Origin of the sequence: Natronoflexus pectinivorans, from assembly GCF_004345615.1 — a bacterium.
Classification (GTDB): domain Bacteria; phylum Bacteroidota; class Bacteroidia; order Bacteroidales; family Marinilabiliaceae; genus Natronoflexus; species Natronoflexus pectinivorans.
Genome location: NZ_SLWK01000009.1, coordinates 1 through 54,569 on the forward strand (window position 1 = coordinate 1; position 54,569 = coordinate 54,569).

At 39.4% G+C, this 54,569-nt stretch carries 40 protein-coding genes; 11 read left to right on the plus strand and 29 right to left on the minus strand.

Going from position 1 to position 54,569, the window contains the following annotated elements; translation table 11 throughout:
• Positions 1–94: 94 nt before the first annotated feature.
• Both EV194_RS11610 and EV194_RS11615 read left to right on the plus strand, forming a co-directional pair.
• A complete protein-coding gene (locus EV194_RS11610) occupies positions 95–301 on the plus strand; it encodes a VOC family protein (protein WP_262708665.1) in 207 nt (68 codons plus the stop codon).
• Positions 302–316: 15 nt separating this feature from the next.
• Complete coding sequence (locus EV194_RS11615; protein ID WP_132434211.1) at positions 317–679, plus strand: DUF2200 domain-containing protein; 363 nt, start codon at positions 317–319, stop codon at positions 677–679.
• A gap of 10 nt (positions 680–689) precedes the next feature.
• Here the strand turns inward: EV194_RS11615 and EV194_RS11620 are convergent, their stop codons facing one another.
• From EV194_RS11620 to EV194_RS11650, 7 genes are all read right to left on the minus strand, one after another.
• Positions 690–1,142, minus strand: coding sequence for a MarR family winged helix-turn-helix transcriptional regulator (locus tag EV194_RS11620; protein WP_132434212.1), 453 nt, complete (start codon positions 1,140–1,142; stop codon positions 690–692).
• Between the two features lie 5 nt (positions 1,143–1,147).
• Positions 1,148–1,630 (minus strand): glutathione peroxidase, encoded by a 483-nt coding sequence (locus EV194_RS11625; protein WP_132434213.1) that lies wholly within the window; start codon positions 1,628–1,630, stop codon positions 1,148–1,150.
• Between the two features lie 207 nt (positions 1,631–1,837).
• Positions 1,838–3,508 (minus strand): nucleoside kinase, encoded by a 1,671-nt coding sequence (locus tag EV194_RS11630; RefSeq protein ID WP_132434214.1) that lies wholly within the window; start codon positions 3,506–3,508, stop codon positions 1,838–1,840.
• A 92-nt stretch (positions 3,509–3,600) separates the two neighbouring features.
• Positions 3,601–5,253, minus strand: a complete 1,653-nt coding sequence (locus tag EV194_RS11635; RefSeq protein ID WP_132434215.1) for a cation:proton antiporter — start codon at positions 5,251–5,253, stop codon at positions 3,601–3,603.
• An 81-nt stretch (positions 5,254–5,334) separates the two neighbouring features.
• Complete coding sequence (gene uvrA, locus EV194_RS11640) at positions 5,335–8,214, minus strand: excinuclease ABC subunit UvrA (RefSeq protein ID WP_132434216.1); 2,880 nt, start codon at positions 8,212–8,214, stop codon at positions 5,335–5,337.
• A 98-nt stretch (positions 8,215–8,312) separates the two neighbouring features.
• The gene (locus EV194_RS11645) at positions 8,313–9,017 is read right to left on the minus strand and encodes a DUF3137 domain-containing protein (RefSeq protein WP_165921877.1); all 705 of its coding nucleotides are present in this window, start codon (positions 9,015–9,017) and stop codon (positions 8,313–8,315) included.
• Positions 9,018–9,392: 375 nt separating this feature from the next.
• The gene (locus EV194_RS11650) at positions 9,393–10,367 is read right to left on the minus strand and encodes a lytic transglycosylase domain-containing protein (RefSeq protein WP_132434218.1); all 975 of its coding nucleotides are present in this window, start codon (positions 10,365–10,367) and stop codon (positions 9,393–9,395) included.
• Between the two features lie 240 nt (positions 10,368–10,607).
• On the opposite strand from EV194_RS11650, the gene rluF reads away from it, so the two are divergent.
• Complete coding sequence (gene rluF / locus EV194_RS11655) at positions 10,608–11,345, plus strand: 23S rRNA pseudouridine(2604) synthase RluF (protein WP_132434219.1); 738 nt, start codon at positions 10,608–10,610, stop codon at positions 11,343–11,345.
• A 355-nt stretch (positions 11,346–11,700) separates the two neighbouring features.
• Positions 11,701–12,975, plus strand: a complete 1,275-nt coding sequence (locus EV194_RS11660; RefSeq protein ID WP_132434220.1) for a DUF4861 family protein — start codon at positions 11,701–11,703, stop codon at positions 12,973–12,975.
• Positions 12,976–13,079: 104 nt separating this feature from the next.
• Here the strand turns inward: EV194_RS11660 and EV194_RS11665 are convergent, their stop codons facing one another.
• From EV194_RS11665 to EV194_RS11705, 9 genes are all read right to left on the minus strand, one after another.
• Positions 13,080–13,445: a hypothetical protein gene (locus EV194_RS11665; protein ID WP_132434221.1), complete on the minus strand. Its 366-nt coding sequence runs from the start codon at positions 13,443–13,445 to the stop codon at positions 13,080–13,082.
• Between the two features lie 268 nt (positions 13,446–13,713).
• Positions 13,714–14,757, minus strand: coding sequence for a T9SS type A sorting domain-containing protein (locus EV194_RS11670; RefSeq protein WP_132434222.1), 1,044 nt, complete (start codon positions 14,755–14,757; stop codon positions 13,714–13,716).
• A gap of 48 nt (positions 14,758–14,805) precedes the next feature.
• Positions 14,806–16,884, minus strand: a complete 2,079-nt coding sequence (locus tag EV194_RS11675) for a glycoside hydrolase family 53 protein (RefSeq protein ID WP_132434223.1) — start codon at positions 16,882–16,884, stop codon at positions 14,806–14,808.
• Positions 16,885–16,951: 67 nt separating this feature from the next.
• The gene (locus tag EV194_RS11680) at positions 16,952–19,501 is read right to left on the minus strand and encodes a glycoside hydrolase 5 family protein (protein WP_132434224.1); all 2,550 of its coding nucleotides are present in this window, start codon (positions 19,499–19,501) and stop codon (positions 16,952–16,954) included.
• 130 nt (positions 19,502–19,631) lie between these two features.
• Positions 19,632–20,681, minus strand: coding sequence for a SusE domain-containing protein (locus EV194_RS11685; protein WP_132434225.1), 1,050 nt, complete (start codon positions 20,679–20,681; stop codon positions 19,632–19,634).
• A 24-nt stretch (positions 20,682–20,705) separates the two neighbouring features.
• Positions 20,706–22,289, minus strand: coding sequence for a RagB/SusD family nutrient uptake outer membrane protein (locus tag EV194_RS11690; protein WP_132434226.1), 1,584 nt, complete (start codon positions 22,287–22,289; stop codon positions 20,706–20,708).
• 12 nt (positions 22,290–22,301) lie between these two features.
• Positions 22,302–25,280: a SusC/RagA family TonB-linked outer membrane protein gene (locus EV194_RS11695; RefSeq protein ID WP_132434227.1), complete on the minus strand. Its 2,979-nt coding sequence runs from the start codon at positions 25,278–25,280 to the stop codon at positions 22,302–22,304.
• Between the two features lie 50 nt (positions 25,281–25,330).
• Positions 25,331–27,688: a glycoside hydrolase family 2 TIM barrel-domain containing protein gene (locus tag EV194_RS11700; RefSeq protein WP_132434228.1), complete on the minus strand. Its 2,358-nt coding sequence runs from the start codon at positions 27,686–27,688 to the stop codon at positions 25,331–25,333.
• Between the two features lie 15 nt (positions 27,689–27,703).
• Positions 27,704–28,912, minus strand: coding sequence for a glycoside hydrolase family 53 protein (locus tag EV194_RS11705; RefSeq protein WP_132434229.1), 1,209 nt, complete (start codon positions 28,910–28,912; stop codon positions 27,704–27,706).
• 241 nt (positions 28,913–29,153) lie between these two features.
• On the opposite strand from EV194_RS11705, the gene EV194_RS11710 reads away from it, so the two are divergent.
• Complete coding sequence (locus EV194_RS11710; protein ID WP_132434230.1) at positions 29,154–33,197, plus strand: hybrid sensor histidine kinase/response regulator transcription factor; 4,044 nt, start codon at positions 29,154–29,156, stop codon at positions 33,195–33,197.
• Between the two features lie 196 nt (positions 33,198–33,393).
• Here the strand turns inward: EV194_RS11710 and EV194_RS11715 are convergent, their stop codons facing one another.
• The 8 genes from EV194_RS11715 to recG all read right to left on the minus strand — a co-directional run bounded on the left by EV194_RS11715 (position 33,394) and on the right by recG (position 41,391).
• Positions 33,394–33,969: an electron transport complex protein RnfA gene (locus EV194_RS11715; RefSeq protein ID WP_132434231.1), complete on the minus strand. Its 576-nt coding sequence runs from the start codon at positions 33,967–33,969 to the stop codon at positions 33,394–33,396.
• A gap of 11 nt (positions 33,970–33,980) precedes the next feature.
• Positions 33,981–34,565, minus strand: coding sequence for an electron transport complex subunit RsxE (gene rsxE, locus EV194_RS11720; protein ID WP_132434232.1), 585 nt, complete (start codon positions 34,563–34,565; stop codon positions 33,981–33,983).
• Positions 34,562–35,278: an RnfABCDGE type electron transport complex subunit G gene (locus EV194_RS11725; protein WP_132434233.1), complete on the minus strand. Its 717-nt coding sequence runs from the start codon at positions 35,276–35,278 to the stop codon at positions 34,562–34,564. Before EV194_RS11725 ends, rsxE begins: the two co-directional genes overlap by 4 nt.
• Before the next feature lie 22 nt (positions 35,279–35,300).
• The gene (locus EV194_RS11730) at positions 35,301–36,305 is read right to left on the minus strand and encodes an RnfABCDGE type electron transport complex subunit D (protein ID WP_132434234.1); all 1,005 of its coding nucleotides are present in this window, start codon (positions 36,303–36,305) and stop codon (positions 35,301–35,303) included.
• 34 nt (positions 36,306–36,339) lie between these two features.
• Entirely contained in the window at positions 36,340–37,671 is a 1,332-nt protein-coding gene (gene rsxC / locus EV194_RS11735) for an electron transport complex subunit RsxC (RefSeq protein WP_132434235.1), read from the minus strand.
• Positions 37,672–37,770: 99 nt separating this feature from the next.
• On the minus strand, positions 37,771–38,637 hold the full coding sequence (locus EV194_RS11740) for a Fe-S cluster domain-containing protein (RefSeq protein ID WP_132434236.1): 867 nt from the start codon (positions 38,635–38,637) through the stop codon (positions 37,771–37,773).
• 5 nt (positions 38,638–38,642) lie between these two features.
• Entirely contained in the window at positions 38,643–39,056 is a 414-nt protein-coding gene (locus EV194_RS11745) for a SoxR reducing system RseC family protein (RefSeq protein WP_132434237.1), read from the minus strand.
• Between the two features lie 235 nt (positions 39,057–39,291).
• Positions 39,292–41,391, minus strand: a complete 2,100-nt coding sequence (recG, locus tag EV194_RS11750) for an ATP-dependent DNA helicase RecG (RefSeq protein WP_132434238.1) — start codon at positions 41,389–41,391, stop codon at positions 39,292–39,294.
• Between the two features lie 128 nt (positions 41,392–41,519).
• On the opposite strand from recG, the gene EV194_RS11755 reads away from it, so the two are divergent.
• The 4 genes from EV194_RS11755 (at position 41,520) to EV194_RS11770 (ending at position 44,476) form a co-directional block, all read left to right on the plus strand.
• The gene (locus EV194_RS11755; protein ID WP_243699403.1) at positions 41,520–42,308 is read left to right on the plus strand and encodes an O-methyltransferase; all 789 of its coding nucleotides are present in this window, start codon (positions 41,520–41,522) and stop codon (positions 42,306–42,308) included.
• Positions 42,309–42,378: 70 nt separating this feature from the next.
• Entirely contained in the window at positions 42,379–43,086 is a 708-nt protein-coding gene (locus EV194_RS11760) for an ABC transporter ATP-binding protein (RefSeq protein WP_132434239.1), read from the plus strand.
• A 536-nt stretch (positions 43,087–43,622) separates the two neighbouring features.
• Positions 43,623–44,189 carry a cob(I)yrinic acid a,c-diamide adenosyltransferase gene (locus tag EV194_RS11765; RefSeq protein ID WP_132434240.1) on the plus strand — a complete coding sequence of 189 codons (567 nt, stop codon included), beginning with the start codon at positions 43,623–43,625 and terminating at the stop codon, positions 44,187–44,189.
• A 65-nt stretch (positions 44,190–44,254) separates the two neighbouring features.
• Positions 44,255–44,476, plus strand: a complete 222-nt coding sequence (locus EV194_RS11770) for a DUF2795 domain-containing protein (protein ID WP_062128219.1) — start codon at positions 44,255–44,257, stop codon at positions 44,474–44,476.
• Positions 44,477–44,674: 198 nt separating this feature from the next.
• Here EV194_RS11770 and EV194_RS11775 read toward each other — a convergent pair whose 3' ends face one another.
• From EV194_RS11775 to guaB, 5 genes are all read right to left on the minus strand, one after another.
• Positions 44,675–46,258, minus strand: a complete 1,584-nt coding sequence (locus tag EV194_RS11775) for an OstA-like protein (protein WP_132434241.1) — start codon at positions 46,256–46,258, stop codon at positions 44,675–44,677.
• A gap of 240 nt (positions 46,259–46,498) precedes the next feature.
• Positions 46,499–47,890, minus strand: coding sequence for a peptidylprolyl isomerase (locus EV194_RS11780; protein WP_262708671.1), 1,392 nt, complete (start codon positions 47,888–47,890; stop codon positions 46,499–46,501).
• On the minus strand, positions 47,886–48,737 hold the full coding sequence (locus tag EV194_RS11785) for a hypothetical protein (RefSeq protein ID WP_132434243.1): 852 nt from the start codon (positions 48,735–48,737) through the stop codon (positions 47,886–47,888). Before EV194_RS11785 ends, EV194_RS11780 begins: the two co-directional genes overlap by 5 nt.
• Before the next feature lie 56 nt (positions 48,738–48,793).
• Positions 48,794–50,716, minus strand: a complete 1,923-nt coding sequence (locus EV194_RS11790; RefSeq protein ID WP_132434244.1) for a peptidylprolyl isomerase — start codon at positions 50,714–50,716, stop codon at positions 48,794–48,796.
• 265 nt (positions 50,717–50,981) lie between these two features.
• Positions 50,982–52,451, minus strand: coding sequence for an IMP dehydrogenase (guaB, locus tag EV194_RS11795; protein ID WP_132434245.1), 1,470 nt, complete (start codon positions 52,449–52,451; stop codon positions 50,982–50,984).
• A gap of 407 nt (positions 52,452–52,858) precedes the next feature.
• Between guaB and EV194_RS11800 the strand changes: the two genes are divergently transcribed.
• Positions 52,859–53,770 (plus strand): outer membrane protein assembly factor BamD, encoded by a 912-nt coding sequence (locus EV194_RS11800; RefSeq protein ID WP_243699404.1) that lies wholly within the window; start codon positions 52,859–52,861, stop codon positions 53,768–53,770.
• A 169-nt stretch (positions 53,771–53,939) separates the two neighbouring features.
• Positions 53,940–54,569, plus strand: a 630-nt coding sequence (locus tag EV194_RS11805) for a DUF11 domain-containing protein (RefSeq protein WP_207916026.1), incomplete at its 3' end; no start/stop codon positions are given.

The window sequence follows — 54,569 nt, forward strand, 5'->3', positions numbered from 1 at the left end:
CTGTCCGGATAATTCCAGAACGCATGTCCGGATATTACCGGAATGCCTGCCCGGATAATTCCAGAACGGGTGTCCGGATGCCTCCGGATTTTGCATGTGCGGACAGGGTGAGGCCATAAATGGAAATTCCGTGCAATTAAGCCTGAATTGTAGCAGCGAGGATGAAATCAAAACGCTTTATAATCATCTATCCGAAGGAGGAGAAATTGTAAGTGAATTAAAAAAAGAATTCTGGGGCAGTTTGTTTGCCATGGTAATCGATAAATTTGGTGTAAGATGGATGCTCTCTTATGAGTATTGATTTAATTAATAAGCAATGAAGACAACACCTGAACATGATGAGCGAATGGCTAAAATGACATTCGCCTCAGTCTATCCCCACTACATAACAAAGGTTGAAAGCAAAGGAAGAACCAAAGAAGAGTTGCATCAGGTTATTGAGTGGCTTACCGGCTTCAATGATGAAAAAATTAATGAGCTGGCAGAATCAGATGTAACATTCGAAACATTTTTTAGCGAGGCAAACCTTAACAAAAATTCGCATTTAATAAAGGGGACAATTTGTGGATATCGCATAGAGGAAATTACAAACCCTTTAACCCAAAAAGTACGTTATTTGGATAAGTTGGTGGATGAGTTGGCAAATGGCCGCAAGATGGAAAAAATATTACGGGATTAAATATCACAATCTAACCTTTGCGAGGTTTATCTAAAAGTGAAATGAGACTATTCAAAGTATTTTTTAATTCCATGAGTATATTCAAATCAATGCTTTCATCATTGATTTTTTCAATCAGTTGAAGAGGTATCGATGCAGCTTTTTCACGCATTTTTTTGCCTTTATCGGAAAGGCTTATCAGAACCTTCCGCTCGTCACTATTAGAACGAACCCTTTTGATCAACCCCAATGCCTCCATTCTTTTTAATAGAGGTGTAACAGTATTGGTATTGAGAATCAGTTTTCCGGAAATTTCATTTACAGTAATTTCATCAGTTTCCCACAATACCATTAAAACCAGATATTGGGGATATGTAATCCCCAATTTATCCAGAAACGGCTGATATTCCCTGATGATGAGACGTGACGCGGCATATACAGGGAAGCAAAGTTGGTTTTCAAGTTTCAGCTGATCGTATTCCATCTTAACTATTTTAGAATTTCTGACAGATATTTGTCAATCTTTTCAGGCTTGGTAAAAGGTGAAAACCGTTTCATCGGTTTTCCGTTTTTATCAACCAGAAATTTAGTAAAATTCCATTTTATTTTACTTCCAAAAACTCCTCCTAACTTCATTTTCAAAAACCGATACAATGGGTGAGCATTGTCGCCATTTACCTCAACTTTTGAAAACATTGGAAAAGTAACTCCATAATTCATCAAACAACCCTCAGATATGGATTTTTCATCTCCAGGCTCCTGATTTCCAAATTGATTACAAGGAAAACCCAAAATCACCAATCCTTTGTCCTTGTATTTTTGATAGAGGTTCTCCAATCCTTCAAACTGCGGCGAAAGGCCGCATTTACTCGCTGTATTCACAACCAAAATGGTTTTGCCTTTATACTCTTCCATGCTTATTTCCTTACCTTGTAGGGAAATTGCGTTAAAATTGTAGATTAATGATTCCATGATTATTTTTTATCGCTTACGTTTATATCGTTCACGATACAAATGTACAAAAAATATATCGCATGCGATATATTTTTTGTTATAAATCTTTTCACTATTGACCTACTAATTAATATAGATTATCATCGTAAAAGAACTTAGCCGAACAGTAGTGAAATCTTTTTCGGTTAAAACTAAACCTTATTTAAAACAAACATATTCAAATCATTAATAGGAAAAGCTACTTCCACCCAAAAACTCCCTTAAAATGGAAGTCGGAGGAATTCCGTTGAGTTGCATGGGTTTAAAATAGCTAAAAAACTTAAGTAAACGTGTTGCTTCAGAGTATTCCGGCTGATTGGCTTGAACTTCCAGTAGAATAGGTTCGGCAAAAGGCTTAAGCACAGCGAACTCGTACAATAGTGCTGTGTTAAACATCACGTCGGCCTCTTCCTGATAAGGGAAAATATGTTTCTCCTCACCCCGGCGCACGCTTGCCCACCTTGAAATGGTATCCTGTGCTGAATATTTACGGTATTTATAATCACGAACAATTCGTCGTATCAGACGATTATCGGTGGTTGGAATTCGTGTATGATCATCAATATTAATACCGGTTAGTGCAGAAACATAAACCTTATATTTGGCATCATCAGGTACAGAAGGTGTCAACGAAGGATTAAGACCATGAATTCCCTCTATAATAAGGATATTCTCACTTCCCATTCTTAGTTTTTCGCCGTCGTAATATCGTTCGCCTGTTTCAAAAGAAAAACGTGGAATTTCAACTTCTTCACCCTCTAACAAAGCTACCAGATGCTCATTAAACAATTTTAAATCAATGGCCTCCAATGCTTCAAAGTCATAATCACCATTTTCATCCAACGGAGTGTTTTCGCGGTTTACAAAATAGTTATCCAGCGAAAGATTTAAAGGCTTTATTCCCGAAACCAGCAGTTGCACAGCCAAACGTTTTCCGAAGGTTGTTTTTCCACTGGACGAAGGCCCACTGATTAAGACTATTTTAATCTTATTCTTACGTGCAGCAATTCTATCGGCAATTTGAGAAATCTTCTTTTCATGAAGCGCTTCTGTAACTTTAATGAGGGTCTCAGATTTTCCATTGCCTGCAGCTTTATTTAAATCACTGATTTTGGTCACGTTCAGAATCTTATTCCATTGGCTGAACTCCCTGAAAATCTCAAACAATTTGTTTTGTATCACCAAATCTTCAACAACTTCGGGATTGTAAGATTTTGGCACACGAAGTAACATTCCATTGTAGTATTTATTCAGGTCGAAAACTTTAAGATAGCCGGTAGATGGAACCATAAAACCATAGAAGACTCCAATGTGCTCTCCCATTTTGTAATAAGAAGTATAATATTGACCACGGTGCTTTATAAGGTCAATTTTATCACAAAGTCCATGCTCATCAAAAAGCCTGACAACCTCTTCGGTCTCCTCCTTCTTTTTCTCAATAGGAATATTTCTTTCAACAATTTCCCGCATTTTTGCGGCCAAGTCGATTGTCATTTGCACTGTTAGCTCGCATTCAAGATTATCCAGTTCACAGTAAAACCCTTTACTTACAGAATGCTCTATGCGTAAACGTGCGCCAGGATACATCTCCTGAACCGCAGCATAAAGTACGAAAGAGAGACTTCGGATGTACATTCTCATGCCATCCACATGAGTTACATCAATAAAACGAACTGTTTTGGGTTGAAAAAATTCATAACCGGCATTACGAAGGCGATTGTTCACCAATGCGCCCAATATTGGGTTTGAAAGGTTTACTTTGAGTTTCTCGGCGGCTTCCAGTAAAGTGGTGCCTCGTGGCACCATGATTTCTTTATTATTGTTCAAACACTTAATCTTTATCTCTTTTGTGGTCATGGTATCGTTGTTTATAAAAATTTCCTATTTTTTATGTGTGTCTCACCGGTTGATTTGAAGCCATTCATTGAGTGAAATCCGGATTGATTCTGCTAAATCAATTTCTTCAAGTAATCCTGGTAAAAATTATTTGCTGCCATGTAATGGGGTCTGAGAACTTGTTCAGCGCCACATACACTAAGCAATTTATGGCTTTCGTCACTCGCAGCCGTTAAATATACCCTTCCTTCATAGCCTTCATGCCTTAACGATTTCATCAATTGTATGGAATGATTATAATCCGCCACCGAACTGACAATGATTCGAGCATCCTTATGAGGCATCTGGTGCAATAAATCAGGGTCTTCCATATCTCCGTAAATGATATCCCGCCCTCGTTTCTGCTCCTTTTTTACCACCTCAGGGTCAAAATCAACCACCAGGTAATTGAACTCAGGATGTTCATCCAAATTTTCTGCAAGTTTCTTACCAAAACGCCCCAACCCGATTAAAATTAAATCATACTTCTTTTGCATTGAGGAGACTTCCTCGTTTTCTCTGAAAGGATTCTTCCTTTCAAAGATGCTTAAAACAGGTGAAATATAACCATAAATCTGGTGGGAATAGAGTATCAAATAGGTTGATAAACCAATGGTTATCAACCCAACTAATGTAATCAGTCCAACTATCTCTTCAGTAATGTGCCCCACATAAAGTCCCAGTCCGGCGAAAATCAGCGAAAATTCGCTGATTTGAGCAACCGTTAAACCAGCCAGAAAAGAAGTCCGTTTGCGATATCCCATAATCCCCATAATTATCAGAACGATGATGGGGTTTCCAATCAATACAAAAATCGAAAAAATAAAGGCTGGTGTAATTTGACTACTGATAACCGACATGTCCAACTCCAATCCCAGCAGAACAAAAAAGAATAACAACAGAAAATCCCGCAAGCTCACCAGCCTGCTGCTGATGACATCTTTAAATGGCGAAGAGGCAAGACTTACCCCGGCTAAAAACGCACCTACTTCTCCACTGAACCCAATCAATTCTCCGGTAGCTGTAAAAGCAACAGCCCAGGCAATGGCAAAAAGAGTCAGCAACTCCTGTGACTTGGCCAAAAAAGCACTCAGCCATGGAATGACCCATTTCATGGCAACAACCGTCACTACCAACAGTCCGATGCCCGAAAAGAACGTTTTAATCACATCGTTTGTGAGCGATGCCTCCTCGCTCCTGCCCATTGCAGAAAGAATAATCATCACCAGAATCACAACAATATCCTGCACAATCAGAAACCCGATGGCGATTTGACCGTGTAATGAATCAATCTCCTTTTTGTCGGATAAAAGCTTAACAATGATGATGGTGCTGGAAAAAGTCAGTGCTACTGCAATATAAAAACTGTGCAGGGAAGAAAAGCCAAGCGCCAGTCCAATGAAATACCCAAAAAGAGAGGTAAACAAAACCTGTCCCATACCAGTGAGCAGCGCAACTTTTCCCACCGATTTTATAATTCTGAGGTCGAGTTTTAACCCTACAATAAAGAGGAGGACAGCAATGCCAATTTCAGCCAGCAGATGTATGTTATCTTTTGAAGAGACGATATCAAGTGCAGAAGGTCCAACGATTATTCCAAGCGCAATAAAAACAACGATTAACGGTTGTTTTAAAAGCTGCCCTATTGCTCCGAGCATTGCAGCCAGAGCCAGTATGATGGCAAATTCGTAAAAAGGGTTTTCAGAAATTGATGAAATCCATTCCATCCGGAAATTTTTAATTAATATCGTTCATCGGGAAGCAATACCTCAAAATACAGATTTGAAGCCAATTCTCCAATACCATTCCTAGCTTTTTTTCTGAAGTTGAAATTCCGGCTCCTGAAGCAAAAACTCACCCGTATAACTATTCTTTACTTTAATGATCTCTTCAGGTGTACCACTGAAAACAAGCTCTCCGCCCATGCTTCCTCCTTCGGGACCTATATCTATTAGATAATCAGCTGCTTTTACCACATCCATGTTGTGTTCAATAACAATCACGGTATTTCCCCTGTCCACCAACTGATTAAGCACATCAAGTAATACCCTGATGTCTTCAAAATGAAGCCCTGTGGTTGGTTCATCAAGAATGTAGATGGTTTTACCCGTGTCCTTTTTAGCCAGTTCCGAAGAGAGTTTAACACGTTGCGACTCCCCACCCGACAAGGTTGTTGACGATTGACCCAGTTTGATATAACCCAACCCAACTCTTTGCAGCATTTTAACTTTATTTTGCAAAGAAGGAATATTTTCAAAGAATTCTACCGCTTGATTGATGGTCAAATTAAGTACATCGCTGATGGATTTTCCCTTATAGCGAACCTCCAGTGTTTCGCGATTGTAGCGTTTCCCGCTACAATCGGGACACTCCACCATAACATCCGGAAGAAAATTCATTTCAATAACCTGAACACCTCCTCCCTTACAGGTTTCGCATCGTCCCCCAGCCACATTAAAGGAAAAACGGCCAGGTTTATATGCCCTTATTTTTGCCTCCGGCAGTTCAGCAAAAAGTTTTCTAATTTCATCAAAAATTTTGGTATAGGTTGCCGGGTTTGAACGCGGCGTTCTGCCAAGCGGCGATTGATCCACATCCACTACTTTATCCACATGCTCAAGCCCTTTAACCGACTTAAAGGCCAAAGGCTCCTTAACCCCGTTATAAACGTGCTTGTTCAGAATTGGATAAAGCGTTTCGTTTACCAAAGTAGATTTCCCACTTCCCGAAACACCCGTCACACAAATAAATTTCCCCAAAGGAAAAGCGACATCAATACTTTTCAGATTATTGCCGGATGCACCTTTAATTACAACAGATTTGCCGTTGCCTTCACGCCTCTTTGCCGGCATCAGAATGCTTTTCTTTCCTGTGAGATAATCGGCAGTGAGCGATTTGGAATTAAGAATCTGCAAAGGCGTTCCCTGCGCCACCACTTCGCCGCCAAAACGACCGGCTCGCGGCCCCATATCAATCACATGGTCGGCTGCCATCATCATATCCCGGTCGTGTTCAACAACCAAAACCGAATTTCCGGTATCGCGCAATTGTTTAAGAGAATCAATTAACCGATGATTATCACGTTGATGAAGTCCGATGGACGGTTCATCCAAAATGTAAAGGACATTCACCAACTGAGAACCAATTTGGGTAGCAAGGCGAATGCGTTGGCTTTCGCCTCCTGAAAGCGTCATAGCACCCCTGTCCAGCGCGAGATAATCCAATCCCACATCCACCATAAACCCAAGTCGGGAACGAATCTCCTTTAAGATTTCTGCTGCAATCAGCTTTTGCTTATCAGATAGTCTTTCCTCTATACCCGTGAACCACTCCTTTAAAACAGAGAGATCCATCTTCGAAAGCTCGGCAATATTTTTTCCACCTATTCGAAAATGCAATGCCTCTTTGTTCAACCTCAGGCCGCTACATTCGGGACACTTTTTATGTGCAATGTATTGATTGGCCCACCGCTTTGCACTGGCTGAACTTTCGTTTGATTGTTGTTCAAGAATGTATTTAATCACCCCATCGAAGCTTAGAAAATAGTTGGACGTGGTTCCAAGCGGGGTGTTTTTCAATGTCAATGGCTCGTTGGTTCCATAGAGGATGGCTTCAAGGCCATCCTCCGGTATGTTTTCGATGGATGTTTTTAATGTAAAGCCAAATTTTTCGGCAATGGCTTCCAATTGCCAAAATATCAGCGAGTTTTTGTACTTCCCAAGTGCATCAATCCCACCACGATAAATGCTCAGTTTGGGATCGGGAATGATTTTCTGCATGTCGGCCTCATCAACCATGCCCAACCCTTTACATTTTTGGCAGGCGCCCTGCGGCGAGTTAAAGGAGAACGAGTGAGGCGCGGGTTCGTTATATGCAATTCCGGTTACAGGACACATCAACAAGCGACTGAAATAACGTGGCTCTTCGCCATCTTTCTCAATAACCATCATGGTGTTGCGACCCTGTTTCATGGCAAGTTTTACCGATTCCTCCAGTCGCTTCCGATCTTTTGGCTCAACCCTGAGCTTATCCACAACCACTTCTATGAAGTGGTTTTTATAGCGATCTACCTTCATGCCATGACGAATCTCTTTGATTTCACCATCGACACGTACATAAAGAAACCCTTTTTTCCGAATCTGCTCAAACAGCTCTTTGTAGTGCCCCTTTCGGCCTTTCACCATGGGTGAAAGGATGTAAACGTTCTTCCCCTCGAATCGAGATAAAATTAAATCAAGAATCTGCTGATCGGTGTATTTCACCATTTTCTCCCCCGACAAATGGGAATAAGCCTCCCCTGCCCTGGCATAAAGAAGCCGGAGAAAATCATAAATTTCAGTAATGGTACCAACGGTGGAGCGTGGGTTTTTACCCGTGGTTTTTTGCTCAATGGAGATGACCGGACTCAGTCCGGTAATTTTATCCACATCCGGACGTTCCATCCCCCCAAGAAACTGGCGTGCATAGGCCGAAAATGTTTCAATATACCGACGCTGGCCTTCGGCATATATGGTATCAAATGCAAGGGATGATTTTCCACTGCCGCTTAAACCGGTGATTACAACCAATTCGTTGCGTGGAATTGAAACATCAATATTCTTGAGATTGTGCACCCTGGCACCCAGTACATCTATTCTTTCGGCATCGGTTACAACCGGCTGAGATAACGCAGATCCGTCCTTTTGCATATTTTGCTCGTCTAAAAAAATCAATCTGCAAAGATAAGGATTTTAAAGCGTTTTTTGTTTGATGGAGGTTGGAGTTTTATAGTAAAGTGGTTGACAATTTAAGCCCAGATTCGTGTATTCAAATCTAAATCTTTTACGATGCCTGTTATCAGTTCAAGATAGATATAATCATTTTTTAATAACTGCTTATCGTTTATAGGACTTAATATAGAAGGTTCAAAAAGATTTACACCCGAAGGAATGGCAACATACAGATAGTTTTCAATGAACGAAAATGAAACCGGGGTATTAAGTTTTTTCTTGTAATTCAACATCCTTTCCATAAGAGCGGGCGTGAGTTTATAGCGCGCATCAATTTGGTCTTCTCCAATTACAAGAAATTTCTCATTAAACTCAATATTCTCCAGATTGATATAAGCCGGATTGTCCATCGATTTAAAAAGATTTAATCGAGCCTTTCTGAATAATGTTCTTTCACGGCGATTTACCACCACTGTTTTTGTTCTAAATTTTTTGTTAAATAAAACTACAATAAAAAATCCTTTAAAAATCGGACTTTGGTCGTTTAAATTATAAGCCTTTACTTCTGAAAAACATACATCAATATTACTTACTTTACAACTGACGAAGTCTTCACCAGAATGCCAATAAACATATTTTCTAAAAAGCAGGCTTTTTCGAAGGAGATTAATATTTACTCTCTGATTGGGAACATACCTTAAATCATCGTAGAAGTATTCCAACAATCTCAACACAATCTCATTTTTAAATCTAGGTCGCAATTCCTTAACTGCTTCATTCATATCGTCAAAAAGGTCTGTGACAAACAGAATTGGCAATGTTAAAAATAATATTAGTAGAAAAACATCATTCAATATCCCAATTATAAAGATACCAACTGATAGTATACTCAAAATTATGTAGAACCGATATTTTTTAAATCTTTTCTTTCTTATCTCCTCTAAAGAATCCAATACAGGTCGAAGTGTATCAAAAATCTCATCAAAGTTCTTTTTACTCGTCTGCATATTTTAGGTTATAAGGTTAATCATCAGAGTACAGATTTTCAAAATAATTTTTCGTATGAACCAAACAGTTATAACAGTAAGAATTTAAAACTCACGCTAACTGAATTCATAAGCATGAAATTGAGATTTCATCCTAACGAGAAGATCTCTCTACTCCACCACCCCAAAAATAAACGCACCCTGTTTTGGAAGTTTTAGGGTATATTTTCTGCCTGAACTGTTGGTCAGGAATGTCTCCCTTAACCAAGGGTTTAAATCTTTAAGCTCTTTATAAGTGGTGTTGTGTTCTATAGCAAAATCGGCAAAGTCGGCAATGGCTCCGTTAACTTCAAAATCATACGTTTCAATGGGGTAATACAAATCATCTTCGCCAAGGTGAAAGCCAAACTCATGTGGTTTAGACAGTATTTCTTTAATGGCAAGTATTCGGAAAACATAGCGGGCTGTTTCTTCAACCAGCAAAAGATCGTAATAGCAATCGGCTTTTTGACGAGTCATTTGTCTGGTAATTCCACGGTTTCCGGCATTATAAGCAGCAGCAGCCAGTGTCCATGAACCAAAACGCTCATAAGAATCCTTTAAGTAACGAGCCGCAGCAACAGTACTTTTTTCAAGGTGATAGCGCTCGTCAACTTCCCGATTAACTTCCAATCCATAATCGCGGGCGGTTCCGGCCAAAAATTGCCATACTCCCACTGCTCCTGCGGGTGATACTGCACGCTCCAAAAATCCGCTCTCTATCAATGCCAGATATTTGAAATCATCGGGTACGCCTTCTGCTTCGAGTATTGGTTCGATGACCGGGAAATACCTGTTGGCTCTTTTTATTAGCAGTAATGTTTGTGATTGCCAGTAAGTATTCACCAACATCTCTCTATCATAGCTCTCTCTGACGTAAGTGCGTTCCAAAGGAACGCGCTCCCCGGCAAAATTAAGCGAATCGGGAATAGGTAAAGCATGAATGCTATAGTTTTGCTTAAACAGACTCATTTCAACATCATCACCAATTGGCATATTAACCGGAGGTGAGGACTGAACAAACAGATTAAACACTAAAACGATGGCAATGACTGATGTGGAAACGGAAAGAACCTTCAGCACGGGGAACTCAATACTCTTACTCATACACTATATTAATCCAAAATTTCAAATCACAATTCTTATCTCTCACTAACATTGGTACGCCAGGATAACAACGATGTTACAAAAAAAGAAGGAATTCGGTTTTTGTCTGTATCACTATCATTTGCAAACCAACCCAAAGCTACAGGAAAATTAGTAATTTTGCCAAAGAAAAAGCGAAAAGAATTTTGCATGTGGCAAAACTTGCTCAATCACATATCATATTAACCAAAAATATTAATTTTGGAACCAGTAAGAATCAATAAATACCTCAGCGAAACAGGCTTTTGTTCCCGACGAAAAGCCGATGAACTTATTGAAGCAGGCAAAGTAACCATAAACGGGAAAGTTCCTGAAAAAGGAACCAAAGTTAATCCCGATGATGAAGTGCGGGTAAATGGAAAATTAATCGCCGATTCGGGAAAGAAGCATGTTTATATTGCATTTAATAAACCCATTGGAATTGTCTGCACCACCGACACCAAACGGGAGAAAAACAACATTGTGGATTTCATTAAACATCCGCAAAGGATTTTTCCCATCGGACGGCTTGATAAACCCAGTCAGGGTCTTATTCTTTTAACGAGTGATGGCGATATTGTAAACAAAATATTGCGTGCCCGCAATAATCATGAAAAAGAATACGTTGTTACGGTTAATAAGCCCATCACCAGGGAGTTTTTAAGACGAATGAGTGAGGGTGTGCCTATTTTGGATACCATAACACGAAAGTGTTATGTTGAGCAAATTAATTCTCAATCATTTAAAATCATACTTACCCAAGGGTTAAACAGGCAAATCAGGCGAATGTGCGAATATTTAGGTTATAATGTAACCGCACTGAAAAGAGTAAGAATTATGAATATTCATCTGGATTTACCTGTGGGAAAATGGCGAAACCTGACTGCAAAGGAGCTGAACGAGCTGAACCGACTAGTTTCAGACTCAGCAAAAACTCATGGCAACCAATCGTCAGAATAGTTTAAATCTAATTAGTAGCTGCTGCGAAAACGCCCAGAAATAGCAATCAACCTTCTTCCCCCCTTAATCCCCGTTCGGCTGAGCTCACGTCGAAGCCAAGGGGGAAAAACCTAACAGACAGCGCGTCGAAATCCTTCCCTTTAGGCTTCGGTGTGAGCTCAGTCGAACACTCAGTCGAACACTCAGTCGAACGGGGAGTTAGAGGGGCGAGGGTGTGATTAGACGAGTTTTCGTGGAGACTCTAATTATAAAAAACGCAGCTAACTTGCGGAGTCAACCGCATGGTTAAGCAACGACTTATCATACTAACAACCAAATAAATAATGAATTATAATCATCACTAATTTATCCAACTATGAAAAAACTTCTCCTATTTTTTCTTGTGGCATTGTTTGTCGCAAGTTGTTCTCACCCTTCGGACAATAGGTTAATCCGAAATAGCAATCAACTCTTCTACATTGAAGTTGAAAACCCAACAAATACAGCGATTACCGGAGTACATGAGATATCCCTCACAACTGATCAAAAAAGCACTCTAACGAATGCCACTGGAATGCTTTTTGCAAAAATCAATGATGAACTCAGTCCTTTGGAGTTATCTGACAACAATGCAGATGGAATAAAGAACGTTGCCGTATTTCAATCAACCATTCCGGCTGAGAGCAGCGTTATCGTCTCCATCTTTGAAGCATCTGATGATGCGATCATTGACTTTGAGAAAAAAACGCAAGCCGAGCTTTGGCATCGTACCACCGGCAACTGGCGTGACGGCAGATATCGTGGTGGTGGGAACTTTTTCAGATTTGATTCTTTAAGAGTTCCTGACGGATTTACCGATCATACCTACTTTATTAAATATGAAGGTCCCGGCTGGGAATCTGACAGGGTTGGATACAGAATGTATCTGGATTGGAGAAATGCCAATGATGTATTTGGCAAAAAAGTGACAGATATGGTTCTACAAGACGTTGGAGTAGATGGTTTTGAGTCGTATCACCATATGGATGACTGGGGTATGGACGTATTAAAAGTTGGAAGATCGCTGGGAATTGGTTCTATCGGTTGGTTTGATGGTGAAAAGGCCATTCGAGTAGAAACTACCGACAGCGTGATGTGTAAAATAGAAGCCGATGGTTTTATCCGCTCACAGGTAAAGCTATGGTATTATGGCTGGCAAACCGGCGACACAAAAAACAACCTCATTTCATTGAAAACCATTGATGCCGATAGCAGAATGACCCGTGAGTTTCTGAAATTTGAAATTCCCCAGGAGAATGTTTGTACCGGATTTATCATTGAAAATGGGATCGATATGTTTGAAATGAGAGGGAAGAATGGTGAATGGAGAGCCATTGCATCCTGGGGACAACAAAGTTTGGCCAGTGATAATATGGGCCTTGCTGTATTGTATCCTTCAAGTCAAAATGGCAAAGTAAAGCGTGATGCATTGAACCATCTTGTGGTGTTTGAAAAACCCTTAAAAGAAGTTGAGTACTATTTTCTGGCCGCCTGGGAACAGGAGCCCGGCGGAATAACAACCTTACTGGAATTTAAAGAATATCTGCAAAAAACGCTGAATCAACTAGAAGTGAATCTGGCTTTTGCCACAATATCCGATATTAAGAACTAATGGGCTGTATATTCTAAATCACTACTGACCGGCTAATAATATTCACAATTACAGCACTTGAGGCATCCGATTGAAATTGCAAAGTCAATTTCTTTCGGATGTTTTTATTCCTGACCAGTACCATTTAGTTTTACTCTTGCAGCACGAACTTTTCTGATTGCCACTACAATAAACGATATTTTAAGAGCTATGCCTGTAAGGGTTATTGGTAATGTTATAAAACTTTGGGCGATGTTGTCCCGCAATTGTGCTCCAACTATTATTAATGTAATTCCTGCAAGAATTAAGAGCATCTCTTTACCAGGCCACAATTTGGCTTCCCGGTACATTAAAAAGAGGTATAAAATTTTGATAAGCCCTCCAACAGAGAATAACACACTGGTTAAAGTTGCATCAAATGCCAAAACTCTTAAAACAATTGCAACACCAATAAAACTCAACCCTACATATAGCAACCAGATACTTTTCATAAAAGAAGAATAACAATATTAAATAAGCAATTCGGAATCCTTGAAAACCCATCACAAAAAAAGACATAATAATCCGAAACCGCAAATATGTTAAAAATATTTTAAAACATCAAATACTTCACAAAATCAGATTGCAATCTAACAAATGCAATTGTTAAAACAAAGAAACATTCCTGTCAACTAGAACATAACGAACTGATAATAATCTATTATTATCAGTTCGTATTAAATTTGCCATCAATCTCCCACATCAATAATTGAATATGAATTACTTTATGGTAATCCTCTTTACTACTCGTTGGTCATCCAATTCTATTTCAACCAGATAAACACCGGCTGGAAGTGCTGAAACATTCAATAAAATCCCATCACCTGAAAAGGAATTAATTTGAGAAACAACTTTTCCTCCATTTACATTATAAATGGTAATGATGGCAGAACCATACGCTCCCGGCCATGCTACATTCAAAAACTCACTTGCCGGAACAGGGTACAATTCCACATTTAGAACTTCATGATTCTTTATAGACACAGGTGTTCCAATTGGGTCGCAACTTCCGAATAAAACCTCAACAGTTTTATCTGAGTCTGCTACCACTAACAAGCGATCTGTATCCCAGCCAAATACTGTTCCGGAAAGTGCACACTCTTCAGGAACCGTTTCACGATATTCTTCCTCCCAGTTATTGTGTCTCCAGAACGCATAAGTATAATTCCCTTCGGGTATGGAAACTGTAGAGCTGAATACATCTGTTTCTCCTTCCCTGTGCAGTTCAACAAAATTCCAGTCGCCACCTCCAATTGCTGTAAAGTTGCCGGTAACAAATACCCCATTAGATATATCCTGTCCAGTCATATCAACTCTAAATGTTATATCAAATTTTACGACAGGATCTGGCGCTTCTGACCCAACAGGATCGCATCCTCCAAACATATATCCGTATGTTACAGGTTCATCAGGAACAGTGAAACCTCTATGGTTATCCCATTCTCCTGTCCAGCAAGCTTCTGGAACACTCTCACGTGTGTTCCAGTCATTGGCACTTAAAAAATAGTAAGTTTCAAGCACGCCAGGCGTTAGTTCCAGTTCAATAAAATACACATCTGTTTCTCCTTCTCTTGTCATTGGCAGTATTGACCATCCACCATTATCGGTAAAAGTACCACTAACAAACGCTTCAGAAACGCCCTGGCCGGTCATATCAACCCTTAATGTAACTGTAGTTGTTGCACTAACAGATAAAGATAAAAAGGCAACACATAGAGTCGTGAATACTGATTTCCAGCTAAATGTGGAGTAAAAATTTTTCATAAGACAATAATTTTAGGTTAAAATAAATAATATAAAGGGATGTATAAATCAACGCAAAATCACTTTATGTACCTCGGAGTTAATTCCGTTCGAAACATGCACAAAATGTAATCCTGAAGAGTTTATTGCAACAGGAACATCAACCATTCCATCATAAACTTTTGTTTTATAAAGTTTAGTTCCCATGCTGTTATACACAACTATGTCAAAATATGGATGTAATGATTGCAGATGAATGTGTATTTCTTTAAAGTTTTCTGAATTGGTTACAATGGCTAATTGATCATTAATCTGATTTAATTCTGCAGCAGATGTTAAACCAAACGTTTCACAACTGCTCCAAACATTTCTGACTATGGTGTCATTTCTACCCACAACAATACCTCGATCACTCCACTTTCCATGGCATTCGGCCGGAACAATCTCCCTGTAAGCACTGAGATTATCCCAATTACTGTTGGTCATGAAATAATATGCAAGAACATCATCACCCGGAGGCAATTGGGTAGTCCAGGAATAGATTCCATCACCTAAATGAGACATCTCCTCTATGGTCCATTCCGGTTGAGTTATTTCTCCCGTAATAAAAACTCCCCGTGACACATCCTGCCCGCTCATATCTACCATAAAGGTAACAGTAGGATTAATTTTGGTAATAACATCGCAGGAGCCAAAAACAAATTCATAAACAACATGACTATTGTCAACCTGATATTTGCGGTCAGTACCTTCCCAATTTGCACAACCTTCAGGAACCGTTTCACGGTTACTGATATCGTTATCATCTACAAAGAAATAACCTCCTTCACTCCCCACAGGTAAATAAGCAAATGTCCAGAAAACATTATTTCCCAAACTTTCCATTTTTAGAAGTTGCCCATTGGCCCAACTTCCCGATAAGTAAACGCCTCCTTCGATATTGCGCTCCTCCATATCTACCTTAAATGTTACTTTTCGGGAATTTGATACATTTTCATAAAATTCAGCATTGGTCCATCGACCGCCACCATTCTCCATGAAATTATTTTCTACAGGATCGAAAAACACCACATGGTCATGAGATGAACCAACTCCCCATGGCGTTCTACAGGGAGTGGATACCCAAGCAGGCTCCCAGAAAATGACTCCTATCCCTCCTGATCGTTTAACTTCTCGGGTATAATCTACCATGTATTCAAGTTGTTTTAATGGAGTAACAGGAAGGTATTCAGGATCTGGTGTGTTTATGATATTGCCCAGATAATCGAAATTTTCAGTAGTCCATAAATATCCGGTCTCTACTACCATCACATCGTATTGGGACCATCGATTTCGCATGGATCTGATGGTAATACCAAGATCGGCAATGCTATATCCATGCCAGGCGTAATAATAAGACAAGCCAATGATATCAAAATCAGTTACGCCGTTATCTATCAGTCGCTGATACCAGTTTATTGAATTTCGGATGTTGGAAAAATGCAGTGCAACCCGGGGATTGACTGATGCATCAGCACCAACATCTCTAACGGCTCGGATGCCTGCATTGAAAAGTCTGGCATGACGTGACCAGCTATCAGAAACCGACCCTGAAATCTGAAAATTATCCGACAACGCGGTATGACGTAAAATACCGGCGTTATTTTCATTTCCAATTTTAACAATTTCAGGCATTAAATCATCTTCATCCAAAGCCAACAAAACCTTTGAAACATAATTATAAACCGAATCGGCCAACAAATCAACATTGTTTGCAACACCAAGCCATGCCGAAGGTATTAATTGTTGTCCCGGATCGGCCCAAAAATCAGACAAATGAAAATCGAGCATAACCTCCATTCCCTCAGCCTTTGCACGCATAATGGTGAGTTTTACATCCTCAAAATCGCTGTATTGCGATTTTACCCCTTCGGGTTGCGACAACCGGTTTTGCCAATCAGGGTTATGCCAAAGGCGCACACGAACCAAGTTGGTTCCCTGATCAGCAAAAATCCGGAAAGGGTCTTTGGGTATTCCATCTTCCTTAAAAACAGCACCACAATCTTCCATCTGATTAACATAGGAAAGATCATTGCCTCTATAAAATGTTTGTGCCGAAACAAATCCTGAGATTAATAACAATATTGGAATGTATATATTCTTATGCATTTTTTTGTTTGAATGATTAAAAACAGAGGTTTTACTTAGACATCATTTACAATTGGCTTCCAGCCATTTACTCCATCCAAATGGATTCAATCCAAAAATCCACTTCATCAATATTTCCTTGACGTATAGAGACCTGAACAGACTCCGCCTTTGCCGGATTGAACTGAAATAGATGTTCTGAGGATTGAAAATGTGGCAAATATTCAGGGTATGCGCCCGGTGTGACAGCAAATTCTGATTGAACCAAACTGTCCAACGAAATATGATAAATTGACTTTCCCGGGATGATATCCACTTCAACAGAATAAGCAATTCCATTGACATCAACCAACCCAACTATAATTGGCTGATAATCATTTAATTGAGTGTAAGCATTCAATACCAATTTTTTTGAATTTGCAATTCGGGAATTCCTGCCAGATAATAAATCACCGAAGAAGAATTTGAACGAATAATCTTTTCGGCTTCCCTTTTTCAAATTGCGATCCGGCAAATGATCCATTTTCAAATGTAACGCAGCATTCCTATTTCCCAATGGCTTTAATGAAACTCCCGGGTGCCAGATGCGTAGAGTTTCACTCCAATCATCTAAGGCAGACCAAACAAGAACAGGCTCTCCATCAGGAATAAATTTAATGGTATACAACGAGTGATCATAAAAGTCCCAATCACCGGGCTGTCCTTCCAAACCAGCAGGAAAACTTTTAATTTTCTCATTGAAAGTTAATACTATGTAATAATTTAATATTCCATGAACCAGATGATTTTCATATATATCAACTTTGTAAATATCTGCTCCCATATAAATTGCCTCAGTTCTGGTGCTGCCTCCATTTCCATACATAATAACTTCCACTTTCTGTGGGAGTTCAGGAGATATTACCTCGAAATGAATCGATGTTTTAGTTCCTACGCAAGCCTGAGACACGGTATTGTTTTTTATCATGATCTTTGACAAATCGGCTTTAGGTGCTACAAACTCGTTCATGCGAATATTACCCAATGCTTGAAAAGGAGAAAATTCCAGTACACTGTTTTTATTCTGAAGAATAAAAACGCCGGGAACAATTGAAAATGCCCTTTCTTTAGCTTCTGTATTATAATCATTACCATCATTAATAGCCGTTATAATAAAATCAGTTCCCAGGCACGGCAAATCCACCTTCATTTCACGTATGTTATAACTAACAGCCGCCACCTGGTTTTCCAAACTAACCCTACCATAGGGATCATCAATCCAATGGGCGTCAGGCATCACTTCCAATCTCCATGAGTCTTCACCAATTCTGTCCAGGAAATAGGCCCCTTTACCATCATAATTAATCAAAGGAGAATTGCCGTATCCGGCAATTTTTCTAAGGAGAGCAGGATTATCAGGTGTTGAGGTTGTATTATTTGAATAAAGAAAAGTCTCATTGGCAACCCACTCCACCAAATCGTTTTCATAATCAATTCTAAAACCTTCAAAATGGTTATTAACAGGATAGCCACCGTAGTTTGAATATCTTGGAATTTCGCGAAATACGGCTGAAGCAATTTTCAGACTTAAAGCTTTTTGAGGCGCATAAGGCAATGACATATAGTGAGTCCCGTAGTTGGTATTATAAGGAGCCAGAAACATGGCATCATAATCGAAATGTGTGGCTAACTGAATGCCAGCCTCACGAAAACTGCGAGCCATTGCAGGATACATGTAATTCCCTCCAACATCGGCTGGATCAAACTCATAAACGATTTTTGCCATTTTTTTAAACAGAGGATGATCTGCAAATGGGATATAGTATTCTCCAACATGCGGCAGAAAATTGCCATTAATTTGGCGATTTGCGACAAGGCCAGCCGGATACCATTGAAAAGTACCTCCTTGAACATCGGCATTTAAATAGGCATCTACAAGATGAATGCTATGACTCATGTTGTAGAAAATAGGAGTTTGGGTTCCTGTTTTTCGCATAGAACCAACCAATCGGTTTATATAATCGATAACCTCATCTACCGTTCCATCGTGGTGCGGCTCATTGCTTACTTCAAAAGCTATAATGTCAGGATCGTCTTTATAAGCTAATTCTGTGTAGGGGTTTACGTGATTTAAAAACTGATACAAATAATTCTCCTGTGCTTTAATGGCATCCGGATTAGTTAAACATCCCTCCTTCCCAAATTTTGTGGCAAAGCCGGGGGTATCAAAATCGGGTTCTGGCCAGCCATTTCCCCAAAAAGCAATGGGGGTAATGACGAATTTCATTCCCCGCTTTTTCATTTCGGCGACTGCAAAATCAAAAAGTCTAAGATGCTCATTTTGCAATAGATTTCCTTCCACATCAGAAATTTCAACATCCCAAACATGTACTCTGTATAAATCCAACCCAAGACGAGCAAAATGGTAAACATCCTGCTTTATGGCTTCTTCGTGTGAAATTCCCAATCGATTTGCCATGCGATACGCATGAGCAAAAGGAAGAGAGTAGTTTACACCAAATCCCATAATTTCGCTATCGTCGGCACTCCATCTTAAAACACCTTCATCATCAACGTAGGAACGATTAAAGTTTGATTCATTTCCCACCAAACAAAATACTGTAAGAAAACCTATGATTGATAATATAATTCTTTGCATTGTAAATGAATATACTGTTTATAATAAATCTCGGCTAAAATACCGGTAATGAAAGGTTTAAGCAGTTGGCAGCAATGCTGCCAACTGCGCTCCAAAAGGAGTTATCACCACACACATATAAAACTGTAATCTAATTTTTTATGATTGAATAAATATAAGGTGCTCCGCTTAAATCCATGATAATGTTGTAGTTCCCATCTTCAGTGATCTGAATGTTATTGTCGTCACGTCCGGGATCAAGAACACCGTTTAAATCATCATCACCAAAGACCAAAGACCAATCTTCGTTTGCAATAAATTTAAATCCTCCTGCTGTCATATCAATTGTTGCAGACCAAACCTTGTCATCGGTATCATACACCAAAGGCGTAAAAGACCAACCATTAAAATCTCCTGTAATTGCCCATTCTGTTTTCAAAATAGAGATGGTATTGTTTACCAGATTGGCTCTGATTCGGTAATAACCCGGCCCTTCGGTGGCGTAAATATTATTTCCACCCCAATTACCAACTTGCAAAGTTCCCGAAGTACCACTCTCTTCAGGATCACCAATAACAAGTTCTTCAATCCAATCAGGTTCATATGACATTTTAAAACCAATCCAATTATCTCCATTGTCCATATATATGAAACCTTCATATATTTCGTCACTACGCATGGAGTAAAGTTGATCGTTAAAACTCCAACCATTATGATCACCCGCGAGGTAAATTGTAGGGTATTCAATTACAACCTCCAAAGGAGTTACGGTTGAAGTTACAATATTTGACATCGTTGACACATCAGGATTTATGGATGCATGCAACTGGAACTCAATATTGGCCGAACTTCCAGGCTCTATGCCCATTGAAAGCAAATTCTGGTTCATACGAGAGTTTAAAACAGAAATACTTAAGGATTTTGTTCTACCCAATGAAATTGGGTTTTGAAAATTATTTCCTGCCAAATCCATCCTTAATGCATATTCGGCATCGGGCAAGCCATCGCCGAAACTGGCAGCTGTCCAGATAAATACGGTAAAATCCTGGTCAAGTGCATCTTCCTCAATTACGACATCAGAAATACTTTCACTACTTGAAAGAACAGGTTGGACTGTTTCGGTAAGCTGAAAATACTCACGATCGTAACATGATGTTAACACAAAGGTTAACAATGCTATAGATAATATTTTATACTTCATGAGCTTATTATTTGAATTCAAATGTTAATATCCTGATTGTCTCAGATTGGGATTTGCAGCCATATCAGAAGCTGGAATTGGAAACCAATTGAAATGATTTGGCAACTCGCGCCCCTCATAAATTCCACCTTTCCACTCCCATAAATAATCTGCACTGGTATATTTTCCAAATCTAACCAGATCCGTTCTTCGGTAAGCTTCCCAATAGAATTCACGTGCTCTTTCGTCAAGAATGAATTCAAGAGTCAATTCAGAAGCCAAAATTCTTCCTGATTCATCACCAAAAGCTCTGTCGCGAATAGCATTAACAGCAGCAAGAGCATCGGAAGAGGAGGCACCGGAGCCGCCTCTGAGAACTGCTTCTGCCAACATAAGATATGCATCTGCAATTCGAAACAACGGAAAATCGATATCCAGATGTTGAATATTGGAACCTGGAATTCCGTTGATGTTGATGTTCTTATACTTCATCACAGAAAATCCGTTGTTAAATTCAGCTATGACTTCGGCTGACATTATTCTATCCTGAGTATAGAACATTGCTCTTTGATCTGTTTCTCCGGAGTAATCGGGAAATTTCTCAATGAGTTGACGTCGGGCTCTATTCCCGCCCCAGGCATCAATCCCAAAGGCAGCAGGATTCATATCCGAAGCCCACGCTGAACAAGCTATCATTGTAACTCCACCCCATGTTTGAGCATTGATCCCATCTGCCACAACAGGGAAAATTATTCCCTTTGCCTGATCGTTATCAGCCATAAAAAGCCTCTCATAATTTGATTCCAACTCATATGGAGAGTCTATTACCTTCTGCGAGTAAGTAATGGTTTCTGTATATTTCGCCGTTCCGATATAAACTTCAGCATTCAGGTAAAGTTTGGCCAACAACATCCACACCGCAGCTTTATCTACCCTGCCATACACATTTTGCAGAGGATCAACCAACAGATCTTCAAGCTCAAGCAATTCAGATTCGATGTAATCAAATAAACCCTGAGTTGAAATTTGATCAGGTAAAAAAGCACCTACCAAATCGTCTTCTGTAACAAAGGGTACGCTTCTATAAAAATCCATTGCATGATAATAGCTAAGAGCTCTTAAAAAACGCGCCTCTGCTCTGTAAAGAGCTATTTCGTTTTGTTGGGTCTGATTAAAGCCCCTATCCTGAAGCCTTCCGGGTGCTGATTCACGAATGAATTCATTTGCAAGTGTTATCTGATAAAAAATTCGTGAATACATTCCCATATTTATTTCATTGGAAGGAGTCCATGAATTCGTTTGGAGTTCAGGAATTCCAGGATCATTCCAAATCCATAAAGCCATCTCGGTAGTTCCATCCTGCATATACCAATATGTCCTCAGGTAACTGGAAGTTCCTTCATCAATTCCCAATACATCCTGATCTCCATCGGGTCCAACCTGTCCGGTTAATGACAATCCTCCATAGATTTTCGCTAACACGCTCCGATAGGCAGAGGGATCTTCATAAATTGTAACAGAAGTGATAACATTCTCATCCAGAGGAATGGTATCCAAGTCGTTTACGCAGGAATTTAATAATATAAATCCGCCAAACAACAATGCTGCTATATAATTAAAATTCTTCATACTAATATGATTTTAAAATTCCAGATTTACACCCAACAAGAATGTGGTTGGTCGGGGGTAAACATTTATGTCCATTCCATCAAATACCTCAGGATCCAACCCTTCGTAATCAGTTATAACAAAAACATTCTGAACCGTAAATGATAGTCTCAGACTTGAATTCTGATTTATCAAATTTGCAAAACGATATCCAAGCGATATGTTATCCATTCTGAAGAAAGATGCATCTCTTACATAGAAATCAGATAATAATTCTTGTGATTCAAAATTAGTGTCAAGTACACTTTTGGGTAAATTCTGAATGTAGGTATTGCTATAAGTGTACCTGTAATTGGCATTGCTGGCAGCAAAATCATTGTAAACAAAGTTTCCAATGCTTGCTCTTCCTGCAAAAGAAAAATCCCAATCCTTATATTCAACTCTTGAAGATAATCCAAGCAGGAATTTTGGTGCTGAAGAATGGAAATGATATCGATCATCGATGGTGATTTCGCCATCCCCGTTGCGATCACCGTAAAGGCCTGCAATCGGCATCTTGTTTTCATCATATACCTGCTGATAGACAAAGAATGAATTTGCTGGCTTACCTACGCTGTGGATTTTGGCATAATTTCCGGTTCCACCCGAAATTACTCCGGTATATGCACCTTGATATCCGGGATCATCAACAACCGTAAGTTTTGTAATTTCATTCTTGTTGTAAGTAAAGTTGAATCCCGTCTCCCAAAACAGGTCGCTGGTAATAACCGGACGCAGATTCAGATTAAACTCTACCCCACGATTTTCGAGACTACCCACATTTGTTAAAAGAATATTTGTAAAATTGGTTCCGGCAGCCACTGGGATTTCATTGATTAAGTCAGTGGTTTCCCGATGATAGAGTTCAATAGAACCGTTGATTCTTTCATTGAAAAAACCGAAATCAACTCCCACATTGTATGTGGTCGTTTCTTCCCATCTCAAATTTGCATCATATCCAGATGGACGTGCCATAGTAACCCAATCGTCTCCGAATCGATAACGGGCTGTTGACTGGCTTAAACTGTATCTTGCCAGGTATGGATAGTTATCGCTGGTAATATATTGCTGACCTGTAACTCCATATCCCAATCTCAAACGAAGATTGGAGACTACTGCAGAGTTTTGTAGAAAAGATTCCTGATTAATTCTCCAGGCAGCAGCCAATGAAGGGAAAGTTCCAAAACGATTATCCTTAGAGAAACGAGAAGTACCATCATGTCTTACTGTTAGCGTTAACAAATATCTTTCCATCAAAGAATAGTTCATACGTCCAAAGAAAGAAACAAGATAATTCTCCGTTGGAATGGTACGTTCGGGAGCAATAAGGTATTGCCTGTTAATGCTGGTAGCATGAACATAATCTTCACGCCAAAAATGCTGCCATGAATAACCACCCATTAGATCAATACGACTTTGAATGGTTGGTAAATCACGATTGTAATTCAGGTAAAAATCTAATAACTGATTTTTTCTGTCCTGTGTGTATACTCTATGCTCTCCGCTGATGTCTGTTCCATCTGCGGCTCTCCTGTATGCAAAAGCTGCATTTTCCGGGATTACTACAGTCCCATCGGTATTGGAATAATCATACCCCAAATTTAGTGTTGCTACCAATTCAGGTAAAAAATGGAATCGATAATCAAACTTTGCACTACCTATACTACGGAACACCTCTGAAGTGTCATCTCTTTGATTAAGTTGTGCAACTGGATTGACGGGAGAAAAAGAAGCAGGTCGGTCTCCATCCATCCAGGTCGTATAACCACCATATGGGCTGCTTTCATCAAAAACAGGTTTGGTAGGGTCATATAATATTGCGTTTCCAATTGCACCGGTAGTTGCAAATCGATTTTCGTTAAACATCCCCCTCAAACTTAAGGTAACTTTAAGATGATCGTCAAAGAAAGTAGGAGTAAGATTCATTGAAGCGGTATACCGCTTCATATCTGAAGTTTTTAGCAAACCTGACTGATCTGAATAACCAACAGAGAAACGATATGGAACATCCATATATGCTCCAGACATGCTAAAGTTGTGATCATGGCCAATTGCTGTCTGAAAAATTTCATCCTGCCAGTTAGTACTTGAATTTCCAAGAAGGTTCGCAGCATTGGAATTTTCCCCAAACCGATCATAAATAATCTGACGGTATTCTTCCGCATTAAACACTTCAATCTGATTGGTTTTTATTCCAACTGAAACATTGGCATCATAATTAAAACGAATTTTGCCATGTTGACCAGAGCGTGTTGTAATAATAATAACACCATTTGAAGCTCGTGAACCATAGATAGCGGTTGCAGAAGCATCCTTCAAAACAGTAAAACTCTCAATATCACTTGGGTTAATAGTGCTAAGAGGATTACGCATTCCTGAAACGCCATCATTGTCTACAGGAACCCCGTCAATTACGATCAAAGGCTCATTGCTTGCCGATAGTGATGATCCCCCTCTGATTCGAATGGCTGAACCACTTCCGGGAGCTCCTCCGGCACTGGTGATTTGCACACCTGAAACCCTGCCTGCAATTAACTCCTGAGGTGATGTAATGGCTCCCCGGTTAAAATCCCGGGAACTTACAGAAACCAATGATCCGGTAGCATCGTCCCTTCTTACCTGACCATATCCAATGACCACCACTTCATCGAAACTAAAAGTTTCCATATCCAGCTCAATTATCAGATGGGTTCTTTCTCCAACACCCACATAACGGGATTCATAACCAATGTAAGATATTCTCAAAACATCTTCATTGGCAGCCAAAATAGAAAAGTCTCCATCTGTAGAGCTTACGGTTCCTCGTTGGGTGCCCTGTACAATCACTGTAGCTCCGGGAATTGACTCTCCTGTTTGAGAGTCAACCACCAAGCCAGTAACAGTTCGTTGCTGGGATATAGCAGGGGAAACAACACCCCACAAAAGGAATAGCAGTCCCAGCCACTTTAATTTAATTCTTCTTGATTGCTTCATTAGACTTTTTGGTTAATTCATAAAAACAGTATACTCTATAACTCTCAAATCTATTTTACTTCCAAGGAAAGTTCTCCTTTTAAAAGACCATTGGAAGTGGCAGTTAAGTTCAAAACGCCTCCTTTTTGTCCGGCTTGTAATAAAATGGTGGCAATACCAGCCTCTGCCTCAATAGGATTCATTCCAATTAATGTTGCATCGCCAGACACACTAAATTCCACGGAATTGACAGCCTCCGAAATGATAACTCCATAATCATCAACAATCGCGGCGTAGAGAAAAACTATATCATTTACGCTTTTAGTCAATGGCCGATTGCTTTCATCTATCCAAAGTTTAACCTCTTTTGGATAACCCGGAGTTCTTCTTATTGATTCAACCACCGCCTTTTCATTTATGTATCCAACCGCCTTTAGCTCTCCCGGAGAAAAGCTGTTAAGTATGAACGTAAATGGAGGCTGATTTAGGTGAGTGCTGTTTGCATCTTCATCGGGAAATTGTCTTCCGAGGGATTGGCCATTTACAAAGAGCTCAATCTCTTCGCAATTACTGTATATTTTCACATCTAAAAACGATGGATCATTATAATAATTAGCTATATAAACAAATGGCTTATTAAACTCCTTCTGAGGAAATTCTCCAATAGCTGCCTGACTTTTATAAAAATAAAATGCAAATTTTGGCAGCCGGAATATATCCATAATTCCTGAAGCTTCAAGGTCTGGAGCATAGCCTCGGTTGTAATCAAACATTAACCAATTTGCATCGCCTGCAGGACTCCCTTTTAGATTACTATTGTGAGATTCCTGATAATTTAAGGCCTGTTGAGCCAGTCTTCTCTGACCAAATCCTCTTAATTGACGAGAATTGCGCTCCTCGGGAGTCAAATCTTCAAATGCTGTTTGGTTGAAACCAGCATTGTGCGCATAATACTCCCAATCTCCGTACTCTGCAATTAAAATAGGTTTCTTGTCATAATGATTCCAATAATGTGGTGGATAACCATGCTGACGGGCGGGAATAAAAACATCATAGATGTCTTCATACCAGCTACACGTATAAAGGTCATAGGATGGAAATTCCTCATAAACAGCATTATGAGCATCAAACATATATTGCTTGGGCATTTCAGACTCATTAAGAGAAGCTTCCCAAAGGATTATAGATGGATGATTTCTGTCGCGACGAACCATTTTACGAACATCATTTATAGAGTTAGCATAAAAAACATCATCCCCAAAAAACTGCCACCCGGGAATCGCATTCATGACAAGCAGACCAAGTTCATCACAGGCATCTATAAAAGATTTTGTATGTGGATAGTGGGATAAACGAACAAAATTAAATCCGGCCTTTCGGATTTTGTATGCATCCCTGTAATTTGCATTATCCGAAATAGCATAACCAACATAAGGATACTCCTGATGACGATTTGTTCCTCTTAAAAACAGTGGTTCACCATTTAATTCAAAGCCATCAGTCGAAAAAGTGAAAGTTCTGATACCAATGCGCTCACTGACTTTATCAATCAATTGATTATCTTTGACTAAGGAGACGTGCAATTGATATAAACTAGGAGAAGAGGGAGACCATAAATCAGGATTTTCAACTCCAAAGGATAATTTAAATAATCTATTTCCTCCTCCGGAAATGATATCAACATCAGAAGTCACATCCTTAATGACTCTATTGTTTCCATTACTTAGTTGCAAACGTATTTGAGCCTTTTTGTCTTCTGAATATTCGTTGTTTACATCCACCTGAACATTCACTGTTGCATGTTCATTTGAGACATCGCTGTATGTCACCAAAACTCCACCTCCGGCAATACGGTTGGCGCCAATAGGATCTGATATATGAAGTTTCTCTTTAACAAGAAACCAGACATTTCTATATATTCCACTAAAATAATTGAAGTCCAACTCATCCACAGGTTTTCCGGGAGGAACCTTTGGATTATCTTCATTATTTACCTTTAACAGAACTGTATTTTCTTCACCATATTTAAGGTATTCGGTTAACTCTGCATAAAAAGGAAGATAACCACTATACGAAGTCTTAACTCTATTTCCATTTATATAGATATCTGAAAGATGCATGGCTCCCTCGAAATGCAATGCAAGATGTTTTCCGTGCTTTTCGGTAGGAACGATAAATCTTTTTCTGTAATAGCTTGTCCCCATCCACTGACGTCCTTTTATTACCAAGGGCTCAATGTTTGCAGTATGAGGCAAGTTAACAATCTCCCACTCCACTCTATTCTGCCACACATCCTCTTCCTCCACATCTTTAACAAACTCCCAACCGTCATTAAACAAATTCTCTCTATTTGAATAATGCGAGAATTCTACACTATTGCATGACCACAAAACAGACAAAGTCAAAATCAATCCTAAAATCGTTCTCATAAAATAACTTCTAAATTATTCGTATTCATAACTAAAATATTCCACAACCTCAGTGAGGTTACCTGAAAAATTAAAAAAAGCACAGTTTTCCCATGATGAACCTGTTCCCCACAAATCCCTCATATCTGATGTAATCCAAGCCGGTTCCCAATAGAATGCTCCAATTGCTCCGGCATTTTTTAAGTTTTGTACCAAAGAGATCATAAAATTCTTTTGTCCTTCAACGGTGTATGGAAATCCTGATACAACATTTTGTGTGTAAAAAATATTTGGATAATTGTCATTATTCGCGGTAGTAAAAGGATAGGCTGTTTCAAGCAAAACGATATCTTTATTAAAACGATTAATTAAATCTTCAACCACCCCGGGAATCTGATTAAAACTAATACTAGTATGCCAAATGTGATAATAAGAGAAACCCATCACATCAAAATCCATTATGCCTCCCTTTTGGATTACATCGGGTAACCACCACTGCATGGTTGCCGGATCGGCAACATGCAAAGCAACAATGGTCTCTTGTCCGACGCGTGAGTCTATATCTCTGATGGCTTTAATGGCAGAATTTATGACCTGTCCAAATTGGCTCCAGTTACCCTGACATACATTTAAAGAAGGGAATTCAGGTTTTGCGTTGGTAAACATCATTCCACAATTGGTTTCATTTCCAACCTGAATCATTTCCGGTAAAAGTCCTTTACTATGTAATCGATCCAGAATATGATAAGTGTAGTTGTAAACAGAATCAGACAAAACATCAATACTGGTAATGTCTTGCCAGGCTTTTGGAACGTCCTGATGTCCGGGGTCTGCCCAGGTATCTGAATAATGAAAATCCAAAAGAACAGACATCCCAGCATCTTTAGCCCTCTGAATACTTTTCATTACATCATAAAACCCACTATATAAAGGCGGGTTATTATCATACAAATCAAACACCCAGTCGGGATTATGCCATAATCTTAATCGGACATAATTGGCTCCATGATTTTTTAATACTTCATAAGGATCTGTAGCTATTCCATTCTCCAAATAAACACCTCCGTTATCCTCTATCTGATTGACATAAGAAAGATCAACTCCCATCATAAATTGCTTGGAAGAATTATCATTTTCATCATCAATAACATCCACCAGTTTCTCTTTATCATCAGAGCATGCTTGTGATAATACCATTGATAAAACTCCGAAAATCACCATCACAAAAATTCCAGCATTTCTCATATTCTCAATATTATTTAATAAATCAATTCAAATGTAAACAAACAATAATAACCACGCTTTTCTTTTTAATACCGCATTTTGTTCAAATCTTACAAAATATATCATCAATGCTTTATCTGTCTGTATTTCTACATATTAGAAGATTGCATAAAACATACATTATTTTGTTTAAATTTTACATTTCCCTTTAAAACCATAAAATTTCACTATTTTTAACCATAAAAACATTAAACACGTAATCGTGATTCATAACACCAAGATTATCTTTTTCTGTTTAGGGCTGTCTTTATTGTTTTCCGGCAACATAAAAGCATCTGAAAATGAGAAAAATCTATTCTTCACTAATCTCAACATTGAGGACGGTTTAAGTTCCAATATGACCAACTCAATTGTTCAGGATGAATATGGATTTATTTGGATAGGAACGCAGGAAGGCTTGTGCAGATTCGATGGCTATAAAATGACCTATTTTCAGAACGAAAACCATCCCGCCTCATTATCATCAAACAATATAAGTTCCCTCCTTCTGGATGATGACCACATCTGGATAGGAACATGGGATGGACTAAACATCATAAACATTCATACTTATAAAGTTCAAAGAATAAACACAGGAACGATTAGGGTTATTAGAACTCTTTTTCGCGACAATTCCGGATTAATTTGGATTGGAACCGCCAGTGGAATTTTGATTTACAACTCACAGGAAAATAAATTCATACACTATAACTCCTCCAACAGCAACCTTTCACACAACACCATAAGAAGTTTTTATCAGTCCGATAAAGGAGATATCTGGATTGGTACTTACAACGGGCTGAACAGATACAGGGACGGCACTTTTAAGCAATTCAATCTCAAAGGAGATTACAAGCCTCTATTGGAGAATAATTTAATCTGTTACATTGAAAGGTTCTCTGAATATAATGATTCCTTGTTATGGATAGGAACTGAAACAGGTCTGGCTCTTTTTAATACAATCAATGAAGATTTTGAATTATATAATTCAGAAAACACAAAACTGAGCAACGAAGTAATTAAGTGTATTTATAGGCAAAATGATTCAACACTTTGGCTTGGAACTGATTTTGGGCTGAATTTGTTCAACACCAATACCAAGGAAATTGAGACTTTTTATCACGATCCACTTATTAATCATACGGTTTCAAGCAACGTTATTTGGGAGATTTATAATGATATGCAGAATCGATTATGGCTGATCACATCAAATGGAGTAAGTGTTACAGATGTTAGCCAGTCATATTATACTTTTTATGAAGAGTATTTTTCAACAGAAAACCCTCGTATAGGAAACCAGGTTAAAGATATACTGGTGACTCGAAACAATGATATTTGGTTGGCTACGATCCATGGAGTAATAAAACGCAGTGGAAATATTGCTTCGCCGCATAAAACTTTTTTTTCAACAACCTCTGCTGACAACAAAAAAATTCTTCTCGATAATGTTTACGCTTTAATGGAAGATAACCAAAACAGAATCTGGATTGGAACTGCGGGAGGTATAAACATCTGGGATCCCATAGAAGAAAAAATGTATGCCATTACTGCAAATCAGCAGAATGGTCTTTTATCAAACTACATCAGTGGATTTGCTCAGTTTATTGATGGAACCATATGGATCTCTGCCTGGGAGGGAGGAGTTTTTAAAATGATACAGGATAACAATAATGCGGAAAACGCCCGCTTCATCCTAATTGATCCCGATGGAGATGGCCGGCTAATAACAACCAAAAACAATATATACTACGGAACATCAAACCAATTATGGATAATCGACCACAAAACCTTTGAAAAAAGACCAATAATAGCTGTGAACAATAGAATATTCAATAGGCAGATTTCCGCATTGATGGCTGCAAGTGACGGATCAGTATGGATTGGCTCTGACAATTCGCTTTTTCGCTATAATCCATCAAATGATTCAATTAGATCCATAGACATTAAGGCAGGACGACCGCAAAAAATAATCAATATAGTAGAAGATAGTAAAGGTAATATTTGGGCAACGACTATAAATTCAATAATCAGATTTAATCCAAACACTTCTCAGATATTATCAATCCCAATTATGGAAGGTTCTCCGCTAAAAGGTTTCTATGCGTATTGTGCAGACATTACGCATGAAGGGAATATTCTTTTTGGAGGTGACAATGGCTTTATAGCCATTGAGCCCGATCGAATAAAAGGTGCTGAGAAAAAACCGGATATATATATATCCGGTTTATACATCAATCATCAACAAGTTCTCCCAAACGACACAGTTGAAATCTTAAAAAAGGACATCTCCTTCAATCAAAATATATACCTTAAGCATAATCAGAATTCTATAACATTCGACTTTACCACCCTTGATTATCTCTTCCCAACAGCCAGCAGTTACAGCTACAGGTTATTACCTATACAAAACAATCACATAACCACATCAGGCGATAAAAACTTTGCCGTATTTTCAAATCTAAAACCCGGTCGATATACCCTGGAGTTAAAAGGAACAAATCGATTTGGAACCTGGAGCGAAACAAAAAGCCTTGATTTTCAAATAACACCATCAATCTGGCTCAGTAACAGCTTCCTATTCCTATATGTTCTGATAGCTCTTTCTTTAACTTATGTCATCTTTAAAGTTTACCATTTCAGACAGAGGCTAAAGAACGAACTTCAAATTGTAAAACTTGAAAAAGAACACAGCGAAAAACTGGCACAAACTAAAATCGGTTTCTTTACAAATATCAGCCATGAATTCAGAACCCCCTTAAGTTTAATTATTCCACCCATCCAGGAATTGCTTAAAAACGGACAAATAAATCCTGCCCATGAAAAAATGCTTAAACTGGCCAATAAGAATGCCATTAGATTATACAAATTGGTCAATCAGCTATTAGATTTTAGAAAAATAGAGTCATCTAAACTACAAATACAAAAATCGAAAGTCAACATCGTAAGCTTCAGTAAAGGAATCTTCAACTCCTTTGATGATATGGCGGCCCGACATGAAATTGATTATACGTTTCATTCGGATCGGGATGAAATCATTGCAGATATAGATTGTGAAAAGATTGAAACAATCCTGTTTAATTTAATTTCAAACGCATTTAAATTTACGCCATACAAAGGTGGAATAAAAGCAACGGTAAAACATAGATCTATTAATCATCTGCAATATATAAATATATCTGTTAAAGACACAGGACCGGGAATACCTGAAAGAGAGCAAAAACAAATTTTTCAACATTTTTACCAAACCAATCATTCAATTAAAAAAGCCGGGTCTGGTATTGGCCTCACGCTAGCACAGGAATATGCCAAACTACATAACGGTACAATCACGCTATTAAGCAAACCAGGAAATGGGAGTTGCTTCACTCTTTCTATACCACATGAAAATAGTTGCGAAATTGATTTTTCAACTGAGCAATCTCTCTTCTCTTTTGCAAAAGGAAACTACAACGACAATGGAATACAGGATATAAACAGCTCAATACCACAAAATGCTAAACGACTTTTATTGGTAGATGATAATCCCGACATTCTTGATTTTATTGAAATCAATCTCAGAAATGAATACCATCTATTTAATGCATTAAATGGTCAGGAAGCACTTGAACTTATAAAAACAGTGAAACCCCATCTTATCATTTCAGATGTAATGATGCCGGTAATGGACGGCATTTCTCTATGTGAGAATTTAAGGAACAACAAAGTAACGGCTCACATCCCAATTATTCTTTTAACTGCACGAGATTTAGATGTTCATAAAACTGAGGGCATGAGCAAAGGTGCCGACTTTTACATAACCAAACCATTCGATATATTTTACCTGAAATCGTGTATCTCAAGCATCTTTAGACGGGAGCAACAAGTGGCACAGCACATTGAAACACAATTAAAGCTAAAACCTGCAGATACATCAGAACCAAAAAATAACAGTGAACAGGTATTCCTTAAAAAAGTTATGGCAATCATTCAACATAATTTGGCTAACCCTTCTTTTTCAGTCGAAGACATCAGTTCTCAAATGAACATGAGTGCCACTCACCTATATCGAAAACTTAAGGAATCAACGGGATGCTCAACGAAAGAGATCATCATAAATTATAGGCTGCAAAAGGCTGCACACATGCTTGAAAACGACGAAGGAAACATCTCTGAAATCATGTACTCTATTGGTTTTACAAGCCTTTCAAGTTTTTCAAAAAGTTTTAAAGCAAAATTTGGCAATTCACCAAAAGCCTACAAAAACACAATAAAAAACCGGGAGAACTAATTATGTTCATCCCGGTTTTGATCATACCTTTCACGACTTGTCTTATGATAAAACTCCTCGATTTAGCTTCATATTATTATCTTCTATTTTTCACTTTAAGATGTGAAAAGAAACATCAGAAGTAGTTTTCTAAACAAAATATGCATCAATTGATTTACATTCCAACCTCCGGTATCTGTTCTCCTGTCTCCTACATTTAAACCATTCCGGCAAAACCCATAAAAGCCAATGCCATAATACCGGCTACAACGAGAGCAATGGGAGCCCCTTTCATTCCTTCAGGCACATTCATCAAATCCAGCTGTTCACGAATCCCTGCGAAGGAAACCAAAGCGATTCCAAATCCAACAGCCGAAGCAATTGAGAACACCACCGCTTCAACAATATTGTAATTGTTGCTTACAGTCATAATGGCTACTCCAAGGATGGCGCAGTTGGTTGTAATCAATGGCAAGAATACACCAAGAGCCTGATACAAAGGAGGACTCACTTTTTTAAGCACAATTTCCACCAACTGAACCAACGATGCAATAACCAGAATGTATGATATGGTTTGCATAAATCCAATGTTGAACGGAATTAGGATCAAATTCTGGATAAAATAAGTAACAATGGTGGCTATAACCATTACAAAAGTTACCGCACCAGTCATACCAACACCGGTAGAAATTCTTTTGGAAACTCCCAGATAGGGACAAATTCCAAGAAACTGAGCCAGTACTATATTATTTACAAAAATGGCTCCTATTATAATCAGAAAATAGCTGGTCATAGTCTATATCTTTATGCTTTATTAACCCTGTTAAGAATGGCAATGAGGTATCCCAACCCAATAAATGCTCCGGGAGCAAGAACAAAAACAAGCATTCCGTAATCTTCCGGATAAATACTTAAACCAAATAGCATTCCGCTTCCTAAAAGTTCACGTAAACCTCCAAGCATGGTTAAAGCCATGGAAAACCCAAGACCCATTCCGGCTCCGTCAATCACGGACGAAATCAGATTATTTTTGGATGCAAAAGCCTCCGCACGTCCCAAAACCAGACAGTTTACCACAATCAAAGGGATGAACAGACCCAACGCATCAAAAAGTGCAGGAATATAGGCTTCCATTACCATCTCAACGATGGTAACAAATGTGGCAATCACCACAATAAAGGAAGGAATTCGTACCTTATCGGGAATGAATCCTTTAATGAGCGAAACAACTATATTTGCCATGACCAGTACAAATGTGGTGGCCAAACCCATTCCCAGGCCATTAACGGCCGAGGAAGTTACCCCCAAAGCCGGACAAAGCCCTAATAGAAGGATAAATACTGGATTTTCCTTGAAAAAACCTTTGGTAAAATTGTTCAGTTGGTTCATTGTTCGTCTCCTTCCCAATTTTCGATTTGTGTTGTTGCAGAACTTGCTGCATCAGTGTTTTGAGTATATGTAGTATAAGCTACTTCAATGGCATGCAAAAAAGCACGTGCTGTAATGGTTGCCGCAGTAATGGCATCCACCTCTCCCCCATCCTGCTTTACAAGGAGAGTTGAAGTGCCCGGATTTTTACCCAGAATGTTTTTGCTGTCGTCGCCATCGTCCTGTGAAATACCAAACAACCTGTCGAAAAATGCCCTTACAGCACCAACTTCGCCATCGGCTCCGTCATCGTCAGCAGGTTTAAACCAGTCGTACATTTTAGTTCCTAACCCCGGCGTCTCCCGGTGCTCCAGAACTTCGTAATTGATGATGGTTCCATCAGGCTCCAAGCCAACCATAACTTTAATATCACCGCTAAAGCCACGATTGGTCATGCTCTCAATGGCAACGCCAATGAGTTCTCCATCCCTTTTAGCCGGGAAGACTTTTAAGGTAAACCCTTCGGCCGACTGCAATTCATACATTTCAGCAGCTGGGTCGTTATCAAACCCGGGAACAACCAATTTGATGGCCGATTGCTGTTTGGCCACAGCAGACGCCTCAATTGGCGCTTTTGTGGCCTGATATATAAACCCAAGCGAACCTCCGGCTACCGAAGTAATCAGTATCAGGGTGAGTACCATGTTGGGTAATGTAGATGCGCGTTTGCTCATTTTTACTAATATTTTTTAAGTTCTACGCTTTTTTTGCTGCTACTTTCTCCCCAAAATGTTTGGGTTTCATATATTTATCAATCAAAGGAACAAATGCATTCATAATCAGAATGGCAAATGATATTCCTTCAGGGTAAGCACCCCAAACACGTATTAAAACAGTAATGACGCCAATTCCCACTCCATAAAGTATCATTCCACTGGTTGCCATTGGTGAACTGGAGTAATCGGTTGCCATAAAAATGGCCCCCAGAAGCAAACCTCCGGTTAACAGATGAAACAAAGGAGATGCATAGGCATTCGAGTCAACAAGGTGAAGAACTCCGGTAAACACCAACACTGAACCAATTACAGCCACCGGAATATGCCAGGTGATTATCTTTTTCACCAACATATATATCAATCCTATCATAAGAGCCACACCGGCAATTTCGCCGGCTGATCCACCCATCACTCCCAGAAACAATTCAAGATAAGATGGCACTTCAGCCAATACTTCAGAAAAAGGTTTTCCGGTAATCAATCCTTCTTTCATGATTGACAAAGGCGTGGCACCTGTTTCGGCATCCAGATAGCTGAAACGCGAATCGATGGGTTTTGGCCAACTGGTCATTTGAACAGGATAGGAAATCAACAAAAACACCCGACCTACCAGTGCAGGATTAAAAGGATTCTGTCCAAGTCCTCCAAAAGACATTTTTCCCATTCCGATGGCAACTGCAGCTCCAATGATGATTAATGCCAAAGGAATATTGGTTGGCAAGTTAAAGGCCAATAGAATACCGGTAACAATGGCTGACCCATCGGTAATGGTTGTTGGCTTTTTTAGTATAAATCGTTGAATCAGATGCTCAAACAACACACATGCCAATACGGAGGTAAGTGTTACAACCAATGCACCAATTCCGAAAAACCAGACAGAAGCAGCCAGAGCAGGAATCATGGCAATAACTACCCCGTACATATTCTTTTTAACGGAATCGCCACTATGAACGTGCGGTGATGGCGATACGATTAGTCTCTTCATAACAGATATATCAATTATCGGGAAACCCCTATTTCTATTTAATTCTGCTTCTCATAATCTGTCCAACCTTCCCCTTACCCAATCGGATATAATCCAGTAAAGGACGATTAGATGGACATGTAAAGCTGCATGATCCACATTCCATACAATCCATAATTTTCTCCTCTTCCGCCCGGTCATGAATCTCTTTTTCTGCCAAAGTCATCAGTAAATACGGAGACAATCCCATGGGACAGGCCGAAACGCATTTGGAACAACGGATGCAATACTCCGTTTTCCCTCTGCTTGCAATTTTTTCAGGAACGATTAACACACCTGAAGTCCCTTTGGTTACAGGAGCATCCAATGAAGCCAAAGCTTTACCCATCATGGGACCGCCAGCTATCACCTTGCCGGTATCTTCCGGTAGTCCTCCAACTGCCTCTATTAGAGCAGATATTGGGGTTCCTATGCGAACAAGAAAATTACCCGGATTTTTCACCGACAAACCGGTTACGGTTACAATTCGGTCAATCTTGGGTTTATTCTTCTGCACAGCTTCATAAACGGCATAAGCCGTTCCCACATTAAAAACTACAGCTCCCACTTCAATGGGAAGTTTTCCTGAAGGCACCTGACGACCTATACAGGCATCAATCAACTGCTTTTCACCTCCCTGAGGGTATTGAACTTTTAATGGTTGAACAGTAATTCCATTATAACTTGCAACAAGCTTACGGATATGCTCAATGGCATCCTGTTTATTGTTTTCAATTCCAATAATGGCTCTATCAACAAATAGGGCTTTCATCAGAAGGCTGACACCAACCAACATCTCTTCACCCTTTTCAAGCATCAGGCGGTGGTCACTTGTGAGGTAAGGTTCGCACTCCACGCCATTAAGAATTAACACCTCGCAAGTTTTCCCAGGTGGTGGCGACAGTTTCACGTGAGCAGGGAAAGTAGCACCTCCAGAACCAACAATTCCCGCCTCCCCAACACGTTTAATAATCTCTTCAGAAGAAAGTGTAATCCCTTTTCGTATGGAATCAGACCTGTCAATATCGGCCATCCACTCATCTCCTTCGGTTTTTATAATGATGGCTTGCCGCTTATACCCTGATGCATCCAGAATGTCATCAATTTTAAACACCTTTCCCGATACCGGCGAATGAATGTTGGCAGATACAAACCCTGAAGATTGGGCAATAACCTGGCCTACCTTTACTTCGTCCCCTTTCTTCACAACCGGAGTACCGGGCGCTCCGATGTGTTGGCAGATTGGGATGACCACTTCTGCGGGAACCGGCAAAATCTCTGTGGCTTTTGCGGCAGATAATTTATTTTCTGCCGGGTGAACGCCTCCAAGTGAGAATGTCTTTAACACGATGAATCCTCCTTATTTTTGTCTGAACAGGTTATGTCGGAAACAATCCAACCTTTTGTCACCAGTTCATTTTAATTTTCAATGTTCGCTAATTAAATATTAATCTGCCGGTGTGGTTTCCGGTTCTTCCTTCTTCACCTTTGGTTTTGGCGGTGGAAAATTTATCTCATGAATGGCTTTTGTAGGACATTCAGGGACACACTTGCGACACAACTTACATTTTTCATAATCAATATAAGCATGGTTGTCCTTCATTTCGATGGCATCATGCGGACATATCTTGAAACATTTTGAACATCCGATACATGCCACTGCGCATGCTTTTTTTGCAGGGGCTCCTTTATCCTTATTCACGCAACTCACAAAAATTCTACGACTCTTTGGCCCCTTTTTTCTAAGTTCAATGATGTTTTTAGGGCAAGCATCAATACATGCTCCGCATGCCACGCAGTTTTCTTCAATAATTACAGGTAATCCGGTCTCATCATCCATATACATGGCATCAAACTTACAGGATGCCACACAATCGCCCAGTCCGTCGCATCCAAATGCACAACCAGTTTCGCCTCCATAAAGAGCAGAAACGACAGCGCAAGTCTGTGCTCCCTGGTAATTGGTTGTTTTCGGCGCATGCTCACAACTTCCGTTGCAACGAACCACAGCAACCATTGGAATTGCAGTCCCAGCTTCTTTGCCGAGAATACTAGCTACGGCATTCATTGTATCAGCTCCTCCTACCGGACAATTCATAGATGATATATCATCAGCCTTTACCAATGCTTCGGCAAATGCCCTACAGCCCGGAAGGCCACAACCTCCGCAATTGGTAGCCGGTAAAACCTCTTCCACCTCATCAATACGAGGATCTTCAAACACCTGAAATTTCTTGGATGCTGCAAATAATATCATTGCAGCAATGGCACCTAATCCGGCCAAACTTACTATTGTAATCAGAACAACGCTCATAATGGTTATTCGTTTATGGTTTTAATCGTGAATGTAAATGACTTGCGCATAGCTTTACCCGCCAGCTTAATAGTAAAAAAATAGGGTACCAGTACCAATAAGGACAGGAACCCTGATAAATTTTCGTTGCCGGTTACCGCGTAAGTAACAGCAAGAACAACCAATACCAAAACCACAGGCAACACATAAGCCAGTAAAGCTGCTTTTAGTCCCTGTGAATCGGTTCCTACCACCATCACATGCTGTCCGGGTTTCACATTTTCCATCGATTCAACATCGATCTCCTTCTCCTGCGAGTCAGCCATGGTGCACGCACTTTTAACATGGCATGAAGCACAGGCCGATTCACTGACAATCTTAACTTTAATCTGATTGCCACGAACCTCTTCAACTACTCCTTCGTGTTCGATTTTTTTCATTTCAGCCTATTGTTTGTTTTGGCCGTTGCAAAACAAAAGTATGTAATATGAACGATATTTTATACGTAAAAATATCAGTTTCAAGTAGTTTTTGTTTAGAATAAATAAAAATAAGAAGACGTTAAAAGATGTTACTTTCTGAATTTGAGAAGATTATTTTGCAATCCAGAGATTGCAAAATGACTAAAAAAATGAAATATTTATTTATCGTTTTATTTCACGGTAGAGAAGTTCCTCAACTAATCATCCCCCAGTTAATTTTTGCACGCGCCAATTTGGTTAATTGGCGATTGAGTATTTGATTTTCCGCCTTTTCGAGTAGCGGGTCTTTCTCAAGCACCTCTTCAGCAACCTGACGCCCCATCTGCAAAATGCGGGAATCACGCGTAAGATTAGAAATTTTCAGGTCGAAAGGCAAGCCTGACTGTTGAGTTCCTTCCAAATCACCGGGGCCACGCATTTTCATGTCTGCTTCAGCAATTTCGAAACCATCGTTGGTGCGTGTCATGATTTCCATTCGCTTTCGCGTCTCCTCAGCCAGTTTGAATGACGTCATTAATATGCAATAACTCTGTTCTGCTCCGCGGCCAACCCGTCCCCGCAACTGGTGAAGCTGAGACAATCCAAATCGTTCCGCGCTTTCGATAATCATGACCGATGCATTGGGCACATTTACGCCCACCTCAATGACGGTAGTAGCAACCATGATTTGAGCTTCTCCTGAGGCAAAAACATGCATGGCTTCATCTTTCTCCGAAGGCTTCATGCGGCCATGAACCATCACCACTTTGCACTCCGGAAATGCACCCTGCATATATTCATAACCTTCAGAAAGGTTTTTGAAATCCATTTTCTCAGACTCCTCAATCAAAGGATAAACCACATACACCTGACGTCCTTTCTCAATTTCTTCGCGTAAAAAGCGGTTTAGCTGATTGCGCCGGTTATGAAAGTAGTGCATGGTTTGAATGGGTTTTCTGCCCGGAGGAAGTTCGTCAATAACAGATACTTCCAGGTCGCCATAAACAGTCATCGCCAAAGTACGGGGAATTGGAGTGGCAGTCATCACCAAAACATGAGGTGGGTTTAGATTCTTTTTCCATAAACGGGCTCTCTGCTGCACACCAAAACGATGTTGTTCATCAATAACCACCAGGCCAAGTCGATTAAACACCACTGTGTCCTCGATGAGCGCATGTGTTCCAATGAGAATTTGCAGTTCGCCACTTCGCAGTTGCTCGTCAATGCGAACACGTTCCGACTTTTTTGTGGAACCGGTGAGCAATGCCACATTTACACCTAAAGCTTCTACCTGTGCGGCGATGGTTTCAAAATGCTGAGTGGCCAAAATCTCCGTAGGAGCCATCAGGCAGGCCTGAAAATCGTTATCCAGGGCAATCAGCATCACCATTAATGCCACCAGCGTTTTTCCGCTACCCACGTCACCCTGCAAGAGACGGTTCATTTGTCGCCCGGTTCCCATGTCGTGTCGCATTTCACGAATTACTCGCTTTTGTGCACCGGTCAATTCAAAAGGCAAATGTTGTGAATAAAACTGATTCAGGTACCCTCCCACTTTTGTAAAAGTATGTCCTTTTATACTGAAAGTCCGTTGATTTTTAAGCCGTAGGATGTTGAGTTGAATATAAAACAACTCTTCAAAAATAAGTCTGAACCTTGCTTTTTCCAGTGACTGATTATCTCGAGGAAAATGAATGATGCGTAATGCATCATTCAATATGGTTAAACGATACTTTTCAATAATATATGCAGGCAGGGTTTCGGGAATTTTCCCCTTATAACTCTGAAAAAGATTATAAACAAGTTTATGAATGGCTTTGGAGTTGAGAAAATTGCTTTTCATCTTCTCCGAGGTGTTATAATGTGCCTGTAAACCCTGTTGAATTAGTGATTTTGATTCATTAAACCTATCCATCTCCGGATGAACGATGTTGATAATACCGTTAAAAACCGAAGGTTTTCCAAATACTATGTAAACAAAATCACCATTGATATTGCTTTTCACAAACTTCAATCCTTTAAACCACACCAATTCAACGTTTCCGGTGCCATCGGTGAAGTTGGCCACCATTCGTTTACCTCTTCCCTCTCCTATTGTACGCAGAGAATTTACGCGACCCTTTAATTGAATGTGCTGCATGCCGGGTCTCACTTCGCTGATGGTGAAAATTCGGCTTCGGTCAACATATTTATAGGGAAAGTAATAGATTAAATCTTCGTATGAAATAATACGAAGTTCATGTTTCAGCAGATCGGCTCGTTTTGGACCGACTCCGGGAAGATACATAATATTTAAAGTGGACAGCTCTGTCATGACAAGATTCAAAAATAGTGCAAACCTTTGAAGCTACCAAGCATTACAATAAACATGAGCGTTATCACCAATAAAAAAAGGCCTGTAGTTTGGTAAAATGGCTATATTTACCCAAAATTTTCAGAAAAGTGAACTGGTTTCAGATAAAACGACACATACCATACCTCCTTGCTCCCAACCATTGGAAGGGTCACGGCATTCATTCCCCCTTTGTTTTCGACCTGGTTGGCAACCTGATGCAGGAGAAGCATCCCTATTACTGCTTTGTAAAAATTAATGCATGGCGCCATGCATTATTAAAGAGCAGCCATTCCATTGAAGTTAAAGATTTGGGAGCCGGTTCTTCGGTTACAAAACGCAGAAAAAGAAGAATTGCCGACATAGCAAAAAACTCCTCCACACCGGCCAAATATGGAGAATTGATGTTCAGGCTGGTTTCAAAATTTAAACCAGGAAACATTCTTGAATTGGGAACCTCATTAGGCATTGGAACCCTTTATTTGGCCATGCCTGATAAATCGTCAAAAGTAATTACCATTGAAGGATGTCCCAAAACAGCAAAAATTGCGCAGCAAACTTTTGACAGGATGGAGGCCTCAAACGTAAACATCATTAATGGAAACATTGATGATGTATTACCCGAAACCATCCAAACTCTCGAAACCCTCGATTTTGTCTATTTTGATGGAAATCATAAAAAAGAAGCCACCCTTAACTACTTTCATCTCTGTTTGGAAAAAATCAACAACAATTCCATTTTTGTTTTTGATGACATTCACTGGTCAAAAGAGATGGAAGAAGCGTGGGAAGACATCATTCATCATCCTAAAGTAACAGTTTCAATAGATATATTCAGAATGGGACTGGTTTTCTTTAGAAAAGAAAACCAAAAAGAGCATTTTAAAGTACGTTTCTGAATCTCTCATTGGCTTGGTTAAACCAAATAGCCAAAAGCCTGTCAAAACAGAAAGATAAAAAAAAGAAAGCATGTCGAAATACGTTATTGAGATTGAGAACATAGAGAAAAACTACCAGGTGGGAACCCAGGTAGTTCGTGCGTTAAGAGGTGTTACAACAAAAATTGAAAGAGGCGATTACGTGGCAATTATGGGGCCATCCGGTTCGGGTAAATCAACCCTAATGAACATCATTGGAGCATTGGATACCCCATCAGCCGGAACTTATATCCTCAACAACCATAATGTAAGTCAACTTACCGACGACCATTTGGCCGAAATCAGAAACCGGGAAATTGGCTTCGTATTCCAGACTTTTAATCTGCTTCATCAATATTCTGCATTGGAAAATGTGATGTTGCCGTTGGTTTATGGCGGTGTTCCAAAGGCAGAACGAATAGAAAAAGCCAAAGAAGCTCTTTCAAAAGTGGGTCTTGAAGACCGGATGACACACAAACCTAATGAACTATCCGGAGGACAAAGACAGAGAGTCGCAGTTGCCAGGGCACTTATAAACAACCCTTCTATTATTTTGGCCGATGAACCAACCGGTAACCTGGATACCAAAACTTCTATCGACATCATGCGACTTTTCAATGAAATTCATGCAGGAGGAAATACCATCATCCTGGTAACGCACGAGGAAGATATTGCGCAACATGCACATCGAATTTTGCGTTTTAGGGATGGAGAGATAGAAAGAGATGAACGGAATGCAGATATAACAGCAATGGTTTAAAACAAAAAAAAGGGTTCGAACGAACCCTTTTTCATTTTATGTTGTTATATTGATTTCAGCTGGCAAAGAGACGGAAATAATAGTGATGATAACTGATGGATTTTGATTTGCTGTATTTAAGGGGCGTAGTTCGTTAATCATTTCTACCCACCTAACCATCTGTTGTACATGGCTTTATGATCGCGCTATTCAATCAGCTGATAATAAATGCTTACTCAAGTCTAATATCAAAAGGTCTAACGATCTATTGTAAGGGGCGTAGCCCTGTAATCTTCGTAGGATTAAGCATTAAGCCAAGATAACAAAGGGGCGTTAGCCCTGCAATCTAAAATATCAATATACGATGAATATTAGGTTAAATATGAATCTGGTTAAATGAGTTGGTGCAGCAAGATGTCAGGGCTAACGCCCCTGCATAAATGATTTTTTTCACACAAATTACCATTTTCGATTATTACCCATAAAAGACAACGTTATATGAGTATTCCCCCAAGAAATTGGAGGATGGTAGCTCAAATACTAAATAACAAACTAAAATGAAAAAGAGCTTAGTATATACCAAAACAGGCGACAAAGGATCAACGGGATTAATAGGTGGAACCAGGGTTTCAAAAAATGATTACCGTTTGGAAGCCTACGGAACTGTGGATGAATTAAATTCAAACATAGGGATGATACGCTCATACCCGATTGACCAGGAATCCATTGACTCCATCATCAGAATTCAACGACAGCTTTTCACCATTGGTTCATACCTGGCAACCGATGAGTCAGTTTCGGACTTGCGCACAAAACTGAAAACCGATGAAGCAGAGATAGAGTTCATGGAACTTGAAATGGATAAGATGGAATCAAAGCTGCCTCCTTTGTCCAATTTCGTTCTTCCGGGGGGACATCCCGCAGTGGCTCAATGTCATATCTGCCGCACCATTTGCCGACGAGCAGAACGAAGAATCATCACCATGCAATCTCAAACAACTGTTGACGAATGGGTTATTAGGTACATCAACCGTTTATCTGACTATTTCTTTGTTTTATCGCGCCATTTAACGAATTATTTCCAAATAAATGAAATTCCATGGGTTTCTGGCTTGCATGATTGATTTTTTTTTATAATTTCGCCGAAAAGAAGAAAAATCTTAGATCATAACCATAAAAAACAATCCCTATGTATTGGACTCTTGAATTAGCTGCGAAGCTCGAAGATGCACCATGGCCGGCCTCAAAAGACGAGTTGATCGATTTTGCCATTCGATCAGGCGCACCACTTGAGGTGATTGAGAATCTTCAGGAAATTGAGGATGAAGGAGAAATTTACGAAAGTATCGAGGATATTTGGCCGGATTATCCAAGTAAAGATGACTTCTTCTTTAATGAAGATGAATATTAACATCAGACTTTAGATTATTAAGCGACTTTGAAACATCTTTATGCATATTCAAGCAGGCATATGAGAGAATAAAAATCTTCAAATCGAAAATAATCATTCAAAATTTTATTGGTACGATAATATAAGAATATTGAAAGAGATCAATTCATTCTTTCATCGTATAAAATTTAAAAAGCTACCAGCAGGTAGCTTTTTTATTTATCGTGAAGGGATATTCCTATCGAAAAGAAAATCATCATAATTAACCCGTCCTTCCTGAACAGGAGGTGCATCATGGATAAAAATATCCTCTTTCCTTTTGGGACGATAATCTTCGAGCCATCTAAAACCATTTAATTTTTTCGCTTCGGGAGCTACCAATGCGGGAGGATTCAAATTACCTGCAGGTTGTCGACGTAAAATAATCCCTGTTACCTGCTGATCTTCAAGCAAAATGGTCATGTTACTTGATTCAGCCCGATTCATGCCTATTACCACATCATCCTCTTTTGGGAAATAGATAGTTTGGCCATTCCCATCAACATCAATACGATACAGTTTATTATCCCGAATATGTCCTACCATATGATTACCCTTAATCTGATTGTAACCAATGGTGTCTTCAGGAGCAATAACAAAGGCATTGTTTATCAGCTCAGTTTTATACAACGCATTATTTCTGGTAAAAAGTCTGATGATATCTGCACTCATCTGATTTCCCATTGCCCACAGAACCGGATCTATATAAAAACTATTGATGGAATCCCGAAGATCGTAAACCATGGAATCGCATCGTCCCTGAAAATCCTCCCTAAAAAATTTCACATTGCGATAAGCTCTGATGATTTGAAGTTCTGTATCCGGAATGGGGTCAGCACGTAATGTGTCGGCATGCAAATAGAGAGTATCATTCTGATGAATCTGTTTCAACACAGCTCTTTTAGTTGCCAGAGCCTCTTTCGTCAACTCATTATAGAAACCATAATCCCCGGTAATAATAACGTGATTTGTGGTATCCTGTAAAAACATATTTGAAAATACCTCTCCAAACCCACTGGTACGGTCATAAAAAATGGTGTCGCCTGAAAGGAACTGCTCCTCACCTTTGATCCATCCATTTTTTTCCAGGCGGGCTACATCATTTTGAGTGTCGTAAAAACCGGCTTCAGCATAAATAATATTCCTCTCGCTTTCGATGGTGGTTGGGCCGGTAATTTTAACAATCTCGGTTAATGTGTAATAGACAAGAGTATCTGAATACATGAAGTATTCAGGGTTGGTTACGACCACATCTTTCTGAAAATGTGCCTCCTCTGTGCGGGGATAATAATAACCATAAACACTCTCCAGGATGTTATCTCCGCTCTCTATAAGTCCTCCATTGAAATAGTATGCCACATCATTACGACGATCATAATCGAGATATTCTGTTCGCAAAACAACATCATTGTTAACCAGACGTACGTTTTCTCGTATCATAGCTATATCGGTATCTCCATGGTAATGGAGTATATTTCCGTAAAGATGAATAGAGTCGTCCTGAATAATATGAATGGAGCCATAGGCGTGCATTTTATTTTCAGCACGATGAAAGAATGCACTATCACAATGCATTAGGGTATTATGATGACGAAATCGCACATTCCCAAAAAGAGCCTGAACGTTTCTTCCGAAACGTTCAGAACCTTCCATATAATCTGCATGTTCAATATGAATAACAGTCCTTCCGCGGTGCTCCTGAGCTGTTAATAAGCCAAGCCACAGAACTGCGATAAGAATAAAAAAAATATGCCTGGCCTTCATCGTTATAGATCCTCAGACTTTAAGATAATTAGAAACAAGAAACGAGCAGGTCTTCAATTTTCAGCAGATTGCAAGTTAAACAACACTATGAATTTACATCATTAAAATATATGGATCCTGTTTAAATATCCAAATACCATATGACTGCAAGAATTAAACTCTTTATCTTGGTTCAGATTTTTGATCACCCTAAAAATCCTCTGAATATAAATTCATTATCTGCTCCTGTAAATCCCAAAGCTATTTAACCCATCCCTTATGTTCAAACTGACAGTTGATCCAATTCGGACTAATGGTGATGTAAGTCTCTCTTTGTCGGCGAATGATCCAATCAATAAATGCCTCCTCACGCTTTTGGTTTTCAAGCATGGTTTGGAGCAACTGATAATCGTCCCTGATGTTAGCTTTGTGTGGTTCGGTTCTGGATTTCAATCGTACAACGGCAAAATAGTTCTTTCCAAGACGCTCATTCATCAATTCAAAAGCGCTGGATACGTCACCAACTTCCATTCTTTCAAGCTGCCTGGTAATGGTTGGAGGGATATGCTGAATTTCAAATTTTGTGGATTGGTTTCTGGGGTTAATCATTACCCCTCCATTCAATCTGGTCTCCTTGTCCATGGAATGAAACAAAGCAGCTTCCTCAAATGAAATTTTCTCTTCTCTGATTAAATTTGCAATAGAATCGGCTTTCTGTCTGGCTTTGGTTACCTCTTCTGCTGAGGCACGGGGGCGCAATAATATATGGCGCACATTAATCCTGTCACCTTGCCGCTCAATCAATTGAATGATATGGTAACCAAACTCAGTTTCAACAATCTGACTTACCCGGTTAGGATCCTGTAAGGTAAAAGCTACCCTGGCAAATTCAGGAACGAGCTCTGCCCTTGTCATAAACCCCAACTCACCGCCTCTTGCTGCACTCATCTGATCCTCTGAAAACAAAACTGCAAGAGTAGCAAAATCTCTGCCTTCATTAATCTGTCGCTGGAAATCACGCAGGCGAGTTTTTATACGTTCTTCTTCATCAATGGAAACCTGTGGTTCAACAGATATTTTTTGAATTTCGAATTGTGCTGGTACCATTGGAAGACTATCTTCAGGCATGCGTCGGTAAAATGCACGCACTTCGGCAGGTGTTACACGAACATCATCGGTGATGATTCCCTGCATTTGTTGCGTCAGCATCTGGTTTCGTACCAAAACTCTTTGTTCCCTTCTGATCTGATGCAAGGGCTTATTGAGCCACTCTTCGAGGCGCTCCCTGGATCCGGCACGATTTATAAACTCATTAATCTGTCTGTCAACGGTACTAATCACCATGTTTTCACTAACATCAACACTATCAATTTTTGCCTGTTCAAGCAAAAGATTTTGAAGAAGAAGTTGTTCAAAAATGTGGCACTTCATATCACCCGGGAAAGTTACACCCTGCATTCGAGCTTGTTGATACTGGTACTCAACATCTGATCTTAAAACAGGGTTATCACCTACAACGGCGATTACTTCATCAATAACATTGGATTGAGACTTCAGGGAAGAGATTCCAAGTATTAATACAACTAATAGTAAAAAACAACGATTCAGTACAGACATGTTCTGGTTTTTGCGTTCAAAATTAAATAAACTAATGAAAACTAACGATTTTTTCTCTTAAAGCTTCGTCATATAAATCCTGCCCAAGTTGTTGCAGAAACTCTACTCGCTTCTTATTCAACAATATGGCTTTTATCCGGTCTTCAACAAATCCAACCGGGGCGGTATTTCCGGCCAGTTTATAATCATAAACTGCCAGATAGTAATTATAATGAGAATCTGATGTTTCATAATGTCTGGAAAACCTCAGAAATCTTTCTTCATTTACAATAGGTTCAGGAAGGTTAAAATTAATTCGGCTAAAAGGAATCCAGTTTTCAATAAACTGGTCATATTTTCGTGCATACTGAAACGAATATGCCTCCATGTTAACAATATCTTCCCCTGTTCCTGATCGATACCACCTTCTTAACTGATCCTGATTTGGTGCATTAATTGGCACCTTAATAAATACACCCTGAATGATGTTCTCATGCAGCCGGAAGTTATCTCGCATTGAATTATAATACTCCTCTATTTCGCGACTGGTTACCATGGGGGAGTGCTTTTGATCAAGCATTTTTTGCTGGTATAAATGAACCAATAAGGAAGTCCTGTATTCTTCCAATAATTGCTCCACATTTTTTTCATCGGATGTTAAGTTCAATTCGGCTTGACGCAACATTAACCTGTTACGAATCCATCGCCCAATGAAATCCTCCGCTATTGCCATGCTGTCCTGTGGGCTGATGTTATCGGGAACTGCAGCCTGCAATTCCCCCCTTGTGAGTGATACTCCGCCTACGGTAACAATCGGCTTGCTATCGGGTCCATTTTCTGCGGTTCCACATCCGAAAACCAACAAAATTAAAAATAATAACTTTATAGTGTTCGATATCTTCATAACTATTCTATTCCCTTTGCCGGGCTTATAATTTGCATCAAAATCTGAGAATTCTTCTAATTCTTCAACAAATTAAAATTAAACTCAGGTACATGCTTTTCTCGTAAACCAATAACCCACTGCTTTTCTTTATATCGCTGATAACTGCTCATAACATGCCCCAGGATTTCACGGTAAGGTATTGGTTGTGGTTCCAAAATCACACCTGCCCAATACAAATCACCATTGATTTTGCTGAATCTGTTTCCATCAGGCAGTTTCACAGAATTTAATGGGTTTGATGCATCAGATACAAACTCAAACAAACCTGTCTCACACCAGTAACAATCCGGCGATCGAGAGTTGTCCTTCAATATCTGTACCAAAAAATCACTACCCTGCCTGTTTATCTCTCTGTTTACACGACGCACCAAGCGGCGGGTTTTAACCTCACATATCACCCCATCCAGCTGATATGGAGTTGAGAACTCATCAATATTATTCCTGTAATGATTCTGTAAAGCCAGGGTATCTGAACCAACATTTTGCCATACTTCATTATTGCTGATCTCAAAAATCAAAAGGCCATCATGATATTCATTGACCAGGTATCTAAATTCCGGATTATTCTTTGCCATATCCCGGCGTTCCACAGCAATGATGGTTTCATGAATTAACTCATCCAAAATCTTCTCAACCGAATTAAACCCGGTCTGAATATTAAATGTTTGATGATTTTTCAGAGACAACACAAACTCCTTCAAACTCATTTTTTTATCAAAATAACTGTATAGCAAACCATCGTTGTTACTCAGAGAACTAAAAAAGCTGGAATTATCTGTTTCGCCACTGGCTTTTGATTTCATAAGATCCACCAAATCTTGATTCAGATAAAAATTGCTTTCTTTTCTTTTTTGCTGAACAAAAGAGATTTCACCAGTACGGTTACGTCCGTCCCTTCTCATCATGTTCATGATGTTGTTTCTATTTGAAGCATAATCTCCTATTGAAGTGATTTCCAGCCTTTTTATAATATGCCATCCGAAATCTGTTAATACAGGTTCAGAAATATCTCCATCATTTTCCAAAGCAAACGATGCAAAAGCAAACTCCGGCACCATTTCCTGCAAAGTAAACGGTCTCATCTCCCCTCCGTTATTTGCGGAGTTTTGATCATCTGAGTGCTTTGCAGCTAATTGAGCAAAACTCTCTCCTCCTCTCAGAACCTGGTATATTGAATCAATTTCTGTTTTAAATCCTGCCTTAACCTCATCGCTAGCATTTCGGGGAAACATTTTCATGATGTGAGCTACCCGAATTCGCCCCGGATTAGGGATTTTTTCATGGACTTTTATGATATGATAACCAAAGTTTGTTCTGATGATGTTTGAAACTTCACCTACCGGTGTGGCAAAAGCAGCTTTTTCGAATGGATAAACCATTCGAAATGCGGAGAAATATCCAAGCTTTCCCTGATTGTTTACAGCCGAAGGATCTTCAGAGTATCGGGTAGCCAAATCGCCAAAACTTTCCCCGGCATGTACACGGGTTCTCAAATCATTGATTTTGTTCCAGGCTTTAACTGTATCTGATGGAGTAGCCATTTCCTCAACCCGGATTAAAATATGACTGGCATTTACGATCCCCTGCATATGAAGAAATGCTTGCCGTGATTTATTTTCAAGGGCAGCGGAATCGATTAAAAAAGAAGCCTTTAAATCTTCAGCATATTGATTAAACTCCCTTTTAAACGAGGCTGTTGTATCTAAACCCTGGTGGATGGCTTCCACCACTTTTAACTTATAGTCAATAAAGCGTTCAGCAAACTCAAGCGGGGTTTCAGTAAAATTTGGCAGATGTTTATTTTTGTTGTAAACATGCCAAAATTCACCTTTCGTGAATTCATGTTCCCCGATTTGCAGTATTGTTTCATTGCTTTGGGATAAGGAGACCACCAACATAAAAAACAACCCTGAAAATAAGCATGCGATTCGTTTCATTGGAAAGTAATTTTGATTATTAGTTTGTTTTATAATTATCTTATAATACAACCTGTTTTCCAAAGAAAACAGGTAAGAACATCTAATTATTGCTTTGAATCAACTTTGTTTTAAATCCTTCTTCTATTGCATCAAAAAAGCGTGAAAAATTAATCATTTTTCCAAAACCAAACAATTAAATCCGTTTGTTTAATAAAAAAGGAAAGGGGAAACTTATTCTGGTTTCCCCTTTGCAAAACAAGTTTTGCAAAACCTCAGGTTCTAATTATCTCGAATAATTTGGTGCTTCTGACGTGATTGTGACATCATGAGGATGCGACTCCTCAACCCCGGCATTGGTAATTCTCGTAAATCCGGCCTCATGTAATAGCTCAATATTTGAAGCGCCGCAATATCCCATTCCGGCTCTCAATCCGCCAATCAATTGATAAATAACTTCGTAAAGTGTTCCTTTATAAGGAACACGGGCAGAGATTCCTTCAGGAACCAGTTTCTTGATGTCGTCTTCCACATCCTGGAAATAGCGGTCTTTGGATCCTTTTTGCATGGCCTCAACAGATCCCATCCCTCTGTAAGTTTTGAACTTTCTTCCATTAAAAATGATGGTTTCACCAGGCGATTCCTCAACTCCTGCAAACAATGATCCGGCCATTACTGAGTACGCTCCTGCAGCAAGCGCTTTAACGATGTCACCACTGTAACGAAGACCTCCATCGGCGATTAGAGGAACTCCAGAACCTTTAAGAGCTTTGGCTACTTCGTAAATGGCCGATAACTGGGGTACCCCCACTCCTGCAATAACACGGGTTGTACATATAGAACCGGGGCCAATACCAACTTTTACTCCGTCGGCACCTGCTTTAACCAAATCCTTCGCAGCTGAAGCAGTGGCAATATTTCCAACTACAACATCCAGTTCAGGATATCTGCGCTTGGTCTCTTTTAAGGTTTCAATAACTCCTTTGGAGTGTCCATGAGCGGTGTCTATAATAATGGCATCAACGTTTGCTTTTACCAGCGCATCAATCCTGTCAAAAGTATCGAAAGTAACACCAACTGCCGCTGCTGTTCTCAACCGACCTTTTTCGTCTTTACAGGCAAAAGGCTTGTCTTTTGCCTTCGTAATATCCTTATAGGTTACCAAACCTATCAGTTTATTATCCTTATCAACAACAGGAAGTTTCTCAATTTTATGTTTTTGAAGGATGGCAGCAGCACTTTCCAGATCAGTGGTTTGATTCGTTGTAATCAAGTTTTTTGTGGTCATCACCTCATCAATGGATTTATTCATGTCGGGCTCAAACCGCAAATCTCTGTTGGTAACAATCCCTACCAAATAACCATGCTCATCAACAACAGGAATTCCTCCGATTTTGTACTCGCTCATAAAGGCGAGCGCATCACCCACTGTACTTCCTTTCAAAATTGTAACAGGGTTATAAATCATCCCGTTTTCGGCACGCTTTACTACTTCAACCTGTCTGGCCTGTTCGTCTATGGTCATATTTTTATGAATGACTCCAATACCTCCTTCACGTGCAATAGCAATAGCCATGCGCGCTTCTGTTACGGTATCCATTGCAGCTGAAACAATGGGGGTATTCAATAAAATATTTCTGGAAAATGATGAAGCAAGATTTACTTCACGCGGCAGAACTTCGGAATAAGCGGGAACTAACAATACATCATCAAAAGTTAGTCCGTCTGATACAATTCGATCTTCAATAAACGACATGGGAGAAGCTTTTTCTTTGTTGTAAATAAATTTTGGCAAAGGTACATAAAAATATCAATTTCATAAGGCTCAAAATGGAGTAATTCATTAACATATTACCTCTCAAAAATGTTATTTTTTCATAAAAAAACATTTGCTCATTGTGAAGCAAACACAGATATTGAAAGCGATATCTAAATACGCACCATTTATATTGAAATCAACACAGGCATATGAAATGATCGTAAATTTTATATATTTGTGTTCACCGGAGATAGAGGTTTCATATTTATCTGATGTTTATTAAACCTCATTTTCAAATGGCAGGAATCATGCTAAAAGTGTTCGAAGTTTCAGCAGACACTCCTTCCCCATCCCATATGATTCTTTAAGCCTTTACCGGTTAAACAACTAAACTTATTGCACTTATGAAGTCTTTACAAGAAAGAGACATCGTGAATAATAATCATAGAATTGAATCTACAACCGGATCTCCGTTGAGGATCCGCAACCATCACGCACCGGTTTGGAGAACTGCTCTTACCATATTGGTTTCGTTTCTTATGGTTGTGGGCTGCGGATCCAACAGAGAAGAGGAAGCCGGCGAAAGATTGCAGGAAGCCATTTCCCTTAAGGAGAAAGGAAACTTCAACCTTGCAAAATTAAAGCTTGACACCCTTATTCATCAATACAAGGATCAGGCAGAGTATGCTCAAAGAGCGCGAACGCTTTTACGACAAATCAATATCAGCGAACAGGAACGAAATCTGAACTTTCTGGACAGCATGTTGGTCTTACAAGAGGAAACTCTGCAACCCATGCTGCGGAATTTTATTATCAGCGATGAGTATGGTTCAGAAAAAGTTTTTATTCACAGACGACAAAGACCTGAAAACAGCTTCAACAGAACTTATTTGAAAGCGAACCTGAATGAATCGGGTGACTTCTTTATATCCAGTCAATACCATGGCACAGAATGGATTCATCACGAACAGATAAGAGTCTATTTTAGGGGAGAGTCTGTCTCTTCCATTAAAGTAGAAGAAGACGGATTTAACAATCGCAGATTTGAAGATGGTCAGTCAAAGTGGGAAATTATTCATTTTAAGGATGGGAAAGATAACGGCATAATCGACTTTATAGCAACCAACTGGGATCAGCCATTAAGAGTGCAGTTCATCGGTAGAAGGCATGAGTATATCATTATGGAACAATTTGACCGGGAAGCCATTCGTGACGGATATGAAATATCATTTATTCTCAGAGAGATTCAAAGAATCAAAGACGAGAGAGAAAAAGTTAAAAGAACCTTGAGCAGACTGCTGCAGAGCGAAAACTAAAAAGCTCCTGTAAAACATAACAATATAGGGATTATTTATACCTATTCCAAATAATCTATAAAAAAAAACGTTTCACATCAGATATTACCCTGTTGATCAAAAAAGGTGTGCATTTGGCTTAAAGCGATTGTATTTTTACACAATGATTACAATTAAAAAAAGCCAAATCATGAGGAAATATCTACTGATAGGAATCTTTTTTCTCACCTGTTTTACTGCATACGGCCAGATTCAAATAACCGGCCAAAACAACATACCTGAGTTTGAAAAGAATCAGACTTTCTCCATTGATATTTCGTGGCTGAATGTTGAAGACCAGCTTGGAATATTTCCTGATGATTACAGCGTCATTATTTTGTCCGGTTCTGATTATTCATTTACCGGAAATGATGTAACTCCGGATAATGACTTTATTGGAACTCTATTGGTCAAGCTTCAATTAACAGATGGTGATTCTGAAATCAGCAATGAATATGATTTTGAAGTAGAAATTGCTGAACCGGTTGCCGATTTGAGCATTACTAAAACAGTAAACAATGAAATGCCAAACGTGGGGTCAAACGTGGTCTTCACAATTACTGTGACCAACAACGGACCCAGCAATGCAACCGGCGTAGTAGTTACAGATAATTTGCCTTCGGGATACACATACGTAAGTGACAATGGTGATGCAGCAACTACCGTAGTCGGGAATGATGTGATCTGGAATATTGGTAGTTTGGCAAATGGAGCTACTCAATCTCTGGATATTACCGCTACTGTTCTGGCATCTGGTGATTACGACAACACGGCAAATGTT

Coding starts and splice junctions, on each gene's coding strand:
- EV194_RS11610 (WP_262708665.1), top strand. CDS start 95: ATGTGCGGACAGGGTGAGGCCATAAATGGAAATTCCGTGCAATTAAGC.
- EV194_RS11615 (WP_132434211.1), top strand. CDS start 317: ATGAAGACAACACCTGAACATGATGAGCGAATGGCTAAAATGACATTC.
- EV194_RS11620 (WP_132434212.1), bottom strand. CDS start 1,142: ATGGAATACGATCAGCTGAAACTTGAAAACCAACTTTGCTTCCCTGTA.
- EV194_RS11625 (WP_132434213.1), bottom strand. CDS start 1,630: ATGGAATCATTAATCTACAATTTTAACGCAATTTCCCTACAAGGTAAG.
- EV194_RS11630 (WP_132434214.1), bottom strand. CDS start 3,508: ATGACCACAAAAGAGATAAAGATTAAGTGTTTGAACAATAATAAAGAA.
- EV194_RS11635 (WP_132434215.1), bottom strand. CDS start 5,253: ATGGAATGGATTTCATCAATTTCTGAAAACCCTTTTTACGAATTTGCC.
- uvrA (WP_132434216.1), bottom strand. CDS start 8,214: ATGCAAAAGGACGGATCTGCGTTATCTCAGCCGGTTGTAACCGATGCC.
- EV194_RS11645 (WP_165921877.1), bottom strand. CDS start 9,017: ATGAATGAAGCAGTTAAGGAATTGCGACCTAGATTTAAAAATGAGATT.
- EV194_RS11650 (WP_132434218.1), bottom strand. CDS start 10,367: ATGAGTAAGAGTATTGAGTTCCCCGTGCTGAAGGTTCTTTCCGTTTCC.
- EV194_RS11660 (WP_132434220.1), top strand. CDS start 11,701: ATGAAAAAACTTCTCCTATTTTTTCTTGTGGCATTGTTTGTCGCAAGT.
- EV194_RS11665 (WP_132434221.1), bottom strand. CDS start 13,445: ATGAAAAGTATCTGGTTGCTATATGTAGGGTTGAGTTTTATTGGTGTT.
- EV194_RS11670 (WP_132434222.1), bottom strand. CDS start 14,757: ATGAAAAATTTTTACTCCACATTTAGCTGGAAATCAGTATTCACGACT.
- EV194_RS11675 (WP_132434223.1), bottom strand. CDS start 16,884: ATGCATAAGAATATATACATTCCAATATTGTTATTAATCTCAGGATTT.
- EV194_RS11680 (WP_132434224.1), bottom strand. CDS start 19,501: ATGCAAAGAATTATATTATCAATCATAGGTTTTCTTACAGTATTTTGT.
- EV194_RS11685 (WP_132434225.1), bottom strand. CDS start 20,681: ATGAAGTATAAAATATTATCTATAGCATTGTTAACCTTTGTGTTAACA.
- EV194_RS11690 (WP_132434226.1), bottom strand. CDS start 22,289: ATGAAGAATTTTAATTATATAGCAGCATTGTTGTTTGGCGGATTTATA.
- EV194_RS11695 (WP_132434227.1), bottom strand. CDS start 25,280: ATGAAGCAATCAAGAAGAATTAAATTAAAGTGGCTGGGACTGCTATTC.
- EV194_RS11700 (WP_132434228.1), bottom strand. CDS start 27,688: ATGAGAACGATTTTAGGATTGATTTTGACTTTGTCTGTTTTGTGGTCA.
- EV194_RS11705 (WP_132434229.1), bottom strand. CDS start 28,912: ATGAGAAATGCTGGAATTTTTGTGATGGTGATTTTCGGAGTTTTATCA.
- EV194_RS11715 (WP_132434231.1), bottom strand. CDS start 33,969: ATGACCAGCTATTTTCTGATTATAATAGGAGCCATTTTTGTAAATAAT.
- rsxE (WP_132434232.1), bottom strand. CDS start 34,565: ATGAACCAACTGAACAATTTTACCAAAGGTTTTTTCAAGGAAAATCCA.
- EV194_RS11725 (WP_132434233.1), bottom strand. CDS start 35,278: ATGAGCAAACGCGCATCTACATTACCCAACATGGTACTCACCCTGATA.
- EV194_RS11730 (WP_132434234.1), bottom strand. CDS start 36,305: ATGAAGAGACTAATCGTATCGCCATCACCGCACGTTCATAGTGGCGAT.
- EV194_RS11740 (WP_132434236.1), bottom strand. CDS start 38,637: ATGAGCGTTGTTCTGATTACAATAGTAAGTTTGGCCGGATTAGGTGCC.
- EV194_RS11745 (WP_132434237.1), bottom strand. CDS start 39,056: ATGAAAAAAATCGAACACGAAGGAGTAGTTGAAGAGGTTCGTGGCAAT.
- recG (WP_132434238.1), bottom strand. CDS start 41,391: ATGACAGAGCTGTCCACTTTAAATATTATGTATCTTCCCGGAGTCGGT.
- EV194_RS11760 (WP_132434239.1), top strand. CDS start 42,379: ATGTCGAAATACGTTATTGAGATTGAGAACATAGAGAAAAACTACCAG.
- EV194_RS11765 (WP_132434240.1), top strand. CDS start 43,623: ATGAAAAAGAGCTTAGTATATACCAAAACAGGCGACAAAGGATCAACG.
- EV194_RS11770 (WP_062128219.1), top strand. CDS start 44,255: ATGTATTGGACTCTTGAATTAGCTGCGAAGCTCGAAGATGCACCATGG.
- EV194_RS11775 (WP_132434241.1), bottom strand. CDS start 46,258: ATGAAGGCCAGGCATATTTTTTTTATTCTTATCGCAGTTCTGTGGCTT.
- EV194_RS11785 (WP_132434243.1), bottom strand. CDS start 48,737: ATGAAGATATCGAACACTATAAAGTTATTATTTTTAATTTTGTTGGTT.
- EV194_RS11790 (WP_132434244.1), bottom strand. CDS start 50,716: ATGAAACGAATCGCATGCTTATTTTCAGGGTTGTTTTTTATGTTGGTG.
- guaB (WP_132434245.1), bottom strand. CDS start 52,451: ATGTCGTTTATTGAAGATCGAATTGTATCAGACGGACTAACTTTTGAT.
- EV194_RS11800 (WP_243699404.1), top strand. CDS start 52,859: ATGAAGTCTTTACAAGAAAGAGACATCGTGAATAATAATCATAGAATT.